This is a genomic window from Mycobacterium paraffinicum (assembly GCF_001907675.1).
Classification (GTDB): Bacteria; Actinomycetota; Actinomycetes; order Mycobacteriales; family Mycobacteriaceae; genus Mycobacterium; species Mycobacterium paraffinicum_A.
Genome location: NZ_MPNT01000038.1, coordinates 1 through 52,168 on the forward strand (window position 1 = coordinate 1; position 52,168 = coordinate 52,168).

Annotated in this window: 42 protein-coding genes and 3 pseudogenes; 21 read left to right on the forward strand and 24 right to left on the reverse strand. The window is 67.9% G+C overall.

The annotated features are described in order from the left end of the window. The 4 genes from BRW65_RS26545 to BRW65_RS26560 form a co-directional block, all read right to left on the reverse strand. On the reverse strand, positions 1 to 1,228 hold a 1,228-nt coding region (locus BRW65_RS26545; protein WP_073879862.1), incomplete at its 3' end, for a lytic transglycosylase domain-containing protein. A gap of 105 nt (positions 1,229 to 1,333) precedes the next feature. After that, entirely contained in the window at positions 1,334 to 1,876 is a 543-nt protein-coding gene (locus tag BRW65_RS26550) for a DUF1003 domain-containing protein (protein ID WP_073879792.1), read from the reverse strand. Further along, positions 1,873 to 3,180: a magnesium transporter MgtE N-terminal domain-containing protein gene (locus tag BRW65_RS26555; protein WP_073879794.1), complete on the reverse strand. Its 1,308-nt coding sequence runs from the start codon at positions 3,178 to 3,180 to the stop codon at positions 1,873 to 1,875. Before BRW65_RS26555 ends, BRW65_RS26550 begins: the two co-directional genes overlap by 4 nt. 70 nt (positions 3,181 to 3,250) lie before the next feature. Then, complete coding sequence (locus BRW65_RS26560; RefSeq protein ID WP_073879796.1) at positions 3,251 to 3,868, reverse strand: DUF4190 domain-containing protein; 618 nt, start codon at positions 3,866 to 3,868, stop codon at positions 3,251 to 3,253. Between the two features lie 161 nt (positions 3,869 to 4,029). On the opposite strand from BRW65_RS26560, the gene BRW65_RS26565 reads away from it, so the two are divergent. Genes BRW65_RS26565 through BRW65_RS26590 form a run of 6 tightly spaced genes read left to right on the forward strand, consistent with a single transcriptional unit; the run spans position 4,030 to position 9,545 of the window. Then, on the forward strand, positions 4,030 to 4,557 hold the full coding sequence (locus BRW65_RS26565) for a general stress protein (RefSeq protein WP_073879798.1): 528 nt from the start codon (positions 4,030 to 4,032) through the stop codon (positions 4,555 to 4,557). A 26-nt stretch (positions 4,558 to 4,583) separates the two neighbouring features. After that, entirely contained in the window at positions 4,584 to 5,996 is a 1,413-nt protein-coding gene (locus tag BRW65_RS26570; protein ID WP_073879864.1) for an extracellular solute-binding protein, read from the forward strand. Then, positions 5,993 to 6,925, forward strand: coding sequence for a carbohydrate ABC transporter permease (locus tag BRW65_RS26575; protein ID WP_139273244.1), 933 nt, complete (start codon positions 5,993 to 5,995; stop codon positions 6,923 to 6,925). Before BRW65_RS26570 ends, BRW65_RS26575 begins: the two co-directional genes overlap by 4 nt. Next, positions 6,915 to 7,754: a carbohydrate ABC transporter permease gene (locus BRW65_RS26580; protein WP_073879866.1), complete on the forward strand. Its 840-nt coding sequence runs from the start codon at positions 6,915 to 6,917 to the stop codon at positions 7,752 to 7,754. The genes BRW65_RS26575 and BRW65_RS26580 overlap by 11 nt, the downstream gene beginning before the upstream one ends. A gap of 4 nt (positions 7,755 to 7,758) precedes the next feature. Then, on the forward strand, positions 7,759 to 8,937 hold the full coding sequence (locus BRW65_RS26585; RefSeq protein WP_073879800.1) for an ABC transporter ATP-binding protein: 1,179 nt from the start codon (positions 7,759 to 7,761) through the stop codon (positions 8,935 to 8,937). Then, positions 8,934 to 9,545 (forward strand): suppressor of fused domain protein, encoded by a 612-nt coding sequence (locus BRW65_RS26590; protein ID WP_073879802.1) that lies wholly within the window; start codon positions 8,934 to 8,936, stop codon positions 9,543 to 9,545. The genes BRW65_RS26585 and BRW65_RS26590 overlap by 4 nt, the downstream gene beginning before the upstream one ends. A gap of 55 nt (positions 9,546 to 9,600) precedes the next feature. On the opposite strand, the gene corA is transcribed toward BRW65_RS26590, so the two are convergent. Next, a complete protein-coding gene (corA, locus tag BRW65_RS26595) occupies positions 9,601 to 10,704 on the reverse strand; it encodes a magnesium/cobalt transporter CorA (RefSeq protein ID WP_073879872.1) in 1,104 nt (367 codons plus the stop codon). A gap of 194 nt (positions 10,705 to 10,898) precedes the next feature. On the opposite strand from corA, the gene BRW65_RS26600 reads away from it, so the two are divergent. From BRW65_RS26600 to BRW65_RS26610, 3 genes are read left to right on the forward strand one after another with little or no spacing between them, the layout of a single operon-like run. After that, positions 10,899 to 11,888, forward strand: coding sequence for a malate dehydrogenase (locus BRW65_RS26600; RefSeq protein WP_073879870.1), 990 nt, complete (start codon positions 10,899 to 10,901; stop codon positions 11,886 to 11,888). 60 nt (positions 11,889 to 11,948) lie between these two features. After that, positions 11,949 to 13,148 carry an NAD(P)-dependent malic enzyme gene (locus tag BRW65_RS26605; RefSeq protein ID WP_073879804.1) on the forward strand — a complete coding sequence of 400 codons (1,200 nt, stop codon included), beginning with the start codon at positions 11,949 to 11,951 and terminating at the stop codon, positions 13,146 to 13,148. Continuing rightward, complete coding sequence (locus BRW65_RS26610) at positions 13,145 to 14,014, forward strand: glycine betaine ABC transporter substrate-binding protein (protein WP_073879806.1); 870 nt, start codon at positions 13,145 to 13,147, stop codon at positions 14,012 to 14,014. Before BRW65_RS26605 ends, BRW65_RS26610 begins: the two co-directional genes overlap by 4 nt. A 113-nt stretch (positions 14,015 to 14,127) precedes the next feature. Here the strand turns inward: BRW65_RS26610 and BRW65_RS26615 are convergent, their stop codons facing one another. From BRW65_RS26615 to BRW65_RS26630, 4 genes are all read right to left on the reverse strand, one after another. Further along, positions 14,128 to 14,979 carry an SDR family NAD(P)-dependent oxidoreductase gene (locus BRW65_RS26615; RefSeq protein WP_073879808.1) on the reverse strand — a complete coding sequence of 284 codons (852 nt, stop codon included), beginning with the start codon at positions 14,977 to 14,979 and terminating at the stop codon, positions 14,128 to 14,130. Positions 14,980 to 15,050: 71 nt separating this feature from the next. Then, on the reverse strand, positions 15,051 to 15,878 hold the full coding sequence (locus BRW65_RS26620) for an SDR family NAD(P)-dependent oxidoreductase (protein WP_073879810.1): 828 nt from the start codon (positions 15,876 to 15,878) through the stop codon (positions 15,051 to 15,053). A 144-nt stretch (positions 15,879 to 16,022) separates the two neighbouring features. Continuing rightward, positions 16,023 to 19,739 carry a multifunctional oxoglutarate decarboxylase/oxoglutarate dehydrogenase thiamine pyrophosphate-binding subunit/dihydrolipoyllysine-residue succinyltransferase subunit gene (locus BRW65_RS26625; protein ID WP_073879812.1) on the reverse strand — a complete coding sequence of 1,239 codons (3,717 nt, stop codon included), beginning with the start codon at positions 19,737 to 19,739 and terminating at the stop codon, positions 16,023 to 16,025. Between the two features lie 193 nt (positions 19,740 to 19,932). Beyond that, a complete protein-coding gene (locus BRW65_RS26630; protein ID WP_208611933.1) occupies positions 19,933 to 20,712 on the reverse strand; it encodes a hypothetical protein in 780 nt (259 codons plus the stop codon). A gap of 222 nt (positions 20,713 to 20,934) precedes the next feature. Between BRW65_RS26630 and BRW65_RS26635 the strand changes: the two genes are divergently transcribed. Continuing rightward, positions 20,935 to 22,827: an MFS transporter gene (locus tag BRW65_RS26635; protein ID WP_073879816.1), complete on the forward strand. Its 1,893-nt coding sequence runs from the start codon at positions 20,935 to 20,937 to the stop codon at positions 22,825 to 22,827. Here the strand turns inward: BRW65_RS26635 and BRW65_RS26640 are convergent. Beyond that, entirely contained in the window at positions 22,824 to 26,243 is a 3,420-nt protein-coding gene (locus BRW65_RS26640; RefSeq protein WP_073879818.1) for a TM0106 family RecB-like putative nuclease, read from the reverse strand. The two genes, BRW65_RS26635 and BRW65_RS26640, sit on opposite strands and share 4 nt — an antisense overlap. A gap of 44 nt (positions 26,244 to 26,287) precedes the next feature. Continuing rightward, positions 26,288 to 26,887, reverse strand: coding sequence for an LppP/LprE family lipoprotein (locus BRW65_RS26645; RefSeq protein WP_073879820.1), 600 nt, complete (start codon positions 26,885 to 26,887; stop codon positions 26,288 to 26,290). 178 nt (positions 26,888 to 27,065) lie between these two features. Here BRW65_RS26645 and BRW65_RS26650 point away from each other — a divergent pair, with 178 nt between their 5' ends. After that, entirely contained in the window at positions 27,066 to 28,766 is a 1,701-nt protein-coding gene (locus BRW65_RS26650; protein ID WP_073879822.1) for a DEAD/DEAH box helicase, read from the forward strand. Further along, positions 28,763 to 29,902, forward strand: coding sequence for an acyltransferase family protein (locus tag BRW65_RS26655; protein ID WP_073879824.1), 1,140 nt, complete (start codon positions 28,763 to 28,765; stop codon positions 29,900 to 29,902). Before BRW65_RS26650 ends, BRW65_RS26655 begins: the two co-directional genes overlap by 4 nt. 13 nt (positions 29,903 to 29,915) lie before the next feature. Here the strand turns inward: BRW65_RS26655 and BRW65_RS26660 are convergent, their stop codons facing one another. The 7 genes from BRW65_RS26660 to BRW65_RS26690 form a co-directional block, all read right to left on the reverse strand. Beyond that, positions 29,916 to 30,494 carry a TetR/AcrR family transcriptional regulator gene (locus BRW65_RS26660; RefSeq protein WP_073879826.1) on the reverse strand — a complete coding sequence of 193 codons (579 nt, stop codon included), beginning with the start codon at positions 30,492 to 30,494 and terminating at the stop codon, positions 29,916 to 29,918. Then, on the reverse strand, positions 30,494 to 31,735 hold the full coding sequence (locus BRW65_RS26665; RefSeq protein ID WP_167374098.1) for a cytochrome P450: 1,242 nt from the start codon (positions 31,733 to 31,735) through the stop codon (positions 30,494 to 30,496). Before BRW65_RS26665 ends, BRW65_RS26660 begins: the two co-directional genes overlap by 1 nt. Before the next feature lie 199 nt (positions 31,736 to 31,934). Then, a complete protein-coding gene (gcvH, locus tag BRW65_RS26670; protein WP_073879836.1) occupies positions 31,935 to 32,330 on the reverse strand; it encodes a glycine cleavage system protein GcvH in 396 nt (131 codons plus the stop codon). After that, entirely contained in the window at positions 32,311 to 32,979 is a 669-nt protein-coding gene (locus tag BRW65_RS26675) for a redoxin domain-containing protein (protein ID WP_244168220.1), read from the reverse strand. The genes gcvH and BRW65_RS26675 overlap by 20 nt, the downstream gene beginning before the upstream one ends. A 76-nt stretch (positions 32,980 to 33,055) precedes the next feature. Continuing rightward, on the reverse strand, positions 33,056 to 34,225 hold the full coding sequence (locus tag BRW65_RS26680) for an NADH:flavin oxidoreductase (protein ID WP_073879838.1): 1,170 nt from the start codon (positions 34,223 to 34,225) through the stop codon (positions 33,056 to 33,058). A 77-nt stretch (positions 34,226 to 34,302) separates the two neighbouring features. Beyond that, on the reverse strand, positions 34,303 to 34,788 hold the full coding sequence (locus tag BRW65_RS26685) for a peroxiredoxin family protein (protein ID WP_073879840.1): 486 nt from the start codon (positions 34,786 to 34,788) through the stop codon (positions 34,303 to 34,305). A 270-nt stretch (positions 34,789 to 35,058) separates the two neighbouring features. Further along, positions 35,059 to 35,622 carry a TetR/AcrR family transcriptional regulator gene (locus BRW65_RS26690; protein ID WP_244168221.1) on the reverse strand — a complete coding sequence of 188 codons (564 nt, stop codon included), beginning with the start codon at positions 35,620 to 35,622 and terminating at the stop codon, positions 35,059 to 35,061. A gap of 151 nt (positions 35,623 to 35,773) precedes the next feature. On the opposite strand from BRW65_RS26690, the gene BRW65_RS26695 reads away from it, so the two are divergent. Together BRW65_RS26695 and BRW65_RS26700 are read left to right on the forward strand one after the other, a co-directional pair. After that, positions 35,774 to 36,586 carry an alpha/beta fold hydrolase gene (locus BRW65_RS26695; protein ID WP_244168222.1) on the forward strand — a complete coding sequence of 271 codons (813 nt, stop codon included), beginning with the start codon at positions 35,774 to 35,776 and terminating at the stop codon, positions 36,584 to 36,586. 158 nt (positions 36,587 to 36,744) lie between these two features. Then, the gene (locus tag BRW65_RS26700; protein ID WP_073879844.1) at positions 36,745 to 37,206 is read left to right on the forward strand and encodes a nitroreductase/quinone reductase family protein; all 462 of its coding nucleotides are present in this window, start codon (positions 36,745 to 36,747) and stop codon (positions 37,204 to 37,206) included. Between the two features lie 99 nt (positions 37,207 to 37,305). Here the strand turns inward: BRW65_RS26700 and BRW65_RS26705 are convergent, their stop codons facing one another. Further along, positions 37,306 to 38,673 (reverse strand): FAD-binding oxidoreductase, encoded by a 1,368-nt coding sequence (locus BRW65_RS26705; RefSeq protein WP_073879846.1) that lies wholly within the window; start codon positions 38,671 to 38,673, stop codon positions 37,306 to 37,308. A 77-nt stretch (positions 38,674 to 38,750) separates the two neighbouring features. Between BRW65_RS26705 and BRW65_RS32055 the strand changes: the two genes are divergently transcribed. The 4 genes from BRW65_RS32055 (at position 38,751) to BRW65_RS26725 (ending at position 42,535) form a co-directional block, all read left to right on the forward strand. Beyond that, entirely contained in the window at positions 38,751 to 39,347 is a 597-nt protein-coding gene (locus BRW65_RS32055; RefSeq protein WP_073879848.1) for an SHOCT domain-containing protein, read from the forward strand. A gap of 97 nt (positions 39,348 to 39,444) precedes the next feature. Further along, complete coding sequence (locus tag BRW65_RS26715; protein ID WP_073879850.1) at positions 39,445 to 40,272, forward strand: uracil-DNA glycosylase; 828 nt, start codon at positions 39,445 to 39,447, stop codon at positions 40,270 to 40,272. Continuing rightward, a complete protein-coding gene (locus BRW65_RS26720) occupies positions 40,269 to 41,387 on the forward strand; it encodes an FAD-binding protein (RefSeq protein ID WP_073879852.1) in 1,119 nt (372 codons plus the stop codon). The genes BRW65_RS26715 and BRW65_RS26720 overlap by 4 nt, the downstream gene beginning before the upstream one ends. Positions 41,388 to 41,503: 116 nt before the next feature. After that, positions 41,504 to 42,535 (forward strand): LLM class flavin-dependent oxidoreductase, encoded by a 1,032-nt coding sequence (locus BRW65_RS26725; RefSeq protein WP_073879854.1) that lies wholly within the window; start codon positions 41,504 to 41,506, stop codon positions 42,533 to 42,535. Between the two features lie 4 nt (positions 42,536 to 42,539). On the opposite strand, the gene BRW65_RS26730 is transcribed toward BRW65_RS26725, so the two are convergent. From BRW65_RS26730 to BRW65_RS26740, 3 genes and pseudogenes are all read right to left on the reverse strand, one after another. Beyond that, positions 42,540 to 46,463, reverse strand: a complete 3,924-nt coding sequence (locus tag BRW65_RS26730; protein WP_084188006.1) for a bifunctional diguanylate cyclase/phosphodiesterase — start codon at positions 46,461 to 46,463, stop codon at positions 42,540 to 42,542. Positions 46,464 to 46,555: 92 nt separating this feature from the next. Continuing rightward, positions 46,556 to 46,723: pseudogene (locus BRW65_RS26735) on the reverse strand (nitroreductase/quinone reductase family protein); the annotation flags it as partial. Then, on the reverse strand, positions 46,722 to 47,150 hold the full coding sequence (locus BRW65_RS26740) for an HIT family protein (protein ID WP_073879878.1): 429 nt from the start codon (positions 47,148 to 47,150) through the stop codon (positions 46,722 to 46,724). The gene BRW65_RS26740 and the pseudogene BRW65_RS26735, both read right to left, overlap by 2 nt. A 47-nt stretch (positions 47,151 to 47,197) precedes the next feature. Here BRW65_RS26740 and BRW65_RS26745 point away from each other — a divergent pair, with 47 nt between their 5' ends. Further along, complete coding sequence (locus BRW65_RS26745) at positions 47,198 to 48,589, forward strand: amidase (RefSeq protein WP_073879856.1); 1,392 nt, start codon at positions 47,198 to 47,200, stop codon at positions 48,587 to 48,589. A 102-nt stretch (positions 48,590 to 48,691) separates the two neighbouring features. Here the strand turns inward: BRW65_RS26745 and BRW65_RS26750 are convergent. Next, positions 48,692 to 49,174 (reverse strand): annotated as a pseudogene (locus tag BRW65_RS26750) (DNA-deoxyinosine glycosylase); the annotation flags it as partial. A 115-nt stretch (positions 49,175 to 49,289) separates the two neighbouring features. On the opposite strand from BRW65_RS26750, the gene BRW65_RS26755 reads away from it, so the two are divergent. Continuing rightward, the gene (locus BRW65_RS26755) at positions 49,290 to 50,426 is read left to right on the forward strand and encodes an adenylate cyclase regulatory domain-containing protein (RefSeq protein ID WP_208611934.1); all 1,137 of its coding nucleotides are present in this window, start codon (positions 49,290 to 49,292) and stop codon (positions 50,424 to 50,426) included. Between the two features lie 280 nt (positions 50,427 to 50,706). Beyond that, a complete protein-coding gene (locus BRW65_RS26760; protein WP_073879860.1) occupies positions 50,707 to 51,291 on the forward strand; it encodes a hypothetical protein in 585 nt (194 codons plus the stop codon). A 24-nt stretch (positions 51,292 to 51,315) separates the two neighbouring features. Here BRW65_RS26760 and BRW65_RS26765 read toward each other — a convergent pair. After that, positions 51,316 to 52,080, reverse strand: a pseudogene (locus tag BRW65_RS26765) (sensor domain-containing protein); the annotation flags it as partial. Between the last annotated feature and the right edge of the window lie 88 nt (positions 52,081 to 52,168).

The following is a 52,168-nucleotide window of genomic DNA, read 5'->3' on the forward strand; positions in this document are numbered from 1 at the left end:
CCGGGGCCGGGGGCGCCGGTGGTGCGGCAGGCGGCGCGCCCATCGGCGGCGCGGGCGGCGGGGCCATCGGCGGCGCGGGCGGCGGGGCCAGCGGCTGCCCCCATGGCGGGACGGCGTTGGGCGGCGGGCTCTGGGGCCCGACGCAGATCACCGTGCAGCCGGGCATTCGCGTCGGGGCCTGCTGCGGCATGGGCGTCATCCACGGGAACATCGGCTGCTGACCGGGGCTCTGCGGCGCGGTGAGGTCGATCAGCGGCATACGCGCCAGGGGGTCGTCCGACGGCAGACCGTTGATGTTCATCGGCAGGTTCGGACCGAGCCCCTCGGCATGCTCGAGGTGCGCATCGGCGAGCGGAGGCGGCGGGCCCGTCATCGGAGGCAGGTCGACGGGAACCACGCCGGTGGCGTACGCCGAGGCCCAGCCCAGCACGTTCTGCGCGTACGCCATCGAGTTGTTGTAGCGCAGGATCGCGGCCATCACCTGCGACGGGTCGCGGAGGTTGAGGCCGCCGCTGCACAGATACCGTGCCGCGGCCAGGGTGGAGTCGAACAGATTCTGCGGATCGGCAACGCCGTCGCCTTTGCCGTCGGAGGCGTAGCGCGCCCAGGTGCCGGGCAGGAACTGCATTGGCCCCATCGCACGGGCGTAGGTGGGGCGATTGCCGACACTGCTCTGAAGGATGATCTCGTTGCCCGGCAGCGTGCCGTCCAGCGCGGGTCCATAGATGGGGACCACCGCCGTGCCGCGGGCGTCAACCGCCCCGCCGCCCGCGTGACCCGACTCGATGCGCCCGATCCCGGCCAGCAGGTTCCAGCTGACGCCGCAGCCTGGGGCGGCCGCCGCCATCTTCTGTTCGGCGTTGCGATACGCCGCCAGCGCGATGCTCGGAATGCCGAGCGCGCCGGGCGCATTGACGATCATCGGCTTCGGCGGTGCCGACAAGGCCGGCTCGGCGACGTGGAACGCGTTCGGCGAACGGTCGATGGAGACGACGGCCGGTCCCGAGAGATCGGGGACGGCGGGCGAGACCGCTGCCATCGGGGCGACATTCCGGTGCACCGGGGGGAGTTTCTCGGGGAGCGAGGGCGCGCCTCCGCTCACTGCTCCCGCGAAGACCAGGGGGGTGATGGCGGCTACGCCGAAGGCGCGCGTGCGCGTCACCTGAAGAGCTCGCTGCCGCTCCGCCGCGGCGGCCGGGCGTGGACCCCGGCGTCCCCCAATGCGCACTCGACCGTCCTAGGTATGTGAGCTGGTCAACTGCTTCTCAGCCGTGAACTAGATCACCATACATAACTCTTGTGACCAGAGTGGCGCAATGGTCTGAACTGGTTCTCAACCCGATTTCTTAGTCGCGCGGTCGGCGCCGTCACCGTCCGGCACCGCCCCGGAGTCCTCAGATTCGGCGTCCAAACCGGCCAGCAGCGAGCGCAGATCGTCGAGTTCGTGGCGCAGATACTCGCGGGTCACGACCTCGCCGACCGCAAGCCGGACCGCCGCCAGCTCGCGGGCCAGGAACTCGGTGTCGGCCTTGGTCTGCGCGGCGCGATGGCGGTCTTGTTCGAGGGCGACGCGGTCCCGGTTTTCCTGACGATTCTGGGCGAGCAGAATCAGCGGCGCCGCGTAGGCGGCCTGCGTGGAGAAGGCCAGGTTGAGCAGGATGAAGGGGTAGGGGTCCCAGCGCAGCCCCACGGCGAACAGGTTCACCGCGATCCACACGAACACGATGATCGTCTGCACCAGCAGGTAGCGGCCGGTGCCGAAGAAGCGGGCGATGGATTCGGTGATCTGGCCGACGGCCTCGGGGTCCAGGCGCAGCGAGTACCTGCGCGACGTCCGCGGGGTGTAGAGCCGGCGCGGGGCCGAGGACTTGCTCACGCGGATCCTCCCAGTTCTTCCAGCCGGCCGGCGGCGTCGAGCGCCTGCACATCCACCCGCCAGTCGTGCGGCAGCAAGTGATCGAGCAGATCGTCCACCGTCACCGCGCCCAACAGATGGTTTTGATCGTCGAGAACCGGACCGCACACCAGGTTGTACGCCGCCAGGTAGCGCGTCACGGCCCCCAGTGGAGTCTCCGGGGTCAGGGTGAGCAGGTCGCTGTCGACGATCCCGCCGACCAGTTCGGCCGGCGGTTCGCGAAGCAGCCGCTGTAGCTGCACGCAGCCCAAGTAGCGGCCGGTGGGCGTGGCCGTGGGCGGGCGCACCACGAACACCATGGACGAGAGGGCGGGGGTGAGGTCGGGGTCGCGGACCCGGGCCAGCGCCTCGGCGACCGACGTGTCGGGCGTCAACACCACCGGATCCGAGGTCATCAGGCCGCCCGCGGTGTCCGGCGAATGCGCCAGCAGCCGACGCACCGGCGCCGAATCGTCGGGGTCCATCCGCGTCAGCAGCATCTCGGCGTCCGTCGGATTCAGCACACCCAGCAAGTCGGCGGCATCGTCGGGGTCCATCTCCTCGAGGACGTCGGCGGAGCGTTCGGTGCCCAGCTCGGACAGCACGTCGGCTTGGTCCAGCTCGGGCAGCTCCTGCAGGACGTCCGCCAACCGGTCGTCGTCGAGCGCCTTGAGCACCTCGTAGCGGCGCTTGGGCGGCAGGCCCCGGATGGCGTCCGCGACATCCACCGCCTTCCAGCCCTCGAACTGGCTCAGCAGCTGCGCCACCCCCTGTCCCGGCAGCGCCAGGGCCGACGGGCTCAGGCCCTGCACGTGGTACCAATCCACGACATGCACGGGGCCACGGCGGCCCAGCCGCCGCTGGCTGCGTACGGCGACCCGGCTCACCATCCAGTCGCGGGTGCGGGTTTGTTCGATGCCCAGGTCCGTGATGATGACGTCCAGGCCGGCCAACTCCGGCAGCGCCGGATCGTTGACCTTGACCTGGGTGTCGAGCACCTGGCCGATCGCCAGCGCCTCGCCCGGGCGCTGTTCGAAGTGGCGTAGGGAGACGCTGCCGGTATTGAGCGTGACGGCCTCCGGCTCGATCGCGGCGACCCGGAGCATCGGGATGAAGATGCTGCGCCGCGTCGCCAGATCGACGACGAGTCCAAGGACGCGCGGTTGTTGACGCACGATGCTGATGCCGATCACGACATCGCGGATCCGGCCGAAGGATTCGCCGAGTGGACCTAGCACCAACATCCGCGAGAGCCGGGCGATGTATACCCTATTGACCGATGCCATGGGGAAAGCCTAGGCAGCCGACGTCGACTCGGCTGATGACGGCGGTGGCGAGTCGGTCACCGTGATGCTGCTAACGCGAGTGCAGCGCGAACATCATGACGATCAGGCTCACCACCAAGGTCGCGATGCCGATGACGATGCCGGCAACCGCGAGGCCGTAGCCGTCTTGCTGGGTGCGCTTGATTTGGTTGATCGCGACTGCGCCAAGCACGATCGCCACGATCGAGCCGATGCAGCAGCAGAACACGCCGGTGAACGACGAAATGAGCGACGCGATAGCGAGCTTGTTCGTCCCCGGTTTCACTCCGCTCGGTGATCCGTAGCCGCCGAGGTAGTCCGGTGCCGGGTAATAGCCGCCCGGGTAGGGCGGCGGCCCGTAGCCGCCGGGCGGAATGCCGTATTGGGCCGGCCCGGGCTGGTATGGCGGCGCGCCATAGCCCGACGGCTGGTCATATCCGGGCGGCGGCCCATATCCGGGTGGCGGCGGGTATTGGGCCGCATAACCGGGGTGGTATTCGGAGGGATAGCCCGGCGGTGGATATGCCGGCGGCGGATATTCAGGCGCCGCTCCGGGTGCCGGCGGTTCCCACGGGGTCTCTGGCGCGTCCGGGGCGTCGCCGCCGGTGGGGAATGGTTTGGCCTGGTCGTCGTGGGCGCGTTCGCCGAAGCCATCACCGGGCGCTGTCATGTTGTTCAACCTAGCCGATACGAAATCGGCGGAACGGCCCCGAATCGCCGCCGGCGGACGGACCGGGGGTGCCCTGTTTTCGCAGGTTGGCGAGCGGTCGCTGGATAGGCTAAGAAGGCCCGAGATGTGACCTTGGCCGGGGCGGAGGAGAATGAGCACCGATGACTAGTCCTTTCCAGCCCGGTCAAGTTCCCGGCGCGACCCCCCCGGGCGCGGCGGCGGGCCGCCGCGGCGTTCCCGGGCTGCCGACGCCGCCCAAGGGTTGGCCGGTCGGGTCGTACCCGACCTACGCCGAGGCGCAGCGCGCGGTTGACTATCTCTCCGACCAGGAGTTCCCGGTCCAGCAGGTGATCATCGTCGGCGTCGACCTGATGCAGGTCGAACGCGTGACGGGCAGGCTTTCGTGGCCCAAGGTGCTCGGCGGCGGTGTGCTGAGCGGCGCCTGGCTGGGGTTGTTCATCGGGTTGGTGCTCGGCTTCTTCAGCCCGAATCCGTGGGCGGCGCTTGCCACGGGGCTGGTCGCCGGGGTCTTCTTCGGGTTGATCACCTCCGCCGTGCCGTATGCGATGGCCCGCGGCACAAGGGATTTCAGTTCGACGATGCAATTGGTGGCCGGCCGCTACGACGTGCTCTGCGATCCGCAGAACGCGGAGAAGGCGCGGGACCTGTTGGCGCGCTTGGCGATTTGAGGCCGCGCGCGAAAGGTGTGAATTCAGTGCTGAATCGTCGTGGGCGCCTGCGACGGGCGGGCGCCATCGCGTTGGCGACGTTGACGATCACCTTGGCGGTGCCGGCGTGCGGGAACGCCGGCAACGGGGTGGTGATCACGTTCTTCACGCCGACCACCGACTCGGCCGCCTTCACCGCCGTCGCCCAAGAATGCACTAAGCAACTGGCGGGCCGGTTCGCCATCCAGCACGTGAGCCTGCCCAGGGGGCCCGGCGAACAGCGGGTGCAGCTGGCGCGGCGGCTGAGCGCGCACGACCGCGGCCTGGACGTGATGGCGCTGGACGTGGTGTGGACCGCGGAGTTCGCCGAGGCGGGTTGGGCCCTGCCGCTCTCCGATGACCCCGAGGGGAGGGCCGACGCCGACGCCAGCGTTGACACCCTGCCCGGTCCGTTGGCGACGGCGCGTTGGAAGCACCGGCTGTATGCCGCACCTGTCACCACCAATACCGAATTGCTCTGGTACCGGCCCGATTTGGTGGAGCAACCACCGGGGGACTGGGACGCGATGGTCGCCGAGGCCGCCCGGCTGCACGCCGATGGCCAGCCCTCTTGGATCGCCGTGCAGGCCAACGAGGGTGAGGGCCTGGTGGTGTGGTTCAACACGCTGCTGGTCAGCGGCGGCGGTCAGGTGCTCTCCGAGGACGGCCGCCAGGTCACGTTGACCGACACCCCCGCACACCGGGCCGCGACGGTCAACGCGCTGCGCATCCTCAAGGCGGTGGCCACGGCCCCGGGTGCCGACCCCTCGATCACCCGGACCGACGAGGGCACGGCGCGGCTGGCGGTCGAACAGGGCAAGGCCGCACTGGAGGTCAACTGGCCGTACGTGCTGGCCTCCATGCTGGAGAACGCGGTCAAGGGTGGCGTCCCGTTCCTGCCGCTGAACACCGATCCGGCGCTGGCCGGCAGCATCAACGACGTCGGCACGTTCATGCCCAGCGACGAGCAGTTCCGCATCGCCTATACCGCCAGCCAGAAGGTCTTCGGTTTCGCGCCGTATCCCAGCGTGGCGCCGCCCCGGCCGGCCAAGGTGACGATCGGCGGGCTGAACCTCGCGGTGGCCAGCACCACCCGCCACCGCGCGGAGGCATTCGAGGCGCTGCGCTGTCTGCGCAGCCTGCAGAGCCAGAAGTACGTCTCGATGGAAGGCGGCCTGCCCGCGGTGCGGACGTCGTTGTACTCCGACCCGCAGTTCCAGGCCAAGTATCCGATGTACACGGTCATTCGCCGGCAGCTCACCGACGCCGCAGTGCGGCCGGCGACGCCGGTATATCAGGCGTTGTCGCTCCGACTGTCCGCCACGCTGAGCCCCATCACCCGAATCGACCCGGAGCGGACGGCCGACGAGCTCACCGCACAGGCGCAGAAGGCCATCGACGGCAAGGGGCTGTTGCCGTGACCGCCACGGCCGTGGAGCCCCAGCGGGCCGCCGTCGCGGCGCGGACCCGGACCCGAAACCGGTTGTCGGAACGGCGACTTGCCTTCGTCCTCGTGGCGCCCGCGGCGCTGTTGATGCTCGCGGTGACGGCCTACCCAATCGGCTACGCGGTGTGGCTGAGCCTGCAGCGTAACAACCTCGCCACCCCCAACGACACCGCCTTCGTCGGGTTGAGCAACTACCAGACCATCCTGACCGACCGGTATTGGTGGACCGCGTTGGCGGTAACCCTGTCCATCGCAGCGGTTTCCGTGTCACTCGAGTTCGTGTTGGGTCTCGCGCTGGCGTTGGTGATGCACCGCACCCTGGTCGGCAGGGGGCTGGTGCGTACCGCGGTCCTCGTCCCGTACGGCATCGTCACCGTGGTCGCGTCGTATAGCTGGTACTACGCTTGGACACCGGGCACCGGCTACCTGGCCAACCTGTTGCCACACGGCAGCGCTCCCTTGACCCAGCAGATACCGTCGCTGGGCATCGTCGTCCTCGCCGAGGTTTGGAAGACGACGCCGTTCATGTCGCTGCTGTTGTTGGCCGGGCTGGCGATGGTGCCCGAGGACCTGCTCAAGGCGGCCCAAGTCGACGGTGCCGGGCCGTGGCGGCGGCTGATCCGCGTCACCCTGCCCATCATCAAGCCGGCGGTCGTCGTCGCGTTGCTGTTCCGCACGCTGGACGCCTTCCGCATCTTCGACAACATCTACGTGCTCACCGACGGCGCCAACAACACCGATTCGGTGTCAATCCTGGGCTATGACAACCTGTTCAAGGGTTTCAACGTCGGACTGGGCTCGGCGATCAGCGTGCTGATCTTCCTCTGCGTGGGCATCATCGCGTTGGTTTACATCAAAGTGTTCGGCGCGGCCGCGCCCGGTGGTGACCTCGATGGCCGCTGAACAAGGATGGGCCCCGCGGGCCGCGGTTTGGGCCGTTCTCGACGCCGTGGTGGTGGTCTACGCACTTGTACCGGTGTTGTGGATCCTCAGCCTCTCGCTCAAGCCCACGTCAACGGTCAAGGACGGCAAGCTGATTCCGTCGTCGGTGTCCTTCGAGAACTACCGTGGCATCTTCCGGGGGGACCTGTTCGGTGCGGCGCTGGTGAACTCGATCGGGATCGGATTGATCACCACCGCGATCGCGGTGGTGCTCGGCGCGATGGCGGCCTACGCGATCGCCCGGCTCAGCTTTCCGGGCAAGCGCGTTTTGATCGGCGCGACCCTGTTGGTCACCATGTTCCCCGCCATCTCGCTAGTCACCCCGCTGTTCAACATCGAACGCTTCGTCGGACTGTTCGACACCTGGCCCGGCCTGATCCTGCCTTACATCACCTTCGCTCTGCCGCTTGCCATCTACACGTTGTCGGCATTCTTCCGGGAGATTCCGTGGGACCTGGAAAAGGCCGCCAAAATGGACGGCGCCACACCTGCCCAGGCGTTCCGCAAGGTGATCGTCCCACTGGCCGCTCCCGGGGTGGTGACGGCGGCCATCCTGGTGTTCATCTTCGCCTGGAACGACCTCCTGCTGGCGCTGTCGCTGACCGCCACAAAGGCGGCGATCACGGCGCCGGTCGCGATCGCGAACTTCGGTGGCAGTTCGCAATTCGAGGAGCCGACCGGGTCGATCGCGGCCGGCGCAGTGGTGATCACGGTCCCGATCATCCTGTTTGTTCTAATCTTCCAACGTCGAATCATCGCCGGGTTGACGTCTGGCGCGGTGAAGGGATAGCCCGATGGCCGAGATTGTGCTGGACCATGTCAGTAAGAGCTACCCGGACGGCGCCATGGCGGTGAATGACCTCAGCATCACCATCGCCGACGGCGAATTCCTCATCCTGGTGGGACCTTCGGGCTGCGGCAAAACGACGACGCTGAACATGATTGCCGGCCTTGAGGACATCTCCTCCGGGGAGCTGCGCATCGGCGGCGAGCGTGTGAACGAGAAGGCGCCCAAGGACCGCGACATCGCGATGGTCTTCCAGTCTTACGCGCTCTACCCGCACATGACCGTGCGGCAGAACATCGCGTTTCCCCTGACGCTGGCCAAGATGAAGAAAGCGGAGATCGCCCAGAAGGTGGAGGAGACCGCCAAAACCCTTGACCTGACCGAACTGCTGGACCGTAAACCCTCGCAACTGTCGGGCGGGCAGCGACAGCGGGTAGCAATGGGCCGGGCGATCGTGCGGCACCCCAAGGCCTTCTTGATGGACGAGCCGCTGTCCAACCTGGATGCCAAGCTGCGCGTCCAGATGCGAGGCGAGATCGCACGCCTACAGAAGCGACTCGGCACCACCACCGTCTACGTCACCCATGACCAGACCGAGGCGATGACCCTGGGAGACCGGGTGGTGGTGATGCACGGCGGCGTGGCGCAACAGATCGGGACCCCGGACGAACTTTACGAACACCCCGCCAACCTGTTCGTCGCGGGCTTCATCGGCTCGCCCGCGATGAACTTCTTCCCGGCCACGTTGACCACCATCGGGCTGAAGCTGCCGTTCGGGGAAGTGATGCTGGCACCCGGAGTCCAACAGGTGATCTCCCAGCACGCGGCGCCGGAGAACGTCATCGTCGGGGTGCGGCCCGAGCATCTGCACGATGCCGCGTTGATCGACGGGTATCAGCGCATCAGGGCGCTCACCTTCGAGGTGAAGGTCGACCTGGTCGAGTCGTTGGGCGCCGACAAGTTCGTGTACTTCTCCACCGCGGGGTGGGCCGCGCATTCCGCGCAGTTGGACGAGCTTGCCGCCGAAGGCGATGCACACGAAAACCAGTTCGTCGCAAGAGTTCCCGCGGAATCCAAGGCGGCGATGGGCCAGTCGATCGAGTTGGCGTTCGATACCACGAAGTTGGCCGTCTTCGACGCGGGCTCCGGAGCCAACTTCACCGTTGCGCCGGCTGGGGAGCGGTGACCCCGATCCTGGACCAGGTGCGAACGCACCTGCGTCGCCACTTCGCCGACACCGAGCCCAATGCCGACACCGAGCCCGATTCGGCGAGCGTGACCTTCCTGGGCGCCGAGCCCATCGAGGTGTTGCGTTTCCGCGGCGGCGACGGGTTGGTCCACTACGTGACGCTGGGCTGTTCCCGCTACCCGATGACCGACCCCACGCAGCTCGTCGACGACCAGACGCGGGGCCCGCGCGCCGAAGTCGTCCTGCGCCTGCGTGATCCGGGACCCGTCACCGGCATCGCGCGCAGCCTGGCGGTCCTGGCCGCGACGCCGGCCGTCGAGGGTCTGGTGCTGACCGCCGACGCGTTGGTCGACCTCGGCACGCCGCTATGGGCGCGGGCCGCCGGGCGGGTGCCGTTCACCGCGGTGTTGTTGGGTCCCAGCGACATCGACGATCTGCCGCTGGAACCGCCGCGCGACCCGGTGCAATTCTTCTCGGCGACCCCCATCACGGCGACCGAGGCGGCGTGGGTGCGGCTCAAGGGAGCCGAGGCAATGCGGGAGGCCTGGCAGAACGACGGGGTGGACGTGCTTAATCCCGATCGGCCTGCCGCGCAACCGCGTTGACCTGGCGTTCAGCGTGGACGCCCTCAAATCGCCAGGCGCACAATGAAAAGCGCGGCTAGAGCCAGTTGTTGCGCCGGAACTGGAAGTACAAGGCCAGACAGGCCAGCGTCATCGCGGCCATGATTCCCGGATAACCCCATGTCCAGTTCAGCTCGGGCATGAAGTGGAAGTTCATCCCGTAGATCGCGGCGACCATCGTGGGCACCGCCAGGATGCCGGCCCAGGCCGCCATCTTGCGCATGTCGTTATTCTGCTGCATCCCGACCCTGGCCAGCGCGGCCTGTATCAGCGAGTTCAGCATGTCGTCATAGCTGGAGATCTGGTCGGCGGCCTGGGATTGATGGTCGGAGACGTCGCGCAGGTAGCGGCGCACCTCTTTGGAGATGAGGTCCTTGTTCTCGACCTGAATGCGGTGGAATGCCACGGACAGCGGGCCGACGCACCTGCGCAGTTCGACGACCTCACGCTTGAGCAGGTAGATCGGTTCGACGTCGATCTTGCTGCCCGGCGCGAACGCCACTTCCTCGATGCTGTCGATGTCGGATTCGATCAGGCTGCTCACCTCGAGGTAGTGGTCCACCACGTCGTCGGCGATGGCGTGCATCACCGCGAACGGGCCCAGCCGCAACTGCTCGGGGTCGGCGTCCATCCGCTTGCGCACCTCGGAAAGGCCGCCGTGCTCGCCGTGGCGCACCGTGATCACGAAGTCCTTGCCGACGAAGACCATGATCTCGCCGGTCTCCACGATCTGACGGGCCGCCACCACCGATTCGTGTGGGACGTAGGTGACCGTCTTGAGGACCAAGAACACCGTGTCGTCATAGCGCTCCAGCTTGGGTCGCTGGTGGGCGCAGACGGCGTCCTCGACGGCCAGCGGGTGCATGCCGAAAAGGTCCGCGACTTCCTGCATCTCGGCGAGGTCGGGTTCGCGCAGGCCGACCCAGACGAAAGCGTCGTGTCCGAGCAGTTCGATCTCGCGCACCTTGTCGCGGGCGGCGTCATAGCTGAATTTTCCCGGCAGCCGGTGGCCTTCGGCGTACACGGCGCAGTCGACCAACGTCTCGTTCGGGGAGTGCGGTCGCGGCTCGGGTTGCGGGGGGCGCGGTTCGTGCGCGAGCGGCCGAAGCGCCTCGGGCAGTGCGTCAAAACCCTGGAACACATCCACCTCCGATCGCAGCGCAGGTCTGACCAGGCGGTGCTCCATGCTACGCGTCCCGTCTTACCGAAGGGCGACGATCCGTTTGCCGGGAAAACGGTCGGGTATTGGACCGGAGGTTGGCGGCCCGCAACGGTGCGCTAGTTTCGTGGCCGAGACCCGAACTGCACGACTACCTCCACAAGGAGCATTTCGACGTGAGCGCAAGTCCACTCAAGGTCGCCGTCACCGGTGCCGCCGGCCAGATCGGCTACAGCCTGTTGTTCCGCCTGGCGAGCGGCTCGCTGCTGGGCCCCGACCGCCCGATCGAGCTGCGGCTGCTCGAGATCGAGCCCGCGCTCAAGGCGCTCGAGGGTGTCGTGATGGAGCTCGACGACTGCGCGTTCCCGCTGCTCGCCGGGGTGGAGATCGGCGCGGACGCGAACAAGATCTTCGACGGTGTGAATCTGGCGCTCTTGGTCGGCGCGCGGCCCCGCGGCCCGGGCATGGAGCGCAGCGATCTGCTGGAGGCCAACGGCGCGATCTTCACCGCGCAGGGCAAGGCCCTCAACTCCGTCGCCGCCGACGACGTACGCATCGGCGTGACCGGCAACCCGGCCAACACGAACGCGCTGATCGCGCTGAGCAACGCCCCCGACATCCCCAAGGAGCGGTTCTCCGCACTGACCCGCCTGGACCACAACCGGGCCATCTCGCAGCTGGCCAAGAAGACCGGCGCGAAGGTCACCGACATCAAGAAGATGACGATCTGGGGCAACCACTCCGCCACCCAGTACCCCGACATCTTCCACGCCGAGGTCGGCGGCAAGAACGCCGCCGAGGTGGTCAACGACCAGAACTGGATCGAGAACGACTTCATCCCGACGGTCGCCAAGCGCGGTGCCGCGATCATCGACGCGCGCGGCGCCTCCTCGGCCGCCTCGGCCGCGTCGGCGACCATCGATGCCGCCCGTTCCTGGCTGCTGGGCAGCCCCGACGGTGACTGGGTGTCGATGGCGGTCTTCTCCGACGGCTCCTACGGGGTGCCGGAGGGCATCGTGTCGTCGTTCCCGGTGACCACCAAGGACGGCGACTGGTCGATCGTGCAGGGACTGGAGATCGACGACTTCTCCCGCGGCCGCATCGACAAGTCGACCGCCGAGCTGGTCGACGAGCGCAACGCGGTGACCGAGCTCGGTCTGATCTGACGCCGAAATCCTTCTCGAAAGGATTAGGCCTACTAATCGGTAGTCAGTACCCTGGGGCGCGTGTCCGAGTTGATTGAATCGATACAGACGCTCGCCGAGCCCGGTGCGATCACCGACGCCGAGATCTTCGAGGCACACGTAGGCGGCAAGCTTTTCGTGGGCCCGAAGGCCCCGTTGGACACCCAGCGCGCGTTGTCCATCGCCTACACCCCAGGTGTGGCTCAGGTCAGTCGCGCGATCGCCGCCGATCCCACCCAGGCCGCCCGCTACACGTGGGCGAACCGGCTGGTCGCCGTCGTCAGCGACGGCAGCGCGGTGCTCGGCCTCGGTGACATCGGACCCGCGGCGTCGCTGCCGGTGATGGAGGGCAAGTGCGCCCTGTTCCAGGCCTACGGCGGGCTGAACGCGATCCCGATCGTCCTGGACACCAAGGATCCGGACGAGATCGTGGAAACCCTGGTGCGACTGCGCCCCACGTTCGGCGCCGTCAACTTGGAGGACATCTCCGCGCCGCGCTGCTTCGAGATCGAGCGGCGGGTGATCGAGGCGCTGGACTGCCCGGTGATGCACGACGACCAGCACGGCACGGCGATCGTCGCCCTGGCCGCGCTCATGGGCGCCAGCAAGCTGCTCGGCCGCGACATGACGTCGCTGCGGGTGGTGGTCTCCGGCGCCGGGGCCGCGGGCGTCGCCTGCACGAATCTGCTTTTGGCGATGGGTGTTTCGGACATCACCGTGCTCGACTCGCGCGGGATTCTGCACGCCGGGCGCGACGACATGAACAGCGTGAAGAGACTGCTGGCGCAGCGCACCAACCCTGCCGGACTCACCGGCAGCATCGCCGAAGCGCTGCGGGGTGCGGACGTGTTCCTCGGCGTGTCCGGAGGCGTGGTGCCGGAGGAAATGATCGCCACCATGGCGCCGAACGCGATCGTCTTCGCCCTGTCGAACCCCGACCCGGAGATCCACCCGCAGATCGCGGCCCGGTACGCCGCCGTGGTGGCCACCGGGCGCAGCGACTTCCCCAACCAGATCAACAACGTGCTGGCCTTCCCCGGAGTGTTTCGGGGGGCACTGGATGCCGGCGCGCGCCGGATCACCGAAAAGATGATGGTGGCCGCGGCCGAGGCGATCTTCTCGGTCGTCAGCGATGACCTGGCTTTCGACCGGATTGTCCCGAGCCCGCTGGACCTGCGTGTCGGGAATGCGGTCGCCACGGCGGTGGCGCTGGCCGCAGATCCCGCAGACATCGCGGGGTGAAAACGGGCTGGCTGGCGGCGCCGCTGGTCGCCGCCCTGCTCGCCGCGGCCTCCTGCGGCACGGACGCCGGTGAGCACCGAGCCCGCCCGGAACTCGTGGTCGGCTCGGCGGCGGATGCTGAGTCGACGCTGCTGGCCGGCGTCTATGTGGCCGCGCTGCGGTCCTATGGCTTCGCGGCGCGCGCCGAAACCGCGGACGATCCGATGGCGCGCCTGGACGCGGGCGTCTTCACCGTCGTCCCGGCCCTGACCGGACGCAAGCTGGAGAGCCTGCAGCCCGGCGCGGTGGCGATGTCCGACACCGACGTCTACCGCGCGATGGTGGCCGCGCTACCCGAGGGCGTCGCGGCGGGCGACTACACGACGGCCGCGGAGGACAAGCCCGTGCTGCTGGTGGCCGGGGCCACCGCGAAGGCATGGGGCGGCAGCGACGTCAGCGCCGACCTGAGCACCCTGCCGAAGCACTGCGCCGGCCTGGTCGTCGGAATCGTCACCGGACGCCAAGCCCCGTCGGCCGTGGGTTCCTGCCGGCTGCCGAGTCCGCGCGAATTCCCCGACGAGACAACGATGTTCGCCGCGGTGAAGGCCGGTCAACTGACCGCGGGGTGGACGACGACCGCCGACCCCGGCCTGCCCGCCGACCTGGTCACGCTCGTCGACGGCAAGCCCGCGCTGATCCGGGCCGAGAACGTGGTGCCGCTGTATCGCCGCAACGCGCTGAGCGATCGGCAGCTGTTGGCGATCAACGAAGTGGCCGGCGTGCTCGACACCGCGGCCCTCGTCGACATGCGCCGCCAGGTGGCCGGGGGAGCCGACCCGCAGGCGGTGGCCGGCGGGTGGTTGGCGGAGCACCCGCTGGGGCGGTGACGGGTCGGCGCTGAATGGACCCCGGCTCTCTTCGCGCGTTCCGCGCTCATCGACCGGGGTCAGGCTGAATGGACCCCGGCTCTCTTCGCGCGTTCCGCGCTCATCGACCGGGGTCAGCGCTTGGGCAGCAACCGGGTCACGACACGCTGCACGCGACCCATGACGGGCCCACCCAAAAGCCGCTCGGGTTGCGAACCGGTCAGCCGCACCACCAGGTCCATGGCCTTGACGTCCGGTCCGACCAACACTCGGGCCCTGCCCTTGCGCACGCCCGCCAAGATGACCTGCGCCGCCCGCTGCGGCGTGGTCTTGGCTTGTTGCTCCTCGAACAGTTCCGCCAGGCCGTCCTGGTCGAGGCCCTCGGCGAAGATCGCGTTGCGGGCGAACCCCGTCTTCACGCCGCCCGGGTGCACGGTCGTCACCCGCACCGGGTGACCCGCCTGCACCATCTCCTGTCGCAGCGCCTCCGTGAAGCCGCGGACCGCGAATTTCGCCGACACGTACGCCGCCTGCCCCGGCGCCGCGAACAGGCCGAGCGCGCTGGAGATGTTGATCAGGTGGCCGTCGCCGGAGGCGATCAGGTGCGGGAGGAACGCCTTGGTGCCATTCACGACGCCCCAGTAGTCGATGTCCATCACCCGCTCGATGTCCTTGAACCGGCTGTCCTCGATGGACCCGACGAACGTGATGCCCGCGTTGTTGTACAGCTGGTTGACCTGGCCGAAGTGCTCGCGTACCGCGTCGGCGTAGGTGAGGAAGGCCTCGCGCTCGGTCACGTCGAGGCGATCGGCCTTCACGGGTGCGCCTATGCCCTTCAGTTGGTCCTCGGTCTGCGCCAGCCCTTCGGTGTTCACGTCGCTGATCGCGAGTTTGGCACCCGCGCGGCCCAGTTCCACGGCCAGCGCCTGGCCGATACCCGAACCCGCGCCCGTGACGACCGCGACCTTGCCGGCGAACTCATGCATGCGGTGCTCCCTTGTGGCGGCGTAACCGCGTCGAGGCTATCCGGTGCGGTGATCCACCGCTATGGAACCCATCACTGCTTGGGCATGAACCGGCCCATGACGGGGCCGAACAGCTGCTGGTATCCGGAGCCCAGCACGCGAACCAAGGCATCCAGCACCTTGGCGTCCGTGCCGACCAGCACCCTGGCCCTCTTCTTGCGGACGGCCTCGAGGATGATCTGGGCGGCCCGTTCCGGGCTGGTCTTGGCGAGCCGTTTGTCGAACACCTTGGCCAGCTGGGCCTGGTCGAGGCCCTCGGCGGCGGTGGCGTTGCGGGCGATCGCCGTCTTGATGCCGCCTGGGTGCACCGTGGTAACCGCCACCGGGCGACCCGTTGCCGCCATTTCCTGGCGCAGCGCCTCGGTGAACCCCCGAACGGCGAACTTGGCCGAGTTGTAGGCGGCCTGCCCGGGCACCGCGAAGAGCCCGAAGACGCTGGAGACGTTGATGACGTGGCCGTCGCCGGAGGCGATAAGGTGCGGCAGGAACGCCTTGGTGCCGTTCACGACGCCCCAGAAGTCGACGTCCATTACGCGCTCGATGTCCTTGAACTGGCTGACTTCGACGTCGCCGGTGAAGGCGATGCCGGCGTTGTTGTAGATCTGGTTCACCTTGCCGAAGTGCTCGCGGACCGCGTCGGCGTACGCCAGGAAGGCCTCGCGCTCGGTGACGTCGAGCCGGTCGGCTTTGACCTCGGCTCCGATTGCCTTCAACCGTGCCTCGGTCTCGGCTAGGCCCTCGAGGTCGACGTCACTGATCGCGACCTTGGCGCCGGAGCGGGCCAACTCGACGGCCAGCGCCTGCCCGATACCGGATCCCGCGCCCGTCACCACTGCGACCTTGCCGGCGAACCCCTGCATGAGCACCCTTCCTAGTACGGCCCGATTGCGTCGAGGCTAGCCGGTACCGTCGGTCCCCGGTACACGTGGGTGGGCACCCGCGGGGCTCAGCCTCGACTGCCCAGCTCCTAACTCGCGCCGTTCCGGCGCTCGCCGTCGCCGGGCTCAGCGGAAGGCTGTGTCGAGGATCTCCTGCTGCTCGACCGCGTGCACCTTCGACGACCCCGACGACGGCGCCGACATCGCGCGGCGCGAGATGCGCTTGAGACCGGCCAACTTGTCGGGCAGCAGCTCCGGCAGCTCCAGGCCGAACCGCGGCCACGCGCCCTGGTTGGCCGGCTCCTCCTGCACCCAGAAGAACTCCCTGGCGCCGGGGTAGCGGTCCAGCGTCTCGCTGAGCCGGCGCCTGGGCACCGGGGCGAGCTGCTCGATCCGCACGATCGCGACGTCGTCGCGATTGTCCTTGGCCTTGCGCGCCACCAGCTCGTAGTAGAGCTTCCCGCTGGTCAGCAGGATCCTGGTGACCTTGCCGCGGTCGCCGATGCCGTCTTCGTACGTCGGCTCCTCAAGCACCGAGCGGAACTTGATCTCGGTGAAGTCCCTGACGTCGCTGACGGCGGCCTTGTTGCGCAGCATCGACTTCGGCGTGAAGACGATCAGCGGCCGCTGCACGCCGTCGAGGGCGTGCCGCCGCAGCAGGTGGAAATAGTTGGACGGCGTCGACGGCATCGCGATCGTCATCGATCCCTCGGCCCACAGCTGCAGGAAGCGTTCGATGCGGCCGGAGGTGTGGTCGGGTCCCTGGCCCTCGTGGCCGTGCGGCAGCAGCAGCACCACGTTGGACAGCTGGCCCCACTTGGCCTCGCCGGAGCTGACGAACTCGTCGATGATCGACTGCGCGCCGTTGACGAAGTCGCCGAACTGCGCCTCCCACAACACCAAGGCGTCCGGGTTGCCCACGGTGTAGCCGTACTCGAAGCCGACGGCGGCGTACTCGGACAGCGGTGAGTCGTAGACCAGGAATTTGCCGCCGGTGGGTGTCCCATCGGGGTTCGTCGCCAGCAGTTGCAAAGGGGTGAATTCCTCGCCGGTGTTGCGGTCGATGATCACCGAATGCCGCTGGGAGAAGGTCCCGCGCCGCGTGTCCTGACCCGACAGCCGGACCAGCTTGCCCTCGGCCACCAGCGAACCCAGCGCCAGCAGCTCGCCGAACGCCCAGTCGATCTTGCCCTCGTAGGCCATCTCCCGGCGCTTTTCCAGCACCGGCTGCACGCGCGGGTGCGCGCTGAAGCCTTCGGGCAGGGCGAGGAAGGCATCCCCGATGCGGGACAGCAGCGCCTTGTCGACCGCGGTGGACAGCCCCGCAGCGACGATCTGGTGTGACTCCACCGACTCGCTCGGGGCCGCTCCGTGCTTCTCCAGCTCACGGACCTCGTTGAACACGCGCTCCAGCTGGCCCTGGTAGTCGCGCAGCGCGTCCTCGGCCTCTTTCATCGAAATGTCGCCGCGGCCGATCAGCGCTTCGGTGTAGCTCTTGCGGACGCCGCGCTTGATGTCGACGACGTCGTACATGGCGGGGTTGGTCATCGACGGGTCGTCACCTTCGTTGTGCCCGCGCTTGCGGTAGCACAGCATGTCGATGACGACGTCCTTCTTGAACTTCTGGCGGAAGTCCACCGCCAGCTGCGCCACCCACACACACGCCTCCGGGTCGTCGCCGTTGACGTGGAAGATCGGCGCCCCGATCATCTTGGCGACGTCGGTGCAGTACTCGCTGGACCGCGAATACTCCGGCGCAGTGGTAAAGCCGATCTGGTTGTTGACGATGATGTGGATGGTGCCGCCGACCCGGTAACCGGGCAGGTTCGCCAAGTTCAGCGTCTCGGCGACCACGCCCTGGCCGGCGAAGGCGGCATCGCCGTGCAGCATCATCGGCACCACCGAGAAGGCCTTCTCGTCGCCGTCGTCGTGGGCGCCGTGGTTCAGCAGGTCCTGCTTGGCCCGGACCAGACCCTCCAGCACCGGGTCGACGGCTTCCAGGTGCGACGGGTTGGCGGTCAACGAGACCGCAATGTCGTTGTCGCCGAACATCTGTAGGTACACGCCGGTGGCACCGAGGTGGTACTTGACGTCACCGGAGCCGTGGGCCTGCGACGGGTTGAGGTTGCCTTCGAACTCGCTGAAGATCTGCGAGTACGGCTTGCCGACGATGTTGGCCAGCACGTTGAGCCGCCCGCGGTGTGGCATGCCGATGACCACCTCGTCGAGCCCGTGCTCGGCGCATTGATCGATCGCGGCGTCCATCATCGGGATCACGCTCTCCGCGCCCTCCAGCGAAAAGCGTTTCTGCCCAACATATTTCGTCTGCAAGAACGTCTCGAACGCCTCGGCGGCATTCAGCTTGCTCAGGATGAACTTCTGTTCGGCCACCGTCGGTTTGACGTGCTTGGTCTCGACGCGTTGCTGCAGCCATTCCTGTTGTTCGGGGTCCAGGATGTGGGTGTACTCCACGCCGATGTGGCGGCAATACGCGTCGCGCAGCAGGCCCAGGATGTCGCGCAGCTTCTTGTACTCGCTACCCGCGAACCCGTTGACCTTGAACACCCGGTCGAGGTCCCACAGCGTCAGGCCGTGGTTGAGGATTTCCAGGTCGGGGTGGCTGCGGAACCGGCTGCCGTCCAACCGCAGCGGGTCGATGTCGGCCATCAGGTGCCCGCGGTTGCGGTACGCCGCGATCAGCTCCATCACCCGGGCGTTCTTGTCGACGATCGAGTCTGGGTTGTCGGTGCTCCAGCGGATCGGCAGATACGGGATGCTCAACTCGCGGAAGATGTCGTCCCAGAAATCGTCCGAGAGCAGCATCTCGTGGATGCTGCGCAGGAAGTCGCCGGATTCGGCGCCCTGGATGATGCGGTGGTCGTAGGTGGAGGTCAGCGTGATCAGCTTGCCGATCCCCAGCTCGGCGATGCGCTCTTCGCTGGCGCCCTGGAACTCGGCGGGGTACTCCATGGCGCCGACGCCGATGATCGCCCCCTGGCCGGCCATCAGCCGCGGCACCGAGTGCACGGTGCCGATGGTGCCGGGGTTGGTCAGCGAAATCGTCACGCCGGCAAAGTCTTCGGCGGTCAGCTTGCCGTCGCGAGCCCGCCGGACGATGTCCTCGTAGGCGGTGACGAACTGCGCGAACCGCATGGTCTCGCAGCCCTTGATGCCGGCCACCACCAGGGAGCGCTTCCCGTCCTTGCCCTGCAGGTCGATGGCGAGGCCGAGGTTGGTGTGCGCCGGGGTGACCGCGGTGGGTTTGCCGTCGAACTCGGCGTAATGCCGGTTCATGTTGGGGAACTGCTTGATCGCCTGCACCAGCGCGTAGCCGAGCAGGTGGGTGAAGGAGATCTTGCCGCCGCGGGTGCGCTTGAGCTGGTTGTTGATGACGATCCGGTTGTCGATGAGCAGCTTGGCCGGAACGGCGCGGACGCTGGTGGCGGTCGGCACATCCAGCGAGGCGGACATGTTCTTGACGACGGCGGCCGCGGCGCCGCGCAGCGTCTGCAGCTCGTCGCCCTCGGCCGGCGGGGGAGTCGGGGCCTTCGCTTTCGCGGGTACGGGTGCGGGGGCGCCGTTGCCGGAGCTAGCCGCGGGCTTGGTGGGCGCGGCGGTCTGGGTCGCCGGCGGCGCCGGCGTTGCCTGCGGGGCGCTCGCGGCGGCCTGGCCGTCGCCGGTGGTCGCGGCGCTCGAGGGGGACTCGCCGGTCGGCTCGGGGTTGTAGTCGACGAGGAACTCGTGCCAGCTCGGATCGACCGAGGAGGGGTCGTCGCGGAACTTGCGGTACATCTCCTCGACCAGCCATTCGTTTTGCCCGAATGGCGAACTTATGTTGCTCACGACCGCTGTTCGCCTCAATTCCTCTGTCCCGCAAGCGCTTTTAGCAGCTGGTGCGCGGCGCCTGCACGTTTGTCGACCCCGGAGTGTGGAGCACGTCACACCAGTGGCGATGCTCAACGTTTCCGCCCTATAAAGGCTAACCTTTCGCCGGCAATTCGCCAGGGAGACGGGGGTAGGAGGGGAGGGCGGTTCGCTAGCCGGCTTCGTGGAAGGGCGGCACTAGGTGCAGCGCCCGCGGCCAGCGCACCGGTGGGGTACCGAACGCGTTGTTGGCATTGCGGACGATCTTCCTTGCGGCGAAATAGTTGCCGACGGCACCGACCACAATCCCGATGCCCACCGGCAGCAGCTTGCCGAACACCAAAGCGCCGCGGCGCAGCGTGTATCGCTTGAGCCACGACTTGAGCAACCGGGAGTTCAGCCGCGACATCGACGACAGCGGCACCGCGGCCACGCTCTCGGAAATCCAGCCGCCGTTGGTGCGGGCCGGGCCGAACAGCTGGGTGACCGCTTCTTTGCTGTTGTCGCCGACCAGCACGGACAGCACCAGGGCGCGGCGCCGTTCCCGGTGGTCGGCGGGAATGTCGTACACCACCGCGACGGCAAGCACGAAAAACGCGGTGGCTTCCAGGAACGTCACCGTCTCGGCCGCCGCGGCGGACAGCGCGCTCAGCGTGCCGATGCCCGGGATGGTCGCCGCCGCGCCCACCGCCATGCCGCTGGCCGTCACCATGCCCACGTAGCGTTTCTGTAGCTTGGCCAGGATGTCGCCGGGGCTGCTGTTCGGGTGCGCGTTGCGCAACCGGGATACGTAAGCCTCGGCGGCCGGGCCCTGGATCCGCGAGCTTCGCTCTATGACCTGGGCCAATGCCCGCGCGGACGCCTTGGGCCGGCCGTTGGTGGGCGTCGGCGGCCCATCCGCTTGCGACATGTTAAAAATCCGGTTCGAAGACCGCTTCCGTCGGGCCCGCATTTTGCCTCTCCTGAAATGGCGTCCTACCAGGCTAACGTGCCCGCTGCGGAACACCGCCCGAACACGAAAGCTTGACGGTGGTGTACCCCGGATCGGATCCGTGGCTGCCGCCAATCGCCGCAGCGGCAATAATGCAGGCTGGATGTCCGTGATGGTCCGGGTCCGATAGCTCAGAAGGCCCGTGCAGGCACGCATCGCCGGAAGCTGAAACGAGGTGGGGAGATGGCCACGGAGACGCCTCCGTCGGCCGGGGGAACCCGGCGCGCGGCGCCGAATCCACCCCGCCCCACGCGCCGGAATTTCCTCGTCCAGAACTCGCCGCAATCGCAGAAGCCCTGGAACGCGCTCTGGGCGATGATGATCGGCTTCTTCATGATCATGGTCGACTCGACGATCGTCGCCATCGCGAACCCGACGATCATGACCAACTTGCACATCGGCTACGACACGGTGATTTGGGTGACCAGCGCATACCTGCTGGGTTATGCGGTCGTCCTGCTGGTGGCCGGGCGGCTTGGCGACCGATTCGGCCCCAAGAACATGTACCTGATCGGGCTGGTGGTGTTCACCGTCGCCTCGGTGTGGTGCGGGCTGTCGGGCAGCGCCGCCATGCTGATCGCCGCCCGGGTCGTCCAAGGGGTGGGCGCCGGGGTCCTCACGCCACAGACCTTGTCCACCATCACCCGGATTTTCCCGCCGGAGCGCCGGGGCGTCGCGGTGAGCCTGTGGGGCGCCACCGCCGGTGTCGCCAGCCTGGTCGGCCCGCTGGCCGGCGGCGTGCTGGTCGACGGGCTGGGCTGGCAGTGGATCTTCTTCGTCAACGTGCCCATCGGCGTGCTGGGACTGGCCCTGGCGTACTGGCTGGTCCCGGTGCTGCCCACCCAGTCGCACCGGTTCGACGTGGTGGGAGTCGCTCTGTCCGGCGCGGGCATGTTCCTGGTCGTGTTCGGCCTGCAGCAGGGTCAGGCCGCGCACTGGGAACCGTGGATCTGGGCGATGATCGTCGCCGGCATCGGGTTCATGACGGTGTTCGTGTTCTGGCAGTCGATGAACACCGACGAGCCGCTGATCCCCCTGGTGATCTTCGGCGACCGCGACTTCGGACTGTGCAACGTCGGCGTGGCCATCATCTCGTTCGCCGCGACGGCGATGATGCTGCCGCTGACGTTCTACGCGCAGGCCGTCTGCGGCCTCTCGCCGACGCGCTCGGCCCTGCTGATCGCGCCGATGGCGATCGCCAACGGTGTGTTCGCGCCGTTCGTCGGCAGGATGGTCGACCGATACCATCCGCGGCCGGTTCTCGGCTTCGGCTTCTCGATGCTGGCGATCGCGCTGACCTGGCTCACGTTCGAGATGTCGCCGGCGACACCGATCTGGCGGCTGGTGTTGCCGTTCTTCGCGACGGGCGTCGGGATGGCGTTCGTGTGGTCGCCGCTGACCGCCACCGCAACGCGCAACCTGCCGCCGAGCCTGGCCGGCGCGGGCTCGGCCGTGTACAACTCGGTCCGCCAACTCGGCGCGGTGCTGGGCAGCGCCGGCATGGCCGCCTTCATGACTTCGCGGATCGGCGCCGAGATGCCGGCCCAGCCGTCCCCCGGCGCCGGCGGCGAGGAGGCCGCCACCCTGCAACTGCCCGCGTTTCTGCGCGACCCGTTCGCGGCCGCCATGTCGCAGTCGGTCCTGTTGCCCGCGTTCGTCGCGCTGTTCGGGATCGTGGCCGCGCTGTTCCTGGTCGGCTTCGCGCCGTCTGCCATGAGCGGTCACCCCGAGGCGGGCGACGCGGTCGACGACGACTACGACGACGACGAGTACGTCGAGCTCATCCTGCTCCGTGCACCCGAGGCGGCCTCCGTCCCGGCCGGCCGGGTCACCCGCCCGCGCCCGTCGCCGGCCGACGCGCAACCAATCGGGTTCGCGCACAACGGCTCTCATGTGGACGCGCGCCAGCGTTTCCGTCCGGTCAGCGAGCGATCGGCGCGGCCCTACCCGTCCGCCCCCCGCAATCGGCTGGCGCCGCCGCAACGGCAGCAGAACGGCGCGCCGCTGGCTCAGCGCCCCGGCCGTGATCCCGACGACGAGCCCACCGGTTACGGCCGCCACTCCTCCGGCAACTAGGTGATCGCCGGGGCGGTCTGCGTCAGCGCCAGGAACGCGCCCAAGTCGATCAGGCCCGCGGGCGTGCCGGGCAGGTACTCGGTCAGCAATTCCGAGCGCACGACGACGGCCGCGTACTGGGCGCGGCTGATGGCGACGTTGAGCCGGTTCCTGTTGAGCAGGAACGAGATTCCGCGTGGCACCGTGTCCGCGGTGGAGGCAGTCATGGAGATGAACACCACGGGCGCCTGCCCGCCCTGGAACTTGTCGACGGTGCCGACCCGGATTCCGTCGAGCCCGGCAACGGTCAACCGCCGGCGCAGCAGCGTCACCTGGGCGTTGTACGGCGCCAGCACCAACACATCGGAGGCGGTCAGTGGTCGGGTACCTCGCTCGTCGGTCCAGGCCGTGCCGAGCAGGCGTTCGATCTCGTCGGCGATCGCGTCGGCCTCCTGCGGGCTATCGGTCGAATTGCCTTGGTGCTCAACCGTGATCGTCCGCACTCCCGGCGGGTATCCGGCAAGGCGTCGCTCGGCGGTGCACTCGTGCGAGTGCAGCCTGCCCTCGTAGGACAGCGCGGACACCGCGGCGCAGATCGCCGGATGCATGCGGTAGGAGCGGTCCAGGAAATATCCGCGCTCGTCGGGCAGGGTGCTCCAGCCGTCGACCAGCCAGTCGAGCGCGGACGTGTCGACGGGGTCGGGATGGGTGCCTTGGCTGACCTGCGGCAGCTGCCGGGGATCGCCGAGCAGCAACAGGTTGGCCGCGGCCGGCGCCACGGCAATGGTGTTGGCCAGACAGAATTGGCCGGCCTCGTCGATCACCAGCAGGTCGAGGCCGCCCGGCGGCACCCGATTGGCGTTCGCGAAATCCCATGCGGTGCCGCCCAGTACGCAGCCGGGGGTGTCGGCGATGAACGCGGCGTAAGCGCTGCTGTCGATCTCCTGCCAGCGCGGGGCGCGGTGGTCGTTGCGTTTCTTCGCCACTCGCTGCGGGTCCAGCCCGGCGTCGAGCACACAGTCCAGCAGGTTCTCCACCGTGGCATGCGATTGCGCCACCACGCCGATCCGCCAGCCATGGTCGGTGGCCAGGCGCCCGACCACGCGCCCGGCGGTGTGCGTCTTCCCGGTGCCGGGCGGCCCGTGCACGGCCAAATACGACGAGTCCAGGTCGAGCAGGGCCGCCGTGATATCGGCGACGGTGTCGGCGCCGCGGGGCAGTGCGGAGCCGCTGCGGGTGCGCGGTGCGCGGCGCAGCAGGATGTCGAGGGCGGCGCTGCGGGGTAGCCGCGGCAAGCCGGCGGCCACGGCGGTGGCCGTGGACTCGATCGAGTCCCGCAGCGCGGTCGTCGGAATCGGCGGGCCGGGGGTCAGCGCGAACGGGAGTTGGTGAAAGGGCTTGCCGTCGTTGCCCACTCGTTCCACGATGGTGACTTCGGTGGGCAGCGCCGGATCGTCGGCGGCGATCACCGTGGCGCGCCCGGCCGCGCGCCGGTCGGGATCGTCGGACATGCCCGGCGGGGCGGGCGGGTCATAGAGGGTGAAGACGTCGGTCATCAGCTCACCGCGTGCGAGTTCGCCGCGCAGTCGCACCCGTCGCTGCGGCTTGCGGGCGCGCGGCGGCGTGTTCCAGCCCGCGGTGACCGACGCATCTTCCGCGACGAACACGTCGGTGTTGTCCGCCCATTCCTCCACGGGGAAGTTCAACCGATCGAAGTGGGCCCACCAGAACGGCTTGTCCTCGCGCCGGTGGTAGCCGCGCGCCGCGGCCAGCAGCGCCACCGCGGTCTGCTCGGGCGTGCGCTCGCTCGCGGCGGCGTCGCCGGCGAACGTTGAGAGGGTCACCGCCAGCCGGTCGCGGTCGTCGACGGTGTTGCCGCCCCGCACGGGCTGTGCGCCGATCGGCACGACGCCGGATTCATAGGCGCGCAACATCAACCAGTTACGCAGTTCCTGGGTCGAGCGGCAGTCGTAGTGGTTGTAGTCCTCGATCTCCTTGAGCACGGAGGCGGCGTCGTCGCCGCGTCCGTCGGCCCGCAGCTCGCAGTACCGGGCGTAGGAGGTGATCGAGCCGGTGGCGGTGGTGACGTCGCCGGAGCGTAGCTGCGCCCCCATGTAGAGCGGCTCCAGCGCCTTCAGGCTGAACGACTCCGCGCCCACTCGAATGCTCTTGCGTACCAAGGGGTAAAGGTCGACCAAGGTTCCGCTGCGCAGCAGCTCGTCAACCTGGTCCTCGCCGACCCCGTAGCGGCCGGCGAGCCGCAGCAACGCGGTCTTCTCGTACGGCGCGTAGTGGTAGATGTGCATGTGCGGCCGGCGCTTGCGGCGCTTGGCCACCATCGCGAGGAAATCCGTCAGGGCCTTGCGTTCCTCCACCCGGTTATGCGCCCAGATCGGCCGAAACGCACCGGCGGGCCCGGCCTCCAGGACACCGAAGAGGTATTCCAGGCCCCACTCCTTGCCGTCGACGGTCCACAGCGGATCGCCCTCGAAGTCGAAGAACAGGTCGCCCGGGTCCGGTTCGGGGAGCAGCGTCAAGGGCTGCGGGTCGACGATCTCGAACCGCGGTGTGCCGGTCTCGCGCTGGCGGACTTGAAGTCTCGCCTGGGCGGTCAACTTGCCGACCGCGACCGGCGCCAGGTCCGGCACCGGGCCGGCGTGCTGGGCCAGCCCGGTCACCGTGGTGATGCCGGCGCCGATCAGCTTGTCCCGCTGGCCCACTCGCATGCCGGCGACCAGGAGCAGATCGTCGGTGGCACGCAGCTGCTCGGTGCACAGCGGACAACGCAAACACGCGCCCACGCCCTCGTCGTCCCAGCGAACGGCGGCGCCGCCGGCGTGGTGCGTGTCGAGGAGCAGCTGCAACCGCGCCCGCTGGGAGCGGTAGACCGGAATCAGGTCGTGGATCCGATAACGCGCGACGGTTTCGTCGCCCAGGTGCAGTTCGGCCTCGGGCGCCACCGGGAGGCCCGAGGCGGCCAGCGCGTCGGCGTAGGCCGCCAGCTGCAAGAGCGCGGTGACGTTGGCCGAACGGGCCAGCTTGGTGTCGATGACCCGGTACTGCTCGCCGTCGCGCACCAGAAAGTCGGCGAAACCGACGAAACGGCCGTCGAACATGGCGGCCTGATAGACCACGGGCGCGCCGGTGGCGACGGCGCGCCGAGTCGCCTCTGCCGCCGCCGCGAGGCCGGCGGGCGTGTAGGCCGGGCGGCCGATGACCGCGACGCCATCGCCGAACTCGCCGCGCAGCCGGTCCAGTTCGCGCCGCTCGTGTTCGGTCCCGAGGGCGGCGGTCCGGGCGAGCAGGTCGTCCTCGACCGTGGCGGCCGGTGCCCAGCCGAGCCTGGCGTCGAAATCCCGCAACAACGCGTACTCGCAGCGGGCGGCGGCGGCGAGATCCGAGGCGCTGTACACGATGCTGTCGCCGGTGACGAACACAGCAGCAACTCTAGGTGAGGGGACCGACGAGAACTCGGCTCCGCCTAGTGTCCCGGGGCGTTACCGATCAGCTCGACGCCGTTGCCGTTCCAGTGGAACCGCACATCGGTGGTCAAGCCGTTGATGCCGCTGGGATAGGTCAGCGCGACCGTGTCGCCGGTGGTCTGCGCCGCGTCGACGCCGCTGAACCCGTAGGTGTCGGGCACCCCTTGCGGGATGAACTGCCCGAGATGGAACAGCACCGCCCGGGTGGAGGGATTGACGGCGTTGGTGTTGGCCTTGATGATCACCGCCGACAGCTGCGCGCACTGGTTGTAGTTGCCGGCCAGCGGCTCCGGGTTCCAGGGTTGCTGGCTGCGCGGGTCGCGCGGCAACTCGGAGACCACCTTGGCGATGGTGGGTGAGGCGAGGTTGACCGCGCACGGGTCGGCCGGCGGGGCGTTGCCGCCGGGCGGCGCGGCGGCGCCGGACGGCTGGGCAGGGGCGGTGATGGACGGGGTCTCGCTCGTCGTCGTGGCCTGCGGCGTCTTGGCGACGGTGGAGTCTCCCGAACCACAGCCGGCCAACGTCATGGCAATCAGCGCGACAGCGGCCGAGCCGGTCAGTGGCTCGGTACGGCGGGGTAGCGACCACACATCGGGCACCGTACCGTCACCGCGCGCGCGGGTGTGACAGGCATGGCCGGGCCGGGCGCGGCTGTGCTCATGATCACGAGCCGCAGCGCTCAGGTCTGGCGATCTGGCCGCGGCGACGGGGCTCGATGGTGGTGACCCGCAGCGCTCGCTCCGCCGAGCTCGCGGCCACCACTAGACTCCATGGACGATGACCCTCCCGGACAGCTCGCCCGAGGCTGCCTCTACGACGTTTGCCGACCTGCAGATCCATCCCTCCGTCTTGCGGGCGATCGCCGACGTCGGCTACGAGTCACCCACCGGCATCCAGGCCGCGACGATTCCGGCGCTGATGGCGGGCTCGGACGTCGTCGGGCTGGCGCAGACGGGCACCGGCAAGACGGCGGCGTTCGCCATCCCGATCCTGTCCCGGATCGACGTCACCAGCACCGCGACCCAGGCGCTGGTGCTGGCCCCCACCCGGGAGTTGGCGTTGCAGGTGGCCGAGGCGTTCAGCCGCTACGGAGCCCATCTGCCGAAGATCAACGTGCTGCCGATCTACGGCGGATCCTCCTACACCGTGCAACTGGCCGGGCTTAGACGCGGCGCCCAGGTGGTGGTCGGGACGCCCGGCCGGGTCATCGACCATCTCGAGCGCGGGACGCTGGACCTGTCGCGGGTCGACTATCTGGTGCTCGACGAGGCCGACGAGATGCTCACCATGGGTTTCGCCGAAGACGTCGAGCGGATCCTCTCGGAAACCCCCGAGTACAAGCAGGTCGCCCTCTTCTCGGCCACCATGCCGCCGGCGATCCGCAAGCTCACCACCAAGTACCTGCACGACCCGCTCGAGGTCAGCACCAAAGCGAAAACCGCGACCGCGGAGAATATTTCGCAGCGCTACATCCAGGTCGCCGGCCCGCGCAAGATGGACGCGCTGACCCGGGTCCTGGAAGTCGAGCCGTTCGAGGCGATGATCGTCTTCGTGCGCACCAAGCAGGCCACCGAGGAGGTCGCCGAAAAGCTAAGGGCCCGAGGGTTTTCCGCGGCCGCCATCAACGGCGACATTCCGCAGGGCCAGCGCGAGCGGACCGTCGCCGCGCTGAAGGACGGCGGCATCGACATCCTGGTGGCCACCGACGTAGCCGCCCGCGGGCTCGACGTGGAGCGCATCTCGCACGTGCTCAACTACGACATCCCCCACGACACCGAGTCCTACGTGCACCGCATCGGACGCACCGGCCGGGCCGGGCGGTCGGGGACCGCCTTGCTTTTCGTGTCGCCCCGGGAGCGCCACCTGCTCAAGGCGATCGAAAAGGCAACTCGGCAAACCCTGACCGAGTCCGAGCTGCCCACCGTCGAGGACGTCAATGCCCAGCGGGTGGCGAAGTTCGCCGACTCCATCACCGACGCGCTGGGCCGTCCGGGCATCGATCTGTTCCGCAAGCTGGTCGAGGACTACGAACGCGAGCATGACGTCCCGCTGGCCGACATAGCGGCGGCGCTGGCGCTGCAGGCCCGCGACGGCGAGGAGTTCCTGATGGCGCCCGAGCCGCCACGCGAGCGGCGCGAGCGGCACACCGAACGCCGCGAGCGTCCCGAAAGATCCAGGCAGGACCGGACGTTCGCCACCTATCGGATCGCGGTGGGCAAGCGGCACAAGATCGGCCCGGGCGCGATCGTCGGCGCCATCGCCAACGAGGGCGGTCTGCATCGCAGCGATTTCGGCCACATCGCCATCGGCCCCGACTTCTCGCTGGTGGAGCTGCCGGCCAAGCTGCCCAAGTCGACGCTGAAAAAACTTGAACACACCCGAATTTCGGGGGTGCTGATCAACCTTCAGCCCGACCGGTCGGCGTCCAAGCCCCGCAGCCGCGACGGTCAGAAGCCCCGCAGGAAACACCCGGGATGACCCTGTCGGAGGAACAAGACGCCCAGGGCGGACTCGAACAGACCGCCCATGTCGACCGGGTGGCGTCGCTGACCGGAATTCGCGCCGTGGCGGCCCTGCTCGTCGTCGGCACCCATGCGGCCTACACCACCGGCAAGTACACCCACGGCTACTGGGGGCTGGTCGGTTCCCGGCTGGAGATCGGCGTGCCGATCTTCTTCGTGTTGTCGGGCTTCCTGCTGTTCCGCCCGTGGCTGAAAGCCGCTGCCACCGGCGGCCCACCACCGTCGCTGAGTCGCTATGCGTGGCACCGGGTTCGGCGCATCATGCCCGCCTACGTCGTCACCGTGCTGTTCGCCTACGTGCTGTACCACTTCCGCGAGGCGGGACCCAACCCCGGGCACACGTGGCTCGGACTGGTGCGCAACCTGACGCTGACGCAGATCTACTGCAACGGCTATCTCGGCAAGTACCTGCATCAGGGGCTGACCCAGATGTGGAGCCTCGCGGTGGAAGCGTCGTTCTATGTGCTGCTCCCGCTGCTGGCGTACGTGCTGTTGGTGCTCGTCTGCCGCCGGCGCTGGCAGCCGAGACTGCTGTTGGCGGCGCTGATCGGGCTGACGTTGATCAGCCCCGGCTGGCTCGTGCTCGTGCACACCGATCACTGGTTTCCCGACGGCGCGCGGCTGTGGCTGCCGACGTACCTGGCCTGGTTCCTCGCCGGAATGTTGCTGGCGGTCCTGCAGGCGATGGGGGTGCGCGGGTACGCGTTCGTGGCGATACCGCTGGCGGTCGTCTGTTATTTCATCGTGTCCACTCCGATCGCGGGCGCGCCCACCACGTCGCCGGCGACGTTGAGCGAGGCGTTGTTCAAGACCTGCTTCTACGCCGTGATCGCCGCGCTCGCGGTGGCGCCACTGGCGCTGGGCGACCGGGGTTGGTACTGGCGGCTGCTGGCGACGCGGCCGATGGTGTGGCTGGGGGAGATCTCCTACGAGATCTTCCTGATCCACCTGATCACCATGGAGTTCGCCATGGTCTACATCGTGCGCGCGCACGTCTACACCGGCTCGATGCTGAACCTGTTCCTCGCGACGATGGTCGTGACGATTCCGCCGGCCTGGCTGCTGCACCGCTTCACCCGCGTGCCTACCTGAGCGGACGCGGCGTCTAGCCCCGGACGGAGACCGGCGTGACGATCGGGACGACGAACTCCTCGATCATTGCCTTCTCGTCGGCCTCGTCGCGACCGGGGAACTGCAGCAGCGACGCGATCACCCGCACCACCCAGCGCGCCCGGCGCTCGACGATGGCGGGGTCTTCGGGCCCCAGCGAGCCGACGAACGCGGCGGCCAACGCGGTGATCACCTCGGACTGCCCGGCCACCTCGGCGCCGATCGGCGGCCGGCTGACCGCGAACCACGAGGCCAACGCCCGGCTGCCGCGAACCATCCGCAGCGTGGCGGTGATGCTGGCGACCAGCCGCTCCCGGGGGTCGTCGATGCCGACGATCTGCTCCTTGATCGCGCGGCTGAGCCGACGGCTCTCGCGGTGCACGTAGGCGGTCCGCAGCGCCTCCCGGCTCTCGAAGTATCGGTACAGCGTGGCGCGGGAACACCCTGCGGCCCTGGCGATTTCGTTCATGCCGACCGACGCCTGATCGCGCTCGGTGTAGAGCTGCTCGGCCGCGTCGAGGATCCGGTCCGCGGCGGCTTCGCTGCGGTGCGCGCTCAGCCAGTCGTTCGGCATCAGGGCGTCACCCGGATCGGTACAGACAGCGGACGCCGCACATAACTGCCGCCCGACCAGACGATCGCGGACTCGTCCACCTCGAAATCCGGGCAGCGGGTGAGCAGTTCGGTCAGGGCGACCCGCGATTGCATCCGCGCCGCCGCTGCGCCCAGGCAATGGTGTGCGCCGTGGCTGAAGGTCAGGATGTTGCGCGGGCAGCGGGTGACGTCGAGCTCGCCCGCGTCGGGGCCGTACTGCCGCTCGTCCCGATTGGCCGACCCATACAACAGGAAAACCTTGCGGCCGGCCGGGATCGTGGTGTCGCCGATCGTCACGTCGCGGGTGGTCGTGCGGGCCAGCCCCTGCACGGGCGAGGTGAGCCGCAGCAGCTCCTCCACCGCGTCCGGGATCAGGCCCGGATCCTCGACGAGAAGCCGTCGCTGGTCGGGCCGTTGATGCAGCAAAGGCATTGAGCCGCCCAGCATTCCGGTGGTGGTGTCATTGCCGCCCGTGACCATGGTGAACGTGAAGGCCAGCACGGACAACGTGCCGGCGATGTCGCCGTTGGCGCCGACGCCGGCGGCCACCAGGTGCGAGATGGTGTCGTCCTCGGGCTCGCTGCGGCGGCGCTCGATCAGCTCGGTGAAGTAGCCCATCATGGACCCGACCGCGTCGCCCACGGTTTCCAGCGCCCCGGCCACCCCGCCTTCCGCGGTGTTGGCCGCCACGATGACATCCGTCCACCAGTCGAATTGCGCCCGATCCGCTTCGGGGACACCCAGGTAGTGGGCGACCACCATCGACGGCAGTGGTTTGAACAGCTCGGTGACGATGTCGCCACCGCCGTCCGCGCGCAGCCGCTCGATGCGCTCGACGACGAACTCACGCACCTTGGGCTCCACCGCCTCAACCTGGCGTGGCGTGAAGCCGCGCGACACCAGTTTGCGAAATTCGGTGTGTACCGGCGGATCCTGCATCACGAACGGTGGATTGTCTTGCAGCCCGATCATTTCCAGGTCGCCATAATTGACCGTCAGACCCTGCGCGGAGGAGAAGGTCTCGTGGTCGCGCGCCGCGGCCCACACGTCGGCGTGCCGGGACAGCACGTAGTAGTCATGCTCGGGCCGGTTGGCCGGGACGACGTGGTGCACCGGATCGTGGTCGCGAAGCGCTCGGTACATCGGCCAGGGATCCGCCCAGGTGTCCGCAGTGGCCAACTCGAACGTGACGGGTGCGTCGTGAGACATAACCGCAGCCATGTCTCATTCGTACGACAACATACCGAAAATGTCAACAGGGTTGGTGAGGTGAAACCACACCACACTGAGCGTGAAAAGCACGGCACGGGCTGCCGCAACCGGCCTATCGTTGGCCGTCCCGCGCATCGCGTGGATTCACGGTCTAGTCATGACCATGCGGGCCGAAACGCCCGCGCCGGTGCACTACTGGACCGACTGGTCAATCCCCAACGTGGGCTCGGTAAGCATCCGCATCCAGCAGTTCGCCGAGGCGCGCCTCAACCGACCCCGCGTCGGCGCGTAGCTCGAGCAGCCAACCCTCTCCGTAGGGATCAGAGTTGACAAGGCTTGGGTTCTCCCTCAAGTCACTATTGACCGCAACGACCTTCGCGGTGATCGGGGCATAGAGGTCGGACACCGACTTCGTGGACTCCACCTCGCCGAAGGACTCGCCCGCCGTCACATCGGAACCGGCATCGGGCAGCTGGACGAACACGACATCACCGAGTGCGGACTGCGCATAGTCGGTGATGCCGATGCGTACGGTGTCATCGCCGGTGCGCTGCACCCACTCATGCTCTTCGGTGTAGCTCAAATCAGCTGGGAATGCGCTCATCGCCCTCCTTGGCTCCATGGTTGCGCAAGCTTTCGGTTCCTGATCCGTCTGTTCCGCACCACGGCTCACCCACCCCGGTAGCGGGGGGCGAATACGGGTAGTGCCTCGACCGGTCCCCGTCGTCCCAGGCCTGGCGCAGGCCCGGCGCTAACGGATCCCAATCGGGGCGAATTTCGCGAGTCACCTCACGAAGATCGCGCCGCAAGTCCTCAAAAGACGGCCGGCCCCAAAACCAGTAGCCGTTATAGATGCTATGGATTACCAAGCCGGGCTTCAGCACGAAGGTATGGGGAACCATCGGATCGTGATGCGGATCCGTGTACTCCTGGATCTGCAGGTCCTTCTGGACCTTGCGGCCGGCGTCGGAGAGGAAAGTCCATTGCGCCCCGACGGATGCGCGAAACTCTGCGGTTTCCACGATGTTGTCGGTTGAAATCGTCACGATCGCGGTGTACGCAACCGCGATCTTGGAGTAGTTGACGGACAACTCGAGGTGCTGCTGGTGATCCTTCGGGCAGAAGTGTCCGCGCGACAGCAACAGGACCATGGGGTCGATTCCTTGCAGTTCGCTCAGCCGTCTCCTGACTTTGGCGTGATCGGTCAGCTCGTAATCCGGGAACACCGCGCCCGGAACAATGTCGTCTCGCAAGACGCTCTCCTTCGATTCTTTCGTGCAACCAGGCGGACCAGGATCGGCGTCATTGCGTTATCAGCGGGACTCAATTTCATGGCGTGTCAACGGTTTTATATTCACGAGTTTCCGGCCGGGCTATGTTCGGCACGCCGGCGACTTCCCAGTCTTTGACCGTTGCGACAGGCCCGAACACATCGGCGGGCACATCAGGCGACAGAGGTTGGCCGGTTAGCACGCGGCGCGGCCAGTCCCGGTTGGCCAGCGCGGGTTTGGCCAGGGCGACGACATCGGCGGTGCCGGAGTCGATGATCGTGGCGGCGTCGCGGGGGTCATCGAGGTGGCCGTTGGCAATGATCGATAGGCCGCTGTACTGCTTGGCAAGCTCAGCCAGCGTCCTGGCAGTGTTATCGAAAGCTGGTGCCAGGGACCGGTATTCGGTGGTGTGGATGTAGTCGATGCCGGTGTCGGCCAGCGCGGTGAATATCGTGGCCGCGTCCTCCTCTCCGCCGGCCCACCGATGATGGTTGTCCGAAACCTTTCCCTGGGAGATGCGGATACCCACAGCCATGTCCGCCCCGACCGCAGCTACGACATCGGCGCAGACCTCGGTGGCCAAGCGAATTCGGTTGGTGACGCTACCCCCGTAGGCATCAGTGCGCGTATTCATGTAGTCGGTGAGGAATTCGTCGAGCAAATATCCGTTGGCGCCATGAATCTCCACACCGTCGAATCCCGCGTCGCGTGCCAACCGGGCCGCGTTGACAAACGCGGCGCGGACCTGGCCGATCTGCTCAGTGGTCATCTCTTCGGGAATCCGGAAGCCGCCCGATCCGCGGTACATGGACAGCTGCTCGCCTTTGGGGCGCACTGCCGAGGGACCCCAGGTTGTGGTGGTGTAAGAGTTGCCTTGGGACTGGCTTCCGGCATGCATCAATTGGGCGAAGAACCTCGCACCGGACGCATGGACGCCCTCGACGACCCGTTTCCACGCCGCGGCCTGAGCGGGATTCGTGATGCCGGGCTGGAAAAAGTAGCCCTGGCTGGTCTGGTCATCGATATAAAGACCTTCGGTGATCAACAGCCCAAAGCCACCGTCAGCGAAAACCCGGTAATAGGCGCCGATCCGATCGGTGGGAACACCTTCGGCTGTTGCGCTTACCCTGGTCATCGGCGCCAGGGCGATGCGGTTGGTCAGGTCGACTTCCCCGATGGTTGTGGACTCGAAAAGGGATTCGTAGCGTGCACTTTGCTGGTCGGGCATGGACTTACTCATCTTGGGCATCGAATCACGGTGGGGTCAAATAGAATTGGGGAGCATCGGATTTTCTCGACCTTGACTCACCGAGCTTCGGGGTGCTCGGTCACATATCGGATGAAGCCGATCACGTCGTCGGCCACCAGTCGTCCGATGGCCCCGCTCGAGTACACGGCGAGGCACACCCGCCCGTCGGGCGTCAGGATGAAGCCGGTCGATTGCAGATAGTGCGGATCGTCGTTGACGTAGGCACCGAGCGCCGCGGCGACCTTGTCGGCGTCGACGCTGTGGCCGACCGGAAACCGCAGTCTGCGCTTGGCGACGAGCGCGGCGGATGTGTCCTCGTCATCGACAGAAAAGGCGACCACTTTCGCGTTGACCTCGCTCAGCGCGTCGAGCGCGCGCGAGAACGCGGCGAGCTGCGCGTTGCAATAGGGGCACCAGGACCCGCGGTAGATCAAGATGACGCCGTAGGAGCCGGTGAGGTCATCCGGCAGCGAGATCATGCCGCCACCGACGGCGGGAATGTCGAGAGGCGGGAAAAGCTGGCCGTGGCTGAGTCGAGGCATCGGCGTCCTTGATCGGTGATTCATTGACTAGTCGCCATCATCCTGGGACAAAACTGGACTGACAATTACAATTGGCCGCGTCATTGCCGTCCAAGAACCGCTGCCGCGCTACGTCCACTTGCGAAAGACCGCGGTTAGGGACATACGTTGAGGCAGAACATCTTCGAGAACCCGTTGTCGCGGATATGCCGGGGCGATTCGACGAGCGCTCAACGCAGGCAAGACAAGGCGCGGAGTCGCCGAATTGCGAACGACATCGGCGCGATGGCCTCAGTTCGTGCTGCACCGGTATCCGGCGACGTGCCCCAGGGCCATGCCGAGGGCGAGTTCGAGGGGACGGGCGCTACGCGTGGTCTGGGCCATGAGCAGCCCGCCTTGCAGCGCACTCATCATGGTTAACGCGAGATCGTCCACGTCGGCCTCTTCGGCGAGTTCGCCATTGTCGCGCATCACCGCGAAACCCGCGGACAGATAAGACTGCCATTCGGCGAAGGATCGTGCGAGCTCATGTCGGGCCGCCTCCGATCGGTCGGCGAGCTCGCTCACCAGCGAGCCGAGTGGACAGCCGCCGATGCCATTGGTCTCGCGGACCATGCTCACGAGATGATCACACCAGCGCTGCAGGCCATCCCACGAGGACAGCTCGCTCAGCAACGGTTCCTGGGCCTCGATGACGCGGCCCAACTGGGTCTTGATCACTTCGCCGATAAGCGCGTCTTTGTTGTCGAAATAGTGGTACAGCTGCGACCGGCTGGTGCCGGTAGCCGTCATGACCGCGTCCAGACTCGTCCCCGCCACGCCGTGCTCCCGGACGAGGGATGCCGCACCGTCCACGATGCGAGCCTTGGTCGCCGCGCCGCGCACAGTCAGCCGCGCGCTAGGACGACCCGCCTTCGACGCCACGGCCGCACATTATCCGAATTGGAATTGTCAGTCCAGTTTTGTCTCAGCATGATGGCGAGTAGTCAGCGCACCGCCGTGAAGGATGCCGCGCCGCTATCTAGCTGTGGCACAGGCCATTACGGGACGTTTGAGGGTGCATAACGCCCGTGAGAAAGGAGCCATGATGGGTCGCGAATCAGCGAAACCCGCAATCGTGCTGGTCCACGGGGCCTTCGAAGATGGGTCGATCTGGAATCGCGTGATCCAGCGGCTTCAGCACGAGGGCTATCCGGTCGTCGCCTTCGCCAACCCGCTGCAGGGGGTGGCGGTCGATGCCGCCCACCTGCGCAGCATGACCGAAAGAATCGACCGGCCGATGATCCTGGTGGCCCATTCCTACGGCGGAGCCGTCATTACGCAGGCCGGCGCGGACGACCCCATGGTGAAGGGCCTGGTATACGCGGCCGCGGTGATGCCGGCGGCCGGCGAGTCGGCAAGCCAGTTGCTCAGCCGGTACCCGGGCAGTTCTTTCCTGACGTCAGTCGAGCAAGTCGATTACAGGCTGCCCGGCGGAACAAGCGGCTCGTATCTGCTCTATCAGCCCGACAAGTTCCACAGCCAGGTCGCGGCCGACGTGCCCGCGAGCGAGGCCGCCTTGATGGTCGCCACGCAGCGCCCGATGAACGTGGCGGCGCTGAACGAGACAGTGACGGCCGCCGCCTGGACGAGTAAGCCAAGCTGGCAGATCAGGACCCTGCAAGATCTCGCACTTCCGGTCGCCGAACAGAAATTCGAAGCCGACCGTGCCCATTCCCACGTTACTGAGGTGAACTCGTCGCACGCGGTCACCGTCTCTAGCCCGGACGTCGTGGTCGACGTCATCGCACAGGCCGCCGCGGGCCCAGCCGCGCTGTGACTGGGGTCTATCGGGTGGCGGTGCCGGCGCCACAACGTGCCTCGGGCCAGCGACGTCGACGACGGTGCGGCAGCTGTCTGGCGTTCCGTCTGCCGCAAGGAGTCGAATCAGCGTGATGACGGCAGCCATATCTGAGTTGGACAGGGGAGACCAGTGACATGAGCAAACCCGCAGACCATCTCACATTCCTTGAGCGAGTGGTACTTTCACGCATCGTGAGGGTGCACACCTTCGGCTATCGAAAGACGCGCGGCCTGATCGGACACCATGTTCCCGGCATGCCCGCCAGTCTGCTCCTGCACACAGTGGGTGCCACGACGGGCATCGCTCGGACCGCGGCCCTTACTTACGCGCGCGACGGTGGCGACTTTCTCGTCGTGGCTTCCTGGGCTGGTGCGCCGGTCGCTCCCGGCTGGTATCACAACCTGCAAAGGAGGCCGGCCGCGCACATCAATGTCGGAAGACAACGAATCCCGGTGATAGCTCGGGCAGTACTTCCTGGAGAGCCCGACTACGGCCGGTTGTGGCGAATTGTCAACGATAACAATGCAAACAACTACGATGCCTACCAGCAACGCACGTCGCGGCCAATTCCGATTGTGCGGTTGACTCCGGCGTGAACGGCTTGGGAGCCGACCAGCCTGGCGCCGATCGCTACGGAGCTCGTGCAGTCCGCGGCCTCAGTTTCGAGCGTCAGCTCGGGCGCTCGAGTGAAAGCGTCAGATGCCCGCCCCCGGGTTGAGGATGCCCTTCGGGTCCAGGGCCTGCTTGATGCGCCGGTTGAGGTCCATCACCTCGGGCCCGAGGTAGCCGGCCAGCCACGGCCGCTTCAGCCGGCCGACGCCGTGCTCACCGGTGATCGTGCCGCCGAGCCCGACGGCGAGGTCCATGATCTCGCCGAAGGCGAGATTGGCCCGCTCGGTCATCGCGGCATCCGCGGGGTCGTACACGATCAGCGGGTGGGTGTTGCCGTCACCGGCGTGGGCGATGACCGAGATGGTCAGGTCGCGTTCGGCCGCGATGTCCGCGATGCCGGTGACCAACCGGCCCAGCGCCGGCAGGGGCACCCCGACGTCCTCGAGCAGCAGCGACCCCTTGGCCTCCACGGCGGGAATGCAGAACCGGCGGGCGGCGACGAACGCCTCGCCCTCGTCGGGGTCGTCGGTCGAAAAGACTTCCGTCGCACCGCTTTCCGCGAATACGGCGGCTATCACCGCGGCGTCCTCGCTGCCCGCGCGCCCCCGTTCGTCGGAGCCGGCCACCAGCATGGCGGCCGCGCCGCGATCCAGGTCCATGCGCAGGGTGTCCTCGACGGCGTTGATCGCCACCGAATCCATGAACTCCAGCATCGAGGGGCGCAGCCGGGCGGTGACGCCGAGAACCGCCTCGACGGCCGCCTCGATCGTCGGGAAGGAGGCCACCACGATGCTGGACGCGTTCTGCTTGGGCACCAGCCGCAGCGTGACCTCGGTGACGACACCCAGGGTGCCCTCGCTTCCGACGAAGAGCTTCGTCAGCGAAAGCCCGGCCACGTCCTTGAGCCGGGGGCCACCGAGCCGGACCGCAGTCCCGTCGGCCAGCACCACCTGCATGCCCAGCACATAGTCGGTGGTGACCCCGTACTTGACGCAGCACAGCCCGCCGGCATTCGTGGCGATGTTGCCGCCGATGCTGCAGATCTCGAACGACGACGGATCGGGCGGATACCACAGGCCGTGCTCGGCGACGGCCTTCTTGACCTCGGCGTTGAACAATCCCGGCTGACAGACCGCGGTGCGGGTCACCGGGTCGACGGTGATGTCACGCATCTTCTCCGTCGACAGGACGATGCCGTTGTCCAGCGCCGTCGCGCCGCCGGACAGCCCGCTGCCGGCCCCCCGGGTCACCACCGGCACGCCATGCGCACAGGCCCAGCGCAACACGGCCTGCACGTCCTCGGTGCGGCGCGGGCGGACCACGGCCAACGGTTTGCCGGCCGACGGGTCGAGGGCGCGGTCCTGGCGATAGCCCTCCGTGACGGTCGGGTCGGTGACGACCATGCCGTCGGGCAGGCCGGCAATCAGCTCGGCCAGCGGGTCTGCGGTCACGAGGCGCTCACGGGACCGATCTTAAAGGCCCGTCGGCGCTGTACAGTTGAGCGATTCTGGCGAAAGGCGGGTCAGGAGTGTTTGGACGGCGAGATCTCAGCAAAGTCGGTATCCGCGCGTATGCCGACGTCCTGGCCGCGGAGCAGTCGGCGCTGTCGGTCACCATCGGCAACCCGAACCTCGTCGACAACACCGAGGTTCGCTGGAAGCTGCACGTGCGCGTCACGCCAGACGGTGAACCGCCGTTCGAGGCCGGCGTCACCGCGCTGTTGCCCCAGCTGACCCGCCCCCACCCGGGCATGCGGCTGCCCGTGCTCTATGACCCGAAGGACCACAGCCGCATTCAAGTCGACCACCGGCCGGCCGCCACCGCCGACGCGGCCATCGATGCCGTGACCGCGGCCCGCCCCGACCTCGCGGGCGCTCAGGTGATGGGCATGCCGATGACCGATGTCATCCGGCGAGCCATCGCCGACCCCAACGCCTTCCGGGAAGAGATGATGCGGCGCGGGGCCGAGATGCAGCAGCAGGCGCTCGGCGCGATGCAGGCGGCACAGACCCAACAGGGCGCGGATCCCATCGAACGGCTCGAGCGGCTGGCCGCGCTGAAGGACCGCGGTCTGCTCACGGACGACGAGTTCGAGCAGCAGAAGCGCAAGATCCTCGGCGAGTGAATCAAAGCGAGTGCCGGCTCCCGGGGGAGAATGTAGCCGTTGATCCGCGGCCCGACCACCGAATATTCGGGGCGTTCTGCCGTCGCCCGCCGGCTGTCTGCAGGATGGTCATGTGCTCGTCCACCCTCGTACCGGCCAGGCGTTCGATTCTCCAGTGGTTCCCGGCACCGGTTGGCCGGGGGATCCGGCGACCCCGCGGACACCGGTGGCCGCCGACGCCGCGCAGGTCGCCGCGTTGGCTCCTCGGGCCGCGTCGATCCCCGAACTCGACGCCTTGATCAGCGTCTGCCGCGCGTGCCCGCGGCTGGTCGACTGGCGCGAGGATGTCGCCGCGCTGAAGCGCCGCGCCTTCGCCGACCAGCCGTATTGGGGCCGGCCGGTGCCGGGCTGGGGCTCGGAACGCCCGCGGCTGCTGATCGTCGGGTTGGCGCCGGCCGCGCACGGGGCCAACCGGACCGGGCGCATGTTCACCGGGGACCGGTCCGGCGATCAGCTGTACGCGGCACTGCACCGGGCCGGGCTGGTGAACCAACCGACCAGCGTCGATGCCGCGGACGGGTTGCGGGCCAACGCGGTTCGGATCTCCGCGCCGGTGCGGTGCGCTCCGCCGGCGAACGCTCCGACGCCGGCGGAACGCGACACCTGCTGGCCGTGGCTGGAAGCCGAATGGCGGCTGGTGTCCGAGCACGTGCGCGTGATCGTGGCTTTGGGCGGATTCGCCTGGCAGATCGCGCTGCGGCTGCCGGGCGCGTCCGCGATGCGCAAGCCGCGATTCGGCCACGGGGTCGTTGCGCAATTCGCGCCCGGTGTGCGGCTACTCGGCTGTTACCACCCGAGCCAGCAAAACATGTTTACCGGTAGGTTGACACCAGCAATGCTCGACGACGTTTTCCGGGACGCGAAAAGGCTGGCAGGGATTAAGTGACTGACGTTCTGATTTCCGGCGCCAGTGTGGCCGGTGCAACGGCGGCTTATTGGCTTGGACGGCACGGCTATTCGGTCACCGTGGTGGAGCGCCACCCCGGGCCGCGGCCGGGCGGCCAGGCGATCGACGTGCGTGGGCCGGCGCTGGGAGTGCTGGAACGCATGGGGCTGCTGGCCGCGGCGCAGAAGCGCAAGACGCAAATTCGCGGCGCTTCGGTCGTCGACCGCGACGGCAACGAGCTGTCCCGAGACACCGAGGCGACACCGACCGGCGGACCCATCGACAGCCCCGACATCGAGCTGCTGCGTGACGACCTCGTCGAATTGCTCTACGGCGCAAGCCAATGGACGACCGAATACGTCTTCGACGACACCATCACCGGCCTCGAGGACGACGGCGCCGCCGTCAACGTGACCTTCGAACGCGCGCCCGCGCGCAGCTTCGACTTGGTCATCGGGGCCGACGGATTACACTCCAACGTGCGGCGGCTGGTGTTCGGCCCCGAGGAGCAATTCATTGAGCGGCTGGGCACCCACGCGGCGATCTTCACCGTGCCCAATTTCCTGGACCTCGACTATTGGCAGACCTGGCACTACGGGGACTCCACGATGGCCGGGGTCTACAGCGCCCGCAACAACGCCGAGGCCCGGGCCATGCTCGGTTTCATGGAAACCGATCTGCGGATCGACTACCGGGACACCGAGGCGCAGTTCGCCGAGCTGGAACGGCGGATGGCAGACGACGGCTGGGTGCGTCCCCAGTTACTCGAATACATGCGCAGCGCACCTGACTTCTACTTCGACGAGATGTCGCAGATCAAGATGGACCGCTGGTCGAAGGGCAAGGTCGCGCTGGTCGGCGACGCCGGGTACTGCTGCTCGCCGCTCTCGGGTCAGGGCACCAGTGTCGCGCTGCTGGGCGCCTACATCCTGGCCGGCGAGCTCGCCGCTGCCGGTGACGACTACGAACTCGGCTTCGCCAACTACCACAAAGAGTTCAACGACTACGTCAAGCGCAACCAATGGCTGGTCGTCGACAACATCCCGGGTGGGGCGCCCATCCCGCAGGAGGTCTTCGACCGCATCGTCAGCTCGATCACCCTCAAGGACTACTGAGAGTCCTTCGGCCGAGCAGACGCAAAATCACCCGACACGCCGGGCGGGCGTGCGATTTTGTGTCTGCTCGCGACTAGGCGGGGAACGTTCGAGGGGCCGAAGGCGTTGACGGCAACGTGCGTCTTTCCGTCCTTGACCTCGTCCCGGTGCGTACCGACCAGACGACCGCCGACGCGCTGGCGGCGACGGTGCAGCTGGCCCAGGCCGCGGATCGGCTGGGTTTCACGCGCTACTGGGTCGCCGAGCACCACAACATGCCGTCCGTCGGCGCCACCAGCCCGCCGGTCCTGATCGCCTATCTGGCCGCGCAAACCACGCAATTGCGCCTCGGGTCCGGCGGCGTGATGCTGCCCAATCACGCGCCGCTGGCGGTGGCCGAGCAGTTCGCGCTGCTGGAAGCCGCCGCCCCGGGCCGTATCGATCTCGGCATCGGCCGAGCGCCCGGCTCCGACCCGGTGACCTCCTACGCGCTGCGGGGTAGCCGCGGCGACGAAGACATCGAGAACTTCCCCGAATACCTCGACGACGTCGCGGCGCTGATGAGCGCGCGCGGCGTCGTCGTGCCGCTGCGCTCGGGGGACTACCGGCTCAAGGCCACCCCGGCCGCCGCCGGCGAGCCGCGCCTGTGGTTGTTGGGATCGTCGATGTACTCGGCGCACCTGGCCGCCGCCAAGGGACTGCCGTACGTGTTCGCACACCACTTCTCCGGCCAGGGGACCGAAGAGGCGCTCGAGGTCTACCGGTCCCGGTTCAAGCCGAGCGCCGTGGCGGCCGAGCCGGTGACGTTCCTGACGGTGAACGCAGCGGTCGCCGAAACCCGGGAAGAGGCAACGGCATTGATGCTGCCCAACCTGCAGATGATGGCGAAGCTGCGCACCGGCCAGCCCCTCGGCCCGGTGCCGCTCGTCGAGGAGGCCGAAGGCGCCGAGCTGACGCCGCAGCAGCAGCTCATCGTGGACAGTGGGCTGCGGCGAGCGGTCCTCGGGACGCCCGCCGAGGCCGCCGAACAGCTACGGGCGCTGGCGCAACGGTTCGACGTCGACGAGGTGATGGTCAACCCCGTCGCATCGGCCCACCGCGGCACCGACCCGGCCACCGCGCCGGCGCGCGTCGCGACCCTGGAATTGCTGGCCAAGGAGTTGTTCTAACCCCTCAATCCGTCACGCGCGATCGCTCGGAGTCGAACGACCTCACGATCGCGCCCCTCCCGATGATCCAGCGTCGCAGTTGGTCCGGCGGCAGTGGCGGGCTGTGCACGAAACCCTGGGTGATGGTGCAGCCGTAACCGCGCAGCGCGCTCAGCGTCAGCTCGTCCTCGACCCCCTCGGCCACGAGGTCGGCGCCCAGGTTCTGGGCCAAGTCCACGGTGGACTGCACGATGGCCACCGAGCGGGGATCCTGGGCCAGCCGCGCCACGAATCGCCGGTCGAGCTTCAACTCGTCGACCGACACATCCTGCAGGCGGGCCAGCGACGACCACCCGGTGCCGTAATCGTCCAGCGAGATGCGCACGCCCAGCAGCTGCAGGGCGGCGACGGTATCGCGGGAGCGCTCCGAGTCGACGAGTGCGCTCTCGGTGATCTCGATGATCAGCGCGTCGGGGGGCAAGCCGTGGTCCCGCAGCAGCCGTTCGATGGTGACCGCGAGGTCGAGGTCGAGCAGGTTCGCCGTCGCCAGGTTGACCGCGACGGTCAACGGGATGCCCTGCTCGCGCCACGACCGAATCTGCTCGAGCGTCAGGCTGATCGCGCGATGGGCCACCGCGCGCATCAAGCCGGCGCGCTCCGCGGCGGGCAGAAAGGCCTCCGGCAGCAGTAGCCCACGGGTCGGATGCTGCCAGCGCAGCAACGCCTCGACACTGTGGACGCTCCCGTCGTCCGCGTTGACCTTGGGCTGATAGTGCAGTGTCAACTGGTCGCCGTGGTCCAGCGCGGCCCGCAACTCCCTAACCAGATTTGGGTCGTGGTCCCGGTCGGTCTCGAAGGCCGACTCGTACACCGCGATCCTGCTGACGGCCGACTTGGCGTGCGGGATCCCCGCCTCGGCGCGATTCAACAGCTCCTGGGGATGGTCGCAGTGGTCGGGGTACAGGGCGATGGCGATGCAGGAATCGATTTCCACACTGATCGCATCGAGTTCGAACGGGATGCTCATCGCTTCGAGCAACCGCCCCGCCTGGGCCCGCGCGGCCACCAGGTCCGATCCGTCGCCGAGCAGGATGGCGAATTCTTCGTCGCTTACCCGCGCCAGCAGATCGTCGCGACGCACGTTGTGCGTGAGCCGGTTTGCGATGCGCCACAACAGCTCGTCGCCGAAGTGCCGGCCGGTCGAGTCGTTGATCTCCCGCATCTTGTGCAGATGCAGCAACAGCAGCGCACGCCGCGACGACGCCCGGCCCGACGACGCCGAAGCCGACAGCGCGGTCAGCGCCGTCGCCAGTGACCGCCGATTGGGCAGCGTGGTCAATCGGTCGGTCATGGCTTGCTGGTGGCTCTCCGCCAGCAAGCTGACGTCCCGGAAGCTGACCGAGAAGCGCGCGGCGACCGCGACGAGGCTCAGTGCCGCGAGCGTCGAAGCGAGCCGCGAATTGTGTCCCAGGATGATGACGCCGAGCGCAACGACGGTGCACGTCACCGGCACCGCGTAGGAGCCGAGTCCGCGCCGCGCCGCCGGCATCGCCGACGAGGAACGGGCCCAACTGGCCATCGCCACCAGTAGCGACGACGCCGGCCAGAGTGCGTCCAGCGTGGTACCCACCCGGTACGAACCCGCCGAGGTTTCGAAGAGGTACGCGGTGTCCGCGACCGCGAAGCCCACCAGCCCGGCGACCAGCAATCCCCAGCGAAAGTCGCTGCGCCAGCCGAGGATTGGCAGCATCCCGACGGCCAGTGCCAGCAGCACCAGATCGCCCCACGGGTAGACCAGACCCACCAGCACCGTCGCCGGCACCCTGGCCGCGGCGGCATGCATGGGTCCGGCTCTCAGCGCGGCGCCCAGCGCGGCAACGGCCAGCGCGCACACCAGGGAATCGAGGCGGATGGGCATCGGCACCCGTCTCAGGTGCGACCGCATCAGCAGCACAATCCCGGCATAGACGAACGGATAGAACGCCAGGTATTCCGGATCGGCGACCGACGGCGAATGCGGGTTGGGCACCCACAACGCATAGACGACGTCACCGAACGCCGACAGCGCCATGCCGGCCGCGATCATCGACCACGCAACCCGGTCGGCTCTGAGGCGGTACGCGCGAACGGCGATCAAGCCGGCCGCCCCCAGGTTCAACACCGAATACAGATATTTGGCGAATAAGACGCTGTTGCTGGCATTCGGGAAGAGGGCGCTGGTCGCGGTGAATGCGAGGACGCCAATCGTCAAGGCGGCCAACGTGATCCGGATCGCCGTCGGTGGCCACCGAACGCCGTCGAGGGCATCCTGTGGTTGCGCCGGTTTCGGCGTCGTCAGGTCAGCGGCTCGCCTGAGCTTCGGGGCGGTGCTCGCCTCGACGGCGGAGTCCGCGGCGGGGGGCGAACCGGTCAGTTGGTCGACCGAAAACGAGTAGGAGAGCGGCAAATCGGGTACGAAGCTGCGAACGCATTGGCCGCCTTCGCGTTTGGCCGTGTACATGGCCAGGTCGGCGTGGCGGAGCAGCTGTTCGACGCTGCACTCCGACGCGGCGGTGGCCACCGTGAAGCCGACGCTCGGGCGGACCGGTATGGGAACGCCGTCCACCAGGATAGGCGTGTGGAATGCCTCGAGAACCCGATGCGCCGCCTCCCGCGAGTCCTCGACGGAACCCTCGAGCAGCACGGCGAATTCGTCACCGCCGAGGCGGGCGGTGATGCACTTGTCGCCCAAGCTGGCGGTGAGCCTCGCAGCCACCCGAACCAGCAGCTCGTCACCGGCGGGATGGCCGAGCGCGTCGTTGACCGATTTGAAATTGTCGAGGTCCAAGAACAGCATCCCGACGGGTGTGCCGTCGTGTTCGCGACGGGCGACGGCCTCTTCGAGCCGCTGCAGGAAGTAGGCCCGGTTGGCCAGGCCGGTCAGGCTGTCGCGGAAAGCTTCCCGAGCGACCTCCGATAGCAGGCGCTGGTTCTCCATCAGAACCACGAATTGCCGGAAGAGCACCGCGGCCACCAAAATTCCCAGGGCGAACAGCAGCGGCCCGTGCGCCATCAGCCCCACGGCGTGGGCCAATCCGACCGCGGCGGCAACCACCAGTGGCAGATACGGCAACCACAGGCGGGTGCGCGACCGAATCTGCTCGGCGCGCGACGTCGGCAACGGCGACTCGTTGACGCTCGCCAGCGCGGCGAACGCGATCATTGCCAACCCGGCCACCCTGCCAAAGTCCACCACGGCGCTGACCTGATAGCTGCCGACCCCGCTCTTGAACACCGTCGCAATGTCGACGACGCTGATCGTCGCCACTCCGCCGGCCACCAGGTTGCGACTGGGGATGTCGCCGGTCACGCCCCGGGCCAGCAGCAGGATGGCGATTGTCAACAGGACGACGTCGTTGAAGACCTCGGGAAGCGTCGTCAGCCGCGAGCCGCTGTCCACCCGCAGTTGCTTGTCGAGCACGAAGACCCACGACACGACGAACAGCGATGTCGCCACGATGAGACCGTCCAGCGCCAGCCGCGGTGGACTGCGACGGGACAGACGCGACAACAGCACCAGCGAGGCCATGGCGCCGAACGGCCAGAAAAGCAGCACGATCTCGGCGGTGGCCGGGTGCGTCGCATGGGCCAGCACCGGGCGCGCCTCGTAGACGGCCCAGATGACCTCACCGACCGCCCAGCCCAGCAGGGCCGCCAGCATCGCCAGCCAGCCGAACCTGTGTCGTCCGGTGGCGAAGCGGGCCGCATAACCGGCGCACGCCGCCCCGAGTAAGAGGCAAAGCGCGAGCACGATCTCGTCGACCGGCCGGGTCGCGTAGGCGCCCTCCCAGCCGGCGACCGACGACGTGACCACCAGCGTGGCCGCCAAAGCGTAGGTGCCGAGCAGGAGCCAGCCCAGGCGCGGGGACAGCCCTAACCGCCGCCAGGGATTTCCCGTCCAGGGTTTCATGCCCGCTCCAGCCGATCGGCGCCGTGTGGTGAGCAACCGGGAGGAGTTCACCGCGCGTTACAGGAGAATAAACCTCCGCGCGGCGTTCGAGGTCAACGCCGCGTGAGTACCACAACCGGGATCGGCCGCGACGTTTTCTTCTGGTAAGCCGTGTAACGGTCGCCATTGTTCTTGTTGACGATCTGCCAGAGCCGCGGGTAGTCGGCATCGTCGGGCAGTACGGCGCGGGCGGTTACCGCGAAACGCTTCGGCCCAGTATTACTGGCTGGCGTCGATGCGGGCCAGGGCCGAACGCAGAATTTGCGCGGTGGCGTCCCGGTCGGGGTCGCGCCGCAGCAGCAGCCCCTTGGCGACCGACAGCTTGTCGCCGTTGCGCCGCGGCAGCACGTGCAGGTGGATGTGGAACACCGTCTGGAAGGCGGCGCTGCCGTCGTTGATGGCGATGTTGGTGGCGTCGGCCAATTCCGTCGCGTGCGCGGCGCGGGCGATCCGCTGGCCGAGGGTGACCATGCCGGCCAGCGTTTCCGGGGGCGTGTCGGTGAGGTCCACGGTGTGCCGCTTGGGAATCACCAGGGTGTGACCGCGGGTGAACGGCCGGATGTCGAGGATGGCGAGGTAGTCGTCGTCTTCACAGATCCGGATGGCCGGCGCCTCCCCGGCGACGATCGCACAGAACACGCAAGACATGTCGCCCACGGTACTGGCCGGTGCGATGTGGGGGATACGCTGCCGCAGTGGACGCTCGCGACGTGGCCTTTGCCGGCGCGGCCGCTCAGGTGAGGATGCTGGCCGACGGCGAACTGACTGCTCCCGAGCTGCTCGAGATCTATCTGGACCGGATCGCGCGGATGGACAGTCAGCTGCGCTGCTACCGCGTGGTGCTCGCCGACAGCGCGCGCTACGAGGCCGCCGTCGCACAGGACCGCCTCGACGCCGGCGAGCGGCTCCCCCTGCTCGGCGTGCCGATCGCGATCAAGGACGACGTCGACGTCGCGGGTGAGGTGACGACCTACGGCAGCGGCGGACACCGGCCGGCGGCGGCGTCCGACGCTGAGGTGGTGCACCGGCTGCGCGCCGCGGGCGCCGTGATCATCGGCAAGACCAATGTGCCCGAGCTGATGATGTTTCCCTACACCGAGTCGCTGACCTTCGGTGCGACCCGCAACCCCTGGAATCCCAGACGCACCCCGGGCGGCAGCAGTGGTGGCAGCGCCGCGGCGGTGGCCGCGGGCCTCGCTCCGCTGGCGCTGGGATCCGACGGCGGCGGCTCGATTCGCATTCCGGCGATCTGGTGCGGACTGTTCGGCGTCAAACCGCAACGAGACCGGGTGTCGTTGGAGCCGCACGACGATGCCTGGCACGGGCTGAGCGTCAACGGTCCACTGGCCCGCTCGGTGCTCGACGCCGCGATGTTCCTCGACGCGACGTCGACGGTGCCGGGGCCCGAGGGGGAGTTCGTGGCCGCCGCGACCCGTTCGCCCGGCAGGCTGCGAATCGCCCTGAGCACCAAGTCCCCGACGCCGCTGCCGGTCAGGGTCGGCAAGGAGGAGCTGACGGCGGTCGAACAGGCCGGCGCGCTACTGCGCGACCTGGGCCACGAGGTGATCAACGCCGACCCCGACTATCCACCGTCGGCCATCATGACCAACTACCTGCCGCGCTATCTGCGCGGCATCAGCGACGACGCCGACTCGCTACCGCACCCCGAACGCCTGGAACCGCGCACCCGCAACCTGGCCCGCGCCGGCTCGTTCTTCTCGGATCACCGCATGACGGCCCTTCGCGAGGCGGAGCCGGCGCTGACCGCCCGGATTCAATCGATCTTCGACGACGTCGACGTCGTTCTCACGCCGGGCAACGCGACCGGCCCCTCCCGCATCGGCGCCTACCAACGCCGCGGCGCGATATGGACGCTGCTGGCGGCGGCGCAGCGCGTGCCATACCAACAGGTCTGGAACCTGACCGGACAACCCGCCGCGGCCGTGCCGTGGGACTTCGACGGTGACGGCCTGCCGATCGCCGTGCAGCTGGTCGGCCGGCCGTACGACGAGGCGACCCTGTTGTCGCTGGCCGCGCAGATCGAAACCGCCCGGCCATGGGCGCACCGCCGACCGCCGGTGTCATAGCGGCGGCGCCTCATCGATCGCGCCCCGCGAGCGGGTGGGGGTTCCTGCCACTTGTGGGGGCGTGCGCCCATCGCCGGGCTTCGCCGCGCTCGCGATCAACGCGATGGCGCTCCAGGCGGCCAGCTTCGAGTGCGGCGGCACGGCGTGCGCCGGGCTCGTCGACGGCAGCCGCCGGTACTGGACCCGGTCGTCGGCCTCGGCCAGCCTGCGGTACAGCTCGGCGGCCTTGGCGCCGTTGAAGTACACCCGCGCGATGGCGGGGTAGCGGGCGTACAGTTCGCCGAAGTCGTTGACCTCCAAGCTTTTCGGTTCGATCGCCGAGTCCGCGCTGCCGGCTCGGCGGCAGGCGCGCACCACGTCCCAAAGCGCCACACCGCCCGATTGCAATGCGGCCAGCCGCGTTTCGTAAGGCGCCGTCGCGGCGAAGCCGAACAGCTCTGCGGTGATCGGCCAGAATGCATTTCGCGGATTGGCGTAGTACTGACCCACCGCCAGGGATTGCACGCTGGGAAAGGAGCCCAGGATCAGCACCCTGGCGCGCTCGTCGACGACAGGCGGGAATCCCCGCAACAGTGGTGCGCTCATCGCTTCACATCATGGCTCGCCGTGTCTGCTGGCGACCCGTCCCCCGCAAGCGCGAGGAGCCCCCATCGCCCGGCTTTGCCGCCCTCGCGATCGGCGCGCGTTGTACGTTGGCGAAGTGGAGGACGACGGTCACAACCGCGCCGACCCGCACATCGAGGACCTGCTGGACGGACTCGAGGGCAGCGCACGCGCCGAGCGGGCGGAACTCGTGCAGTGGCTGCTGGATCAGGGCATCACCCGCGGCGAGATCCGGGCCACTAACCCGCCGCTGCTGCTGGCCACCCGGCACCTCCTCGGCGGCGACGGGACCTACGTGTCCACCCGTGAGATCAGCGAGACCTACGGCGTCGACCTGGCGTTGCTGCAGCAAGTGCAGCGCGCCATCGGCCTGGTGCGGGTGGACGACCCCGACGCGATCGTGCACATGCGCGCCGACGGCGAAGCCGCCGCCTTCACCCAGCGGTTCGTCGAGCTGGGACTCGATCCCGAGCAATTGGTGCTCGTGGTCCGGGTGCTCGCCGAAGGCCTGTCCCGCGCCGCCGAGGTCATGCGCTATGCCGCCCTTTCGACGATCATGCGCCCGGGAGCCACCGAGCTGGAAATCGCCAAGGCGTCAAAGGCATTGGTCAGCCAGGTCGCGCCGATCCTAGGCCCGATGATCCAGCACATGCTGTTCATGCAGTTGCGGCACATGATGGAGACCGAGGCCGTCAACGCCGCCGAGCGGGCGGCGGGCAAGCCGCTTCCGGGCGCGCGCCAGATCACCGTCGCGTTTGCCGACCTCGTCGGCTTCACTCGGATAGGCGAAGTGGTATCGGCCGAGGAGCTGGGGCACCTGGCCAACCGGCTGGCCCACCTCGCCCGAGACGTGACCGTGCCGCCGGTGCGGTTCATCAAGACGATCGGGGACGCGGCGATGTTCGTCTGTCCCGAGCCGCTGCCCATGCTCGACGTCGTGCTGAAGCTCGTGGAGGCCGTCGACACCGACAACGACTTCCCGCGGCTGCGGGCCGGCGTGGCCTCCGGCATGGCGGTGAGCCGGGCCGGGGACTGGTTCGGCAGCCCGGTCAACGTGGCAAGCCGGGTCACCAGCGTCGCGCGCCCGGGAACCGTGCTGGCGGCGGACTCGGCCTGGGAGACGATCGGCGACACCGGCGAGTTCAATGGCTCCTTCGCCGGCGCGCGCCGCCTCAAAGGCATCAAGAACGAGGTGAAGCTGTTCCGGATTCGTCGGGGCGACCGCGGCGACTGACTCGGGGATCCTGCCGACATGGGCAGGCCCGGACGACACTAGGGGGCGTTTGACTCCGTCATGCGCGGGTCCTACGCGGCCGGTTTTCTACCCTGACTTCCGGCGCTTGGAATTGGTCGTTTCCGGGCCTGCTTCGCTACCAAAAATACAACTTTGATCTGCCCATATCAACGGGTTCTGCGGAGTCGGACGCGGTTCTGGCGGGCCCCCGACGCGGCGACCCGGTTCGCCGCGGGTGAACACTGTTCCCTTTCTGTTGTAACGATGTAATCATGTAATAATGAAATCGCATCACACGCACGGCCGGCGCTACGGCCGCCCCGGCGGCTGGCAGCAGGCCCAGCAACCCGACGCCAGCGACGCCGCCGAATGGTTCGCCGGACGCCTGCCCGAAAGCTGGTTCGACGGTGATCCGACGGTGATCGTCGACCGCGAAGAGATCACGGTTATCGGACGGCTGCCCGAGCTCGAGGGCTCAGAGAAAGAGGAGAGCGAGGCCCGCGCCGAAGGACGTGCCTCGCGGTTCCGCGAGAAAACCCGTTCGGAGCGAATGCGCATCGCCGACGAGGCGCAGGATCGCTACGGCCGCAAGGTTTCCTGGGGCGTCGAGGTCGGCTCGAAATCCGGCCCGGAGCGAATCCTGTTCACTCACATCGCGGTACCGGTGATGACGCGCCTGAAGCAACCGGAACGGCAAGTCCTCGACACGCTCGTCGACGCCGGCGTCGCCCGGTCGCGGGCCGACGCCCTGGCCTGGTCGGTCAAGCTGGTCGGCGAGCACGCCGAGGAATGGTTGGCCAAGCTGCGCAGCGCCATGTCGGCCGTCGACGACTTACGCGCCGAGGGCCCGGACCTTCAGTCGTAGGCGAAACCTACTCTTCAGGGCTCGCTACGCGTTGTCGACTTTGGCGACGATCTTGTCGACGATCTGGGTGCCCTGATCGCTGATGTGGTATCCGCACGCGTTGACGTCCACGATGACGTTGTTGGCCGCGCTCATCGCGCGCTGGCACTCCCACCCGTCGGCGCCTTCTTGGGTGTCCAACACGGCGATCTTCGGCGGGCCGCCCTGAACTTGGGCAAACGTCCAGCGATACGTCTTGCCCTTGTTCGTCACGGTCACCGTCTTGCCCGCGCAGCCCTTCCACTTGCCCGCCGACGTCTCCACGAAGGCCTTCGCCTTGTCGGCGGACGGAAAGAGGACGACGGCCTGGTTGACCCAATGGTCGTAGTTGTCACCCGGTTCCGACGACACCAGCCCGTTCACCGCTGAGTACCCGGTGCCCGAGTACACCGGGCTTTGGGTGGTGTACAGCGCTCCCTGGCAGTCGGGCTGCGACACCGTCAGCGACGAGGCGTCCATTGACTGAATGGGCTTGCCGGGCTCCATGGTTGACGACCCCATGACGGAGTTGATGTCGGAGGCGCCGAGCAGGAGCGCGCTGAGGCGCTCGGCCGGTATCGGATCGGGTACCGGCGCCGGCTTCGGTCGCACGACGAACCAGATGCCCACGGCACCGGCGGCGAGGACGACGACCAGTGCGGCGACGCCGGCGATGAGGGGCCAGGGGTTGCGGCGTTTGGGTGGGGGTTGGTTCCAGGCGGGTGTGCCGGTGAATGGTTGCGGGGTTGGTGGTGGGGGGCCGCCCCAATTGGGCTCACAGGTATGCGACTCCCTGTGTGTGGCACTTTACGACGCCCACGCAGGGTGCGGAAGAATCGCGGTCAGCATGGACCACAAC

Excerpts from the sequence above, each read along its gene's own strand:
- gcvH (WP_073879836.1), bottom strand. The coding sequence starts at position 32,330 with ATGAGCGCATTCCCAGCTGATTTGAGCTACACCGAAGAGCATGAGTGG.
- BRW65_RS26650 (WP_073879822.1), top strand. The coding sequence starts at position 27,066 with ATGACCCTCCCGGACAGCTCGCCCGAGGCTGCCTCTACGACGTTTGCC.
- BRW65_RS26635 (WP_073879816.1), top strand. The coding sequence starts at position 20,935 with ATGGCCACGGAGACGCCTCCGTCGGCCGGGGGAACCCGGCGCGCGGCG.
- BRW65_RS26555 (WP_073879794.1), bottom strand. The coding sequence starts at position 3,180 with ATGGCATCGGTCAATAGGGTATACATCGCCCGGCTCTCGCGGATGTTG.
- BRW65_RS26565 (WP_073879798.1), top strand. The coding sequence starts at position 4,030 with ATGACTAGTCCTTTCCAGCCCGGTCAAGTTCCCGGCGCGACCCCCCCG.
- BRW65_RS26615 (WP_073879808.1), bottom strand. The coding sequence starts at position 14,979 with ATGCATGAGTTCGCCGGCAAGGTCGCGGTCGTCACGGGCGCGGGTTCG.
- BRW65_RS26730 (WP_084188006.1), bottom strand. The coding sequence starts at position 46,463 with ATGAAACCCTGGACGGGAAATCCCTGGCGGCGGTTAGGGCTGTCCCCG.
- BRW65_RS26665 (WP_167374098.1), bottom strand. The coding sequence starts at position 31,735 with ATGGCTGCGGTTATGTCTCACGACGCACCCGTCACGTTCGAGTTGGCC.
- BRW65_RS26685 (WP_073879840.1), bottom strand. The coding sequence starts at position 34,788 with ATGCCTCGACTCAGCCACGGCCAGCTTTTCCCGCCTCTCGACATTCCC.
- BRW65_RS26740 (WP_073879878.1), bottom strand. The coding sequence starts at position 47,150 with ATGTCTTGCGTGTTCTGTGCGATCGTCGCCGGGGAGGCGCCGGCCATC.
- BRW65_RS26585 (WP_073879800.1), top strand. The coding sequence starts at position 7,759 with ATGGCCGAGATTGTGCTGGACCATGTCAGTAAGAGCTACCCGGACGGC.
- BRW65_RS26700 (WP_073879844.1), top strand. The coding sequence starts at position 36,745 with ATGAGCAAACCCGCAGACCATCTCACATTCCTTGAGCGAGTGGTACTT.
- BRW65_RS26660 (WP_073879826.1), bottom strand. The coding sequence starts at position 30,494 with ATGCCGAACGACTGGCTGAGCGCGCACCGCAGCGAAGCCGCCGCGGAC.
- BRW65_RS26680 (WP_073879838.1), bottom strand. The coding sequence starts at position 34,225 with ATGCCCGACCAGCAAAGTGCACGCTACGAATCCCTTTTCGAGTCCACA.
- BRW65_RS26580 (WP_073879866.1), top strand. The coding sequence starts at position 6,915 with ATGGCCGCTGAACAAGGATGGGCCCCGCGGGCCGCGGTTTGGGCCGTT.
- BRW65_RS26620 (WP_073879810.1), bottom strand. The coding sequence starts at position 15,878 with ATGCAGGGGTTCGCCGGCAAGGTCGCAGTGGTGACGGGCGCGGGATCC.
- BRW65_RS26695 (WP_244168222.1), top strand. The coding sequence starts at position 35,774 with ATGCCGCGCCGCTATCTAGCTGTGGCACAGGCCATTACGGGACGTTTG.
- BRW65_RS26630 (WP_208611933.1), bottom strand. The coding sequence starts at position 20,712 with ATGCGGGCCCGACGGAAGCGGTCTTCGAACCGGATTTTTAACATGTCG.
- BRW65_RS26560 (WP_073879796.1), bottom strand. The coding sequence starts at position 3,868 with ATGACAGCGCCCGGTGATGGCTTCGGCGAACGCGCCCACGACGACCAG.
- BRW65_RS26655 (WP_073879824.1), top strand. The coding sequence starts at position 28,763 with ATGACCCTGTCGGAGGAACAAGACGCCCAGGGCGGACTCGAACAGACC.
- BRW65_RS26760 (WP_073879860.1), top strand. The coding sequence starts at position 50,707 with ATGAAATCGCATCACACGCACGGCCGGCGCTACGGCCGCCCCGGCGGC.